Below are 57,098 nucleotides of genomic sequence, written 5' to 3' on the forward strand. Positions count from 1 at the left end.
ATTCAACTCGCACCTCCCAAAGGGCCGGGGGGACAGTACGACGGTCCGTACGATTTGGGCGGAACCACAGGCATCTATGCAATCCCGAAAGCGCTGGAGAACAACAAGGAAAAATTACAGAAAGTATTCGATTTGCTGAACTATGTTTCCGGCAAGGAAGGATCGATGCTGGTGCAGTTTGGCATTAACGGAACGCACTATAATCTGGAGGGCGACAAGGTCACGCCGACCGAGTTGATGGGTAAGGAAGCTGGCTTTACGTGGCTGTACCAGTTTACCGGCAGACCGGAAATGGCCTACCTAGAAACGAAATTCGCACCTCAATCCCAATTTATTCAATTCGCCAACAGCCAGCCGAGAATGCAAATCCTGAACGGATTCCTGACTAATCCTGAAGGGTACAATCCAGCGGACAGCAGTCGGTTCATCGAAGAAGAATTCGTAAAATTTATTTATGGAAAAACCCCGTTAACGGGGTACGACAGCTTCCTTAAAACGCTTGAATCGAGCATGAATTTCAAAGCGTACATGGATGCCTCGACTAAACAGCTGGAGGAGCTCGGTTACGGCAAATAAGCAGGAAGAGCGCTTCATATGTGCATATACGCGTTTTAGGATTAATTTACCAACTCAACCCTGTCGAAGACTCTGAAGGCGGAGGTAAATTATGAGTAAATGGTATAGAAGGTATCGAGGCGACGCTCTTAGACTATTTCTGGTATTCATACTGGTACTCACGTTCATTCCAGCAGGAAGAGAAACGCTTGCAGAAGGGATAAAGCTGACAACCGGCAATTATTATTACAGCCCTGCGCCGGATGCAGGAAACTCTCCCGATTATGGTGCAACCGGCTTAGTTTCGTCAGCGAACGGCAAGCTTCTTGACGGCTCTATGACGACCTATGCCGGTTGGATGGGGAGCGCAACATCCAGTGGCACCGTGCATGTAGGGTTTGATCTGCTAAAGGACTACCCGCTGGAGAGCATTAACATCGTGCTCAATTCTCCGAACAGCTATTGGGGCTATAAACAATTTACGGTCAAATACCGTCCCGAAGCCGAAACCGATTATTACTATATTGCCGGCAAGCATGTTAAATCAGGAAGCGCTTTGAATGATACGGTTAACATCCCTATGGAGAATAAGACGGCTAGGTTTATTGTCATCGATATTAAACGGGCGAATGCCTATCAGCATATCCCGCTTACGGAAGTGCAAGTTTATATCGGAACCGGGGATGTAGGGCAGAATCCGGCTGCCGCTTATAGCATAGAGCAGATGCAGGCTGAACTGAAAAAAGATGCATTGATGGTGGATAAATACGGGCAATGGGTTTATGATTCGTGGGCCGGAAAGGTTTCGACCGATTCGCAATTGAAGCAGGAATATGCCAGTGAGTCGGATGCACTCTCAAAGGTTTCACTAGACCGCTCTAAATATGATGAGTTTGGCGGTATTAAAAGTCTGGGACAGTACAAAGCTACCGGTTATTTCCGACTCCAACAAATCGATGACAAATGGTGGTTTATCACTCCTGCCGGCTATAAATTCATTCTGAAAGGCGTGGATGCGACAAGTATTTGGGAATGGGGATACGGAACCCCGTTTAAGAAAACGGACGGCTCGCTTCGGAAAGTGTTCGAGGAGCTCCCTGATCCGAGCGTGTATGCTCCTGCATACACAAATGACTTAAATGGCGAGAGAGTCAGCTTCGTGATCGCAAACGTGATGAAGAAATACGGGCGCAACTACGAGTCGAAATGGGAGGAGCTCACCAAGAAGCGTTTGATGGACTGGGGCTTTAATGCCTTTAGTAAATGGAGCAGACCTAATCATGTCACGTTTCCCTATATACAGGTATTGCAAGATCCGATGACTTTGAAAAGGATCCAATGGACATACGATGTATTCGATCCGCAAGCTGAATCCATAATCGATAACGCGCTGAGTGCACAGCTCCAGAAGGGGAAATATGATCGGTGGTTGATTGGCTATACGTACGATAATGAGGCAGGATGGACGACCGATATAGTAAAAGAAATATTGACGTATGATTCGACATCCGCTGCGAAGAGTGCGTTTGTGGATTTTCTTGCGCCAAGATATCACAACGACATCCAAGCTGTAAATGAGCTTCTTGGCACGAGTGCGGAATCATTCGATAGCTTAAAGGATACGCCGATCGCAATCGCGAACGTTCCGGCTGTTGACGTTTCAGACTATATGAAGCTGGCCTCCAAAACCTACTTCTCGACAATCCGCGGTATTATCGAAAAATACGATTCGAACCATTTGTTCTTAGGGTCATCTGTCGTTCCTACCTGGCGGACCAGTCTGGATTGGGATTCGGCTGCTATGGAATATGTAGATGCTTTTTCAGTAGACCAATACGCGAAAGAGGCAAGCTGGTTATCCAGGTATGAAGCATTCGGCAAACCGCTGCTCAATCTGGAATATACATTCAGCACAGGGGAGCGAGGGTTATCGCCGGTCAGTGCGGCAACATCTACAGCCAGTATTGCGGAGAGAGGTGCGGCCTTCCAAGCTTTCATTGAGAGTCAGACCGCCCATCCGCTCTTTGTCGGCTCGGGTTGGTTTGGCTATTATGATCAGGCAGTTACCGGTCGTAAAGATGGCGAGAATTTCAATACAGGCTTGGTTAACCAGCAGGATCAGCCCTATACAGAGATGACCACGATCATGAAGAGCGTCAATGCAGAGCTCGAAACGATCCATGAGAAGGGGAGATAAGAATAGGAATGCCAGTAATCTAGATGATCCACAAACCATCGTAGATGCGATTGCGGCGCAAGCAACCGGAGAAAGCGTGAAATTCCGGTCAGTCGTAGGCGAAGCAGGGAACAATCTACTGGAGCTGCGAAAGTCTGTTCCTATCGAGGAATACTTGGAAACGATTATGCAAGGCTATAAATAACATCGTGATCGACTTAGGGTCAGTCTAATAATAGGTAAGGATACAAGAGCAAACCTTCAATACAGGTTTGCTTTTTTTAACATTTACAGATCATAAATCATGGTGTAAAATCGACACCATAACTTGTATACAAGTATACTTGTAGACCTGAGAGGTGAACGAAATGAAATTAGGTATGATTGGTTTAGGCAAAATGGGATTTAATCTGGCGCAAAATTTGCTTCAGAATCAGCATCAAGTTGTGGTTCAAGATGTTAACCCCGAGCCCGGCCAGAAGTTGGCGGAATTAGGAGCTGAAACCGCTGAGACGATAGAAGCATTGGTGAATAAGCTGCAAGCTCCACGAATTGTATGGATCATGGTTCCCGCAGGGAACATTGTCGATCAAGTACTCGCAACTCTTGCACCGCTTCTAGAACCAGGGGATATCGTAATCGATGGCGGCAACTCGCACTATAAGGATTCAATCGCTCGCGCGGAACAACTGAATGCGCAGGGCATTCGGTTCTTTGATGTCGGCACGTCCGGCGGAACCGAAGGTGCGGTGCGCGGAGGCTGTTTCATGATCGGCGGCGATCAAGAAACGTTCGCTATTATTGAACCTTTATTTCAAGCTATCGCGGTGGAGAAAGGCTATTTGTATGCCGGCAAAAACGGCAGCGGCCATTTTCTGAAGATGATTCACAATGGTATCGAGTACGGCATGATGCAATCCATTGCCGAAGGCTTCGAATTGTTATCGAAGAGCGACTTTGACTATAACTACGAAGAAGTTGCGCGCGTTTGGTCGAATGGTTCGGTCATTCGCAGCTGGCTGATGGATCTGACGGAACAGGCTTTTGCCAAAGACCCGCAATTGGACGGCATCCGCGGAATCATGAAGAGCTCAGGCGAAGGGAAATGGACGGTGGAGACTGCGCTTGATCTGGAAGCCAGTACGCCGGTAATCGCCCTTTCCTTGTTAATGCGCTACCGTTCATTGGAAGCCGATACGTTCCACGGCAAAGTAGTTGCGGCACTGCGCAATGAGTTCGGCGGCCATGCCGTAGTCCGGAATTCGTAGAGGCTTTTCGCCTTCGCATAGTATCCGAGGCCGAATTTATGTTAAAATCGATAATACTTATCGATGTTAACGTTCGAAATTGATCTGCGTAGGAGAGTTGAAGCCAGATGCGGTATCCATCTGTTTGGTTGCAAGGCGTATCCCGCGGGGACGCAATCGCTTGTGAATTAAGGCTGCAAATGATAAAGGGAACGATTAAACCGGGGGAGATCATTTCGGAGAACCGGGTTGCTGCCGACTTCGGCACAAGCCGGTCCCCGGTTAGGGAAGCATTGAAAACGTTGTCAAATGAAGGGCTTATCCGCCTGGAACGAATGGGAGCGGTCGTTCTCGGACTCAGTATGAAGGATCTTGAAGAACTATACGATGTCCGGTTTTTGATCGAAAGCTTCGCTCAGCAGCGTCTGGCCACGGGGGATCATGGGGCATTGTTTGTTAACTTGAAGCAGTTCATCGACAGGATGGAGCTCGCAATGAAATACAAAGATTGTGTCGAGTTTTCTCGGCTTGATTTTCAATTTCATGAAGCGATCATTACGGAAGCCAAGCATGCAAGAATTCTGCATCTATGGAAGAGTATCCGCCATATTGTGTTGACTGTGATGCTTATTACAACGGACGAAGTGTTCTCCGAAGGAGAAACCAAGCTGAATGCGGTTATCGAGAAGCATCGCGTGCTCTTGAAAGCGCTCGAATCGAAGGAAGTTACATTGATTCAAGAAGAGGTGCGGGCTTATTTTGCCGATTCCATCCAAACGCTTCATAACAGTATTTCATAAAAGGTGATTCGAAATCGACGCATGGATATGCGTTTGGCTAAAGTTGTCGACAAGTATACAACACTTCGATTTCCAGAAAATGAAATCGGTTGCTGGTGGAAAGGGATTTTGCTGCCCATACTATCCAAGAACCGGGCAGTCCGGATGATTAAAGGAGGTTCATCATGAGCACGATCTTTGGCTTCAGCCATAACGTAACATTAATTATATGGGCACTCGTTTCCATCGTATTTCTTGTTACGCTTATTGCGAAATTTAAATGGAACCCGTTCGTTACGCTGCTAATTGCGGCATTAATGCTGGGTTTGCTTGCGGGGATGGCACCTGCGGATGTAATTAAAGCGGTTACCGGCGGTTTAGGCGGCACGCTGGGAACGATAGCGATCGTAATCGGACTCGGTACTATGCTCGGCAAGATGATGGCCGAGTCCGGTGGAGCCGAACGGATCGCAACGACGCTAATCGATAAATTCGGAGAGAAACGCGTACATTGGGCGATGATGATTGTCGGTTTTATCGTCGGTATTCCTGTCTTCTTCGAGGTCGGTGTGATCCTGTTAATCCCGATCGTGTTCATCGTCGCAAGAAAAACAAAAATGTCCTTATTGCAAATCGGGATCCCCGTACTGGCCGGATTATCTACCGTACATGGTCTCGTGCCTCCGCATCCTGCGCCGATGATTGCGATTGATGCCTATAAAGCGGACCTGGGCAAAACGATTCTGTACTCGCTCATAGTCGGCTTGCCAACTGCGATACTTGCAGGGCCGTTGTTCGGTAAGTTTATTGGCAAACGGATTATCACGGAGCCGCCGGCCAAGTTGGCCGAGCAATTCGCATCCTCGGATAAGCGATCGCTGCCGGGCTTTGGAATTACGTTATTTACGATTTTGTCGCCGGTTATTCTCATGCTAATCGGGTCGCTGGCCAATATAATCGATCCACTGGCTACATCAAGCGTGACGCGGTTTTGCGAATTTATCGGGCATGAGGTAATCGCCTTGTTGATCGCAGTTATCTTCTCTTTCTATTCGCTCGGCTTCTCAAGAGGGTTCTCCAAGGAAGATGTGTCGCGCTTTGCAAGTGAATGCTTGGCACCTACGGCTACGATTATTTTGATCATTGGCGCAGGTGGGGCATTCAAGCAAGTGTTGATCACGAGCGGAGTCGGCGATGCCATTGCAGCACTTGCTACTTCGGCCCATGTGAACATCATCTTCTTCGCATGGTTCATCGCTGCTTTGATCCGAGTCGCTACGGGCTCAGCCACTATTGCGATGACAACGGCGGCGGGTATCATTGCCCCGATCCTTGGCCAAACCCCAGATGCCAATGTAGAACTCGTCGTATTGGCAACCGGAGCAGGCTCGCTTATACTCTCGCACGTCAATGACGCCGGTTTCTGGATGGTCAAAGAATTTTTCAATATGACGGTACCGCAAACCTTGAAGTCATGGACGGTCATGGAAACGATTTTGTCCGTTATGGGATTGATTTTTATCATGCTTCTAAGCATGGTCGTTTAAGATTCAAGTCAGCTATAGCATCACTTGCAATTGATCGGAAAGAAGGTTCAACCATTGAATCAACCTATTTATATGATTGGCGTCGATATCGGAACAACCAGCACCAAATCCGTGATTTTCGAAGAGAATGGTACCATTGTCACCAAAGCGGATGAAGGATACCCGCTTTATACGCCGAACTCGTCCGTGGCCGAACAAGATCCCGATGAAATATTTCGCGCAGTCCTTCTTACCATCAAACGTGTCATGGCTCAAAGTGGGGCAAAACCCGAACAGATCCTATTTGTTTCCTTTAGCTCCGCGATGCATAGCGTCATTGTTGTAGATGCCGATGGCAAGCCGCTCACGCGCAGCATCACATGGGGGGATAACCGGAGCGCGGCATATGCTGAGCGGTTAAAACGCGAACTGAATGGTCATGAGATCTATAGGCGGACAGGGACGCCGATTCATCCCATGTCACCCTTGCCGAAGCTAATGTGGCTTCGACATGAGCACGAGGATTTGTTCCGGCGGGCAAGCAAATTTATATCGATTAAAGAGTATGTATTTGCTCGGTTATTCGGTGAATATGTGATCGATTATTCGATTGCGTCGGCGACCGGCATGATGAATCTGGAGAATCTGGATTGGGATGAAGAAGCGCTTAGCCTTGCAGGGGTTTCGAGGAGCCAATTGTCCCAGCTTGTGCCTACGACCCATTCCCTGCAGGGGATGAAAGCTGTCTTCGCTGCCGAGACTGGCCTTGCTGCATCTACGCCATTCATCGTAGGTGCCAGCGACGGCGTGCTCTCGAATCTAGGTGTTAATGCAATTGAGCCCGGGATCGTCGCAGCGACAATCGGAACAAGCGGCGCCGTTCGCACAGTCGTGGATAGACCGGTGACCGATGCCAAGGGAAGAATCTTCTGCTATGCGCTCACGGATAAGCATTGGGTGATTGGTGGCGCAGTCAATAACGGCGGGATGCTGTTACGGTGGGCAAGGGACGAATTTGCAGCAGCCGAAGTCGAGACAGCCAAACGGCTCGGCATTGACCCGTATGATTTATTAATGGACATCGCGGCACGGGTTAAACCGGGCTCGGACGGTTTGCTGTTCCATCCGTATTTGACCGGCGAGCGAGCGCCGCTATGGAATTCGAATGCAAGAGGGTCCTTCTTCGGACTCCATATGAGGCATCATAAAGAACATTTCATTCGCGCCGTACTGGAAGGGGTTATTTTCAACCTTTATACGGTATTGTTAGCGATGGAAGAGAATATCGGGCGTCCGAAACGGATCATGGCTACTGGCGGTTTCGCCCGCTCGCCACTATGGCGCCAGATGATGTCGGATATTTTCGATCAGGAAATCATCGTACCCGAATCATTCGAAAGCTCTTGTCTAGGCGCGGTTGTACTTGGTTTATATGCGGTGGGGAAAACGGATTCCTTGGCTGTCGTCTCCACGATGGTGGGTTCCACACATGCGCATCATCCGAACAAACAGCATGCCGCGATTTATCGTGAACTGTTGCCGATCTATCTTCATGTTTCCGGTAAGCTGGAAAGCGAGTACGAGGCAATCGCGCAATTCCAGCAGAAATATGCGGCGGAATAATCCTAACAATAGAGCGTCTCTCAGCCACAAATGCTGTGAGGCGCTCTATTTTTGCATAATTAATGTGTTAAAATAACTAGACTAGAGAAGGAGTTGAAGCCATGATTCGAACCTTTATTTTTGATATGGATGGAACGCTGTTTCAAACCGATAAAATTTTAGAAATATCGCTCGAGGATGCATTCAATCAATTAAGGCTGCAGCGGCAATGGGATAAAGAAACACCAATTGATAGCTACCGCGCAATTATGGGTGTACCACTTCCGCAAGTGTGGGAGACGTTGCTACCCAATCATTCGATGGAGATCAGGGAACAGACGGATGCTTTTTTCTTGGAACGATTAATCGCTAATATAAGAAGCGGCAAAGGTGAACTGTATCCGAATGTGAAGGAAGTTTTCCGTTATCTGAAAGAGAATCATTGTTCGATCTTCATTGCAAGTAATGGGTTAACCGAATATTTACAAGCCATTGTAAGCTATTATCAATTGGATGAATGGGTAACGGAGACTTTTAGCATCCAGCAAATCACCTCCTTGAATAAATCAGCCTTAGTTCAAAGTATCGTTGAAAAATATGCCATTACGAACGCGGCGGTAGTCGGCGACCGTCTATCCGACATTAATGCCGCCAAAGATAATGGTTTCTTATCCATCGGATGCAGGTTTGATTTCGCACGGGAGGAAGAGTTAGCCCAAGCCGATAAGGTGATATCCGATTTAAATGAGCTTAAAGCGCTAGTGGCTGGGTAAAACGAACAAAGGCATCCTTGTGGATGCCTTTTGTGATTTTGTTACGGTTTATCGCAATTGAGCCGGTGCCCAGTTCATGATGTAATCGGCAATTTCTTGGAAACCTTTCTCGGCAATAATCCAATGAGACCGTTTGGGGAACTCTACATACTGAGTAGTCGCACCGGATTGTTGGTCATAAAGCTGAAAGTTCTTCTTTACCATAGCAGCAGGCACGATATGATCTTCTTCTCCTGCGATGATCAGCAGCGGTCCTCGTTTACCGTTCTTGAAGTTAACCGTTAGCGGGCTCGCGGAATTGAAGGAAGCAAATGCACTTTGGAAGAAGATTTTGCTTGTTTCAGGGACAGCATAGGTGAAAGCTTCTTTCTGTTCCTTTAATGGCATTGTATTTACGAACGCAAATTGGAATTGCTCGAACGATAAGCTCACGGTCTTCCTCCAAGGCTTAAGAAGGATGGAGGCGACTGATTTAGATGCCGTCTTGAAGGCTCCCGGGTTAATCCCTTTAGTAGCTGCCGGGTCAATGGCGATACCAGCGGCACCTAAATTGCGGTCCATAAGAATTTGCGTAATCAACCCACCGAAAGAATGGCCAATTAAGATCGGTTTCTCCGGCAATGCTTGAATAATACGTACATAATGATCTACGACTTCCTTTAGACCGAGCTTTCCAAGCGCTTTGGAAGGGTTGTTCCGAAGGGCATCAAGCGTCCGATCATGGTAGGGCCAGGCGGGAGCCATTGTCTCATAGCCGCGCTCGATAAAGTAGTTCCGCATTGGCGCCCAGCTGTCCGGTGTCATAAAAGCTCCGTGAATAAAGAGAATAACCGGTTTCTTGGATTGATTTGCATTTGAATGCATAGCAACGTTGTTCATGTATGATTTCCCCTTTCGGCTGATGAAGTGTTGGTTGATAGGTATGATCATAACAGGACTGATTCGTACGAACCGTAACTTTGTCACATAACGAAATAAATAAACGATCTTGCTTGCATATGACGCAACAAAGCCGCCTTGATGGCGGCTTTGATTGGCATGTTGCTTATAGCTTGCGGAAGCCTTGCTCCTTCTTATAACTCTATGTAGCTTTCGAGCGCGGTTCGATTGTTAATCATGATCTTGCCTCGTGAGAGTGTAATGATTTCTTCCTTCTCAAGCTGCTTCAACGTTCTGCTGATCACTTCGCGGGCTGTGCCCAGTTCAGCGGATATGCTGTCATGGGTAATACGCAGGGTATCGGAACCTCCGGATTGATCCGCCATTTGAACAAGAAATTCCGCAACTCTTCCGCGGATGGATTTGAAATGGATGCTGTCCAGCAGATTAGACATGATGACGATCCGCTTAGCGAATGATTTAAAGATAAATCGCCGGAATGTTTTATAACGATCCGTCCAGTCGCGAAAGATCTCAGACGGAATCGCCAGAGCTAAACCTGTCGTTTCTACGCAAGCAGAGGCTTCGTATTCGGCTTCGCCCAATATACTTGAGGTCATTAAAGGACAACATTCTCCGCTATGTATGCGATACAAGGTAATTTCCCGGCCCCCGGCGCTTATTTTGAACATTCTAACGGTACCTTCCAGAATCAAAATCGCGTACTCCAAGAATTGTCCTTCTTCAATAATATAATTAGGTTCCATCTGAAGTAATTGGATACCTTCATGATTCCAATCCTGCTCAGTGATATCCGCTAAGCTCGGGAATAAGGAAAGGATTCGCGATAAATGCTCAGACACAATCAAGCGTTTCAGCTCCTTTGAGTTTGTACAGTTGAACTGCGTCAACATCGAAAAAAGCAGCCCTTCGGCAGAGGGCGTCTTTCTCTTTAATTGCAACGACCGGATTAAGGAATAATGATCCTGACTGTCGTACCTTCTCCCGGGCGGGATTGCAGCGTGATCCCGTATTGTTGGCCGTAATAGAGCTTTAAGCGTTCGTCCACGTTATTGATGCCGACACCGCCTAACTTAGGCAGGGACGGAGAAGAATCCTCCTGCACAGCTTTCGCGCGCGCTTCGGGATCGAAGCCCACACCGTCGTCTTTCACGATGAAGTGTACATGTCCATCGTCGCTTGGCAGACAAGTGATGACTAACTGTCCGGGACTTTCTTTTTCCCGGATGCCATGATAGATCGCATTCTCAACGAGAGGTTGAAGTATGATCTTCGGAATGACTTTGGCAGACAGCGCCGGATCGAAATGCAGCTGATAATTCAGCTTGTCTCCATAGCGCTCCTTCTGAATAAATAAATACTGGGCGACATGGTTCATTTCATTCTCCACGGTTGTGAATTCACTGCCACCGCTCAATGATAGCTGGAAGAACTTCGCCAGCGCCTTAGTCGTAGATATAACGCGCCCGCTCTCATTAAATTCGGCCATCCACACGATAGTATCCAATGTATTGTATAGAAAATGAGGATTAATTTGACTATGCAGCACGCTGAGCTCGTATCTGTGCAGCGTTTTCTCCTTCGTCTCGATATCCTGCATCAGCCGGCGCATCTCCGTCACCATCGAATTGAAATGCTGCGCGAGTCCTTGAACCTCGGTAGCGCCAGTCTCAGACACGCTGACTTCCAGCGTTCCCGATTTCACCTTCTGCATGGCCTGTTCGAGGCGGCGGATCGGTCTGGTGATGCTTTTCGCCAAGAAAGGGGATACCGCCATAATCAGCAGCAGCAAGCCCAGTCCCACCAGGACGAATGAACGAAGCAGTTGGGTGCGCACTTGCCGTAATCCATCCAGAGAGCTGACGCCGACAAGCATCCAATCTGAATTTCGCAGCTGCGTTTGATAGACCAGACGATTTTCCGTTGCATCGTAGCCCTGCTTCGACATGCTGATCATTTTTAATTGCTCCTGCTTGTCAGCATCCGTGAAGTAGGAGGGATCTTTGTGGTACACGATGCCGCCTTTGCTGTTAATGATAAAAGCAAACCCTTTACTGCCCAAATCCAAGTCGTTCAAATAATTCTCAATGCCTTTGTATTCGATATCAAGCAGCACGACACCGAGGTTGCGATTATGCGCATCCTTGATTTCCTGACTCATCGAGATCACCCAGTTGTTCTTGTCCATCGAAAATTTCTGCATACGAGCGGAAGTAAGTACCGGATTCGTGCTGTTGATCGCGGCCACGTACCACGGTTCATTCATCATATTGGACGAACGGATCATGTTTAATTTGGTCTCGTTGGACAGCACGTAACCATCCTTGCCGATGACGACGACGGATTTAATATTAGGATCAGATAAGAGCGCAAGATGGATGAGCTGCAGCTCAAACTTCTCTCCTTCTTTGGTAGGGGAGGAAAGGGTTTGAATCGTTTGGGGATTCTGCGCCAGCATAGTCGTCAATACTTTCAGCCGATCGATATACATTTCCACTAAGCTGCCGCTCTTGGAAATCGCCGTATCGGCGGATTGAATCGATTCCTTCATGACCGCTCGAGAAATACCGACATATAGCACGGTGCCGATAATCCCAATCGTGAACACGCTGATCAACATATAAATCCACGATATTCGGAACTGCAGAGAACGAGGAATCAGCTTCACGAATGTTTAATCCTTTCCCGATATTGAATGGGGGAGAGTCCGAACTTCTTCTTGAAAGCAGCGCTGAAATAATTCGGATTATCGAAACCGAGCGACTCGGAGATCTGATAGATCTTCAAGTCGGATGTGAGAAGCTGCAGCTTGGAACGTTCCAAGCGCATGCCCATCAAGTAATCCTGGAACGACACATTAAACAAACGCTTGAACAAAACACTCATATAGCCAGCACTAAACCCGACCTTATTCGCCAAAGCTGCGAGCGAGAATTCCGGGTTAGCCACATTATCTTCGATAATCTGGGCAATCGCAGCTTTGTGGCCCGACTCGTCCGGCAGCTGCAGGGTTGTTTTATACTCGCTTACCAGATGCTGCAGCTCCGAGAGCTGTTGATCATTTTGGAGTTTCTCAACCAATTTGCGCAGCACTTCATACACGTCGGATTTGGACACGGGTTTTAGCACGTAATCGTCAACGCCGATTTTGAGGGCGGTAACCGCATATTCGTAATAGTCATACCCGGTGATGACGGCGATCTTCGCAGAAGGCTTTATTTCCTTTGCTTTGCGCGCAAACTCTAAACCGTTCATCTTCGGAATATTGATATCCAGCAATACCATATCGGGACGATGGGCGAGGAAGAGCTTAAGCCCTTCCTCGCCATTGTCCGCTTCGATAATCTCCGTTATGTTGAATTCCTCAAAGGGCAGCAGCCGTTTGATTCCGTTCCTGACTAACTCTTCATCCTCGACGATCAGCAGCTTATACATCCAATCAAACCCCTTGCCATTGTTATTCGACGGTAGAACGGAGGTAGCCGTAGCCTTCTTTATCCATATTGTCCAGCGAAACAAATCGGATCGACGCACTATCGATACAATAACGTTTCCCCGTTGATTCTTTCGGACCATCGTCGAACACATGGCCCAGATGGATATTGCCCACACGGCTCCTCACTTCTGTACGAACCATATTGAAGCTCTTATCTTCGTGAAAGGTTACAACAGCGGGATCGATCGGCTTCGTGAAACTTGGCCATCCGCAGCCCGCATCGTATTTGTCGCGGCTAGAGAACAACGGCTCTCCCGTCGTCACATCGACATAGATACCCGCGTCAAAGGTGTTCCAATTATCATTGGAGTAAGCCGTTTCCGTTTCGTTTAGGACGGCTACGCGGTATTGGATATCCGTTAACTTCTTTTTCAATTCTTCGTCGCTAGGGCGGGAGTATAGGGATGGATCGACTTTAACCGGTTCATCCAGAATTGTAAGATCGACATGGCAGTAACCATCCGGGTTTTTATCCAAATAATCCTGATGGTACTCTTCAGCCAAGAAGTAGTTGGTCAATGGCTTTACCTCAGTTACGATCTTCTTCGTGTATTTCTTCTGTTCCTTCGCTACAACCGCGTTAATAACGGACAAATCGCTATCCTGGGTGTAATAAATCCCCGTTCTGTAATTGATGCCCTCATCGTTCCCTTGTTTATTCACGCTGGTTGGATTAATGACCTTAAAGAAATCGGTCAGCAGCTCGTTTAGCGGAAGCCGTTCCGGATCATACTTCACCTCAGCCGTCTCGGCGAAACCGCGGTCACCTTGAACGACATCTTCATAAGTCGGGTCGTTTCCTGAGCCGTTAGCGTATCCGACGGTTACATCTTGTACGCCGTAAATACGGGATGCATAGGCTTCAATTCCCCAAAAGCAGCCTCCGGCCAAATAAATCGTTTGCAGCTTACTTTGCGAGTAATCCACCTTATCGTTTGGGTTCGGCGAGCGCGTCGTCGTAGGTTCTGTAGAGGCATCTGCGATCGCGCCTAAAGTCTCGCTTGTAGCGTTATAGCCGTTATCATTGGGCATGCGGCTGCCGCAAGCTGCCATAAAAACGAGCAATAGCAAGGATGCTGCGCTTAGTAATCTTCTCAAAGGAATCCCTCCGTTTAGGAAACTGGCGACTACATAATTTGTTTGAATGTATTGGTGATCACTTCGTTGGAATTCTGTCCCGGAGCCGTCTTGACCAGAACTCCGTCTGAGCCGATATAGAGGGAGGTTGGGTAGCCGCGAACGCCGAATTTCTTAGCCCATTTGCCGCCATCGTCGAGCAGAACGGTTACGTTCTTCGCGGTATTCTCAGCTTGCAAACCTCTGAACCACTCGGTAAAATCACGCGCGGATTGCTCGCCGTTGTAATCCGGACTGACGATCGTAATGACCTTGAAATCATTCTTTTGACCCGCTAAAGTGTTCAATTCGTCCATACCTGCAAGACAAATCGGGCACCAAGAAGCCCAATATTTCACATATACCTTCTGGCCGGCCAGACCGGCTAGCGTGACTTGATTCCCATCCAAATCTTTCAGATCGAAATGAGGTGCCGCCGAGCCTTTGTTCAGCGCAGTCGATGCGGGTTGGTCGGATTTCGAATTGCCGCAAGCTGATAACAGAAGCAGGAGTAAGAACAGGGGAATGACATACAGCGACCGTTGTGTGGATTTCATCGTAATAAACCTCCTTGTCTTCGTGACTTTCAAGCGGGTTTTAACTAAACCACGCTGTGATCATATTTAGTTTGTTCGTCATAAGCAGAATGCCCATAACGATAAGCAGCAAGCCGGATACGACTTTCAGCTTCGGCAAATGCTTATTGAAGGCACGCAATCGTCCGATCAATAGATCGGAGAAGAGGGAAAGGACTAGAAACGGAATCGATAAACCGAGTGCGTATACGAGCATGTAACCCCCACCTTGAAGGGCAGAACCTTCACTGGCCGATAAACTGAGCACAGCCGCGAGAATCGGTCCAATGCACGGCGTCCAGCCAAAACTGAACGTAAAGCCCAGCAGGAAAGCAGAGGCGAAGCCCATTTTTCCTTTCCATGCAATCGTGAGCTTCTTCTCTCTTTGCAAGAAGAGTAAATGAATGACCCCTGTTTGGAATAGTCCAAAGATAATAACAACGATCCCGCAGACATCGATGAACCACGAGGTGTTAATCACACTGCCAAGTCCTCCTGCTCCGAAACCAAGCAGCACGAATACGAAGGATATCCCGAGCGTGAAAAACAACGTATTTCCAATGAGCGATGGGTGGAACCGCAGCCTTCCTACGCGAGCAACATTTGTTGTACTTCCGGGAGCAGCACCGCCGAGATGCGCTAAATAAACGGGAAGCATTGGCAAAATGCAGGGAGAAAAGAAGGAAAGTATCCCGGCGAAAAACACGCTGCCGATGAACACTTGCAAATGCGACATGGCTACCACCTCCTTGTAAGTACCATTGTACGAGTTTCAAAACTGAAATGGTATACACTCTGACGATGAGATTCTGTGATATGATCATGTGTAATCGAAGGTGATTTTGTGATACCATTCTGGTGAATGACATCTAGGGAGGAATTGAACATGGACAAAGCCACTTTTGCCGGCGGATGTTTCTGGTGTATGGTTACGCCATTCGAAGAATTGCCGGGTATCGATAGCATTGTGTCTGGTTATACAGGCGGCTCAACGGAGAATCCTACGTATGAAGAGGTGAAATCGGGAGAGACGGGCCATGTCGAAGTCGTACAAATTACATTTGATCCTGAGTTATTCCCATATGAGAAGCTATTAGAGCTCTACTGGCAGCAGATTGATCCGACAGATGAATTTGGGCAATTTCACGACCGCGGAACACAATATGCGACTGCAATCTTTTATCACAACGATCAGCAGCTGGAGCTGGCGCTTCAATCGAAACAAGCGCTGGAATCAAGCGGCCGCTTTGATAAACCGATCGTAACGAAGATTTTGCCGGCGGCGGCTTTCTACGCGGCGGAAGAGTATCATCAAGATTATCATAAGAAGAACCCTAAGCACTACAAGGAAGATCGCGAGAAGTCCGGTCGCGATCAGTTCGTTCGAGACAACTGGAGTAAATAATCAAAGGCAGCCGATCGATGGATCGGTTGCCTTTTTTGGTGGCTAATAATATTTATTTGAATATTCCTTGACTGGAATATTCCATATGAGGTATATTCAATTCAGAGGATGAAATTGACCGAGAATGGAGGGCTTTATCGAACAAAAAGACTAAATACAGAGGTGAGCAGTATGTCATGATCAGGTCTGGAATGGACATAATGACCCTGAGTGCTTTGGCGGAACCCAATCGGATTAATATCGTGAACTTGTTGCTGGACGGACCTCTTACCGTAGGAGAAATTGCCGATCGATTAGGGCTAAATCAGCCCCAAACGTCGAAGCATTTAAAAGTGCTAAGCGATAGCGGGATTGTGGAAATTCGAGTGGATGCGAATCGCCGGATATATAATCTGCGATCAGAGCCTTTCAGGGCGATAGATCGTTGGTTGCAGTCTTTCCGGCACCTTATGGAAGATCGCTTGGATAGCTTGGACAGTTACTTGCGTGAAGTGAAGTACAAGAATCGACAGTAAACATCATTCAGTTGGAGGGGAATAGTAAATGGCTAACAACGCAATGATTTCGAACGTGGAAAATGATCGCGTTCTGGTTCTGGAGCGTATATTCGACGCGCCGCGAGATCTCGTATTCCAGATGTTTAAGGAAGCTGAGCATCTCAAACGTTGGTGGGGGCCGAAAGGCTGGGAGATTCCGGTTTGCAACGTCGATTTCCGTCCAGGCGGCGTGTGGCATTACTGCATGAAGTGCGTCGACCGGAAACAAGAACAATTTTACGGCATGGAAGCATGGGGGAAAGGCGTTTATAAGGAAATTAACGAGCCTGAATCGATCGTTTACAACGATTACTTCTCGGACGCTGAAGGTCATATCGACAATACTTTGCCGGCAACGCTAATCAAGATGGAATTCATCGATTTGGGAGGCAAAACCAAATTGGTAAGCCGCTCGGAATATGTGTCGGCAGAGGCACTGCAAACTGTCATGGACATGGGCATGCTGCAAGGCATTACCGAAACTTGGGATCGTTTAGGCGAGCACTTGGCTTCGCTATAATAAATTAATTTCATACGGGGAGTGTTTTATTCATGAATTAACCAAATCGGCCAGGTTATGCTGTACGTAAACAACCAAGATGCTTGCAGAGATTTTTGGACGGAAAAGTTAGGTTTCGAGGTGATCGCGGAAGTAAGCCACGGCCCGATGCGATGGATTGAAGTCGCTCCTAAGGGGGCAGCAACTAGCATTGTTCTTCATAGTAAGGAGCTCGTTGCCCAAATGAACCCTGAAATGAACCTGGGAACGCCATCAATCATGTTTTTCTCGGATCGTTTCGACGTGCTATACAATGATCTCAAGAACAAAAGCATCAAGGTTGGAGACATGATGGAGTTTCCCGCCGGCCGAGTGTTCAACTTCGCAGATAATGAAGACAATTACTTTGCGGTTTCCGAGAAGAAATAAAATAGACACTAGGTAGCCATAATTAAATCTTTGGACGAAATCGTCTGAAGTTTTTTGTTTGATTGATTCTGGGGAATGAGCGAAAGAAGAGCACCAGGGGATCTACATGAAACTATAAAATAGAAGAAAACAAGCTGCCAACACATGGTTTGGCAGCTTGTTTTTCATATTGTAGATAGTCTTGTTAACTGCAAGAGCAATTGAGTACCGGTTTGCGGGCGGCTGTTGTCTCGTCGAGCCGGCGTACGACGGTATGATAGGGAGCGCCAAGAATAATCGACGGATTTGTCCGCGCTTCTTCGGCGATTTGGATCATCGTATCGATGAAGCCGTCAAGCGTCTCTTTACTCTCCGTCTCCGTCGGTTCAATCATAATACATTCTTCAACGTTAAGCGGGAAGTAGATGGTTGGCGGATGGTAGCCGAAGTCGAGGAGCCGCTTGGCTACGTCTAATGTACGAACGCCGAACTCCTTCAGGCCGCGGCCCGACATTACGAACTCATGCTTGCAGACGCCTGGATATGGGAGCTCGTAATGTGGAGCAAGCCGGTGCATCATGTAGTTGGCATTAAGAACCGCGCATTCCGAAACGCGGCGCAGCCCTTCCGGTCCGTAGGTTCGAATATACGTATATGCCCGTACAAGTATGCCAAAGTTTCCGTAGAATCCTTTGACCCGGCCAATGGATTCAGGACGATCGTAGTCAAAGTAATACGTACCGTCCTGGCGCTGAGCGACGAGAGGACTAGGCAGATACGGCATGAGCTTGCTCTTCACGCCTACAGGACCGGCTCCAGGACCTCCGCCGCCGTGCGGCGTGCTCATCGTCTTGTGTAAATTAAGGTGGACCACGTCAAAGCCCATGTCGCCGGGCCTGGTAATCCCCATGATTGCATTCGAATTCGCTCCGTCGTAATAGAGGAGTCCTCCCGCCTCATGGATGATGGCTGCGATTTCTACGATCTGTTCCTCGAAAAGGCCGAGGGTGCTCGGATTTGTAAGCATGAGCGCTGCGGTGTCATTACCGACAACTGCGCGCAGCGCTTCAAGGTCGACCATCCCGCGCTCATTTGATTTAATCGTGATGGTCTCGAAGCCTGCGACGGTCGCGCTGGCAGGATTCGTTCCATGCGAGGAGTCCGGCACGATCACTTTGGTGCGAACATCGCCGCGGCTTTCATGATAAGCGCGAATCATCATCAGTCCGGTCCATTCGCCATGAGCACCGGCGGCCGGCTGAAGTGTAACCTCATCCATGCCGGTGAGCGCCGTGAGATCCCTTTGGAGCACGTACATCAGCTCGAGCGCACCTTGAATGCTGACTTCCGGCTGATAGGGATGAATCTTAGCAAAGCCTGCGAAGCGAGCGGTGTCTTCGTTGATTTTGGGATTGTACTTCATGGTGCAGGAACCAAGCGGATAAAAGCCGTTATCGACGCCGAAATTGCGTCTCGACAATTCGGTGTAGTGGCGGATGACGTCGACTTCGTAAACTTCGGGTAGTTGGGCAGGCGACTGCCTCAGCATCGCCGCAGGTATCAAGCTTGAAGGATCCGATTCAGGCACATCACAAGGAGGGAGAGAGTAGGCGACACGCCCCGGCTTGCTTAGCTCGAATATCAATGGTTTGGTATGTGTAGTCATGCCAGTTCCCCCAGTCTAGTAACGAATAGATCGATTTCGGTACGCGTTCGTTTCTCCGTAACGGCGATCAACATATGTCCTTGCAGCTCCGGGTAGGCGATCCCGAGATCGTAGCCTCCAAGAAAACCGGACGCCAGCAGCTTTAAATTCGTTTCTTTTACAGATACATGAGGCGGAAGTTTTACGACAAATTCATTAAAGAACGGAGCAGTAAAGGGTCGTTCCAAACCGAGCTTGACGAGCTGCCCGGCCGTATAATGGGCTTTCTGGAGATTTAAGTTTGCGACCTCGCGCAAGCCTGCTTTGCCCATCGTCGACAAATAGATGGAAGCGCACAGAGCGAGAAGTGCTTGATTCGAGCAAATGTTGGAGGTCGCTTTCTCCCGCCGGATATGCTGCTCCCGGGCTTGTAGCGTCAGAACAAAGCCGCGCTTCCCATCGCTATCCTTGGTTTGGCCGACGATCCTGCCCGGCATCCGGCGCATAAGCGATTCGGTGACGGCGAAGAAGCCGCAAGTAGGTCCTCCAAGCGATTGCGAGATGCCAAGCGGCTGCGCATCCCCGACGACGATGTCGCTGCCGAGTTTTCCCGGCGACTCCAGTAAACCGAGCGCCAAAGGATTACTGCTTACAACAAGCAGTCCTTTCACTTGGTGGATGATAGGCTCTATGGCTGCCAGGTCCTCGACGGCACCGAAGAAATTCGGTGATTGTACGAGCACGGCTGCAGTCTTGGCATCAACCGCTTCCCGTAGTGCGTCCAGATCAGTTACGCCATCCGTGAAGCCGACTTCGACGATATCCAAATTTAAGCCGCGCGCCATCGTGCGGACCATCTCGCGGGCTTCCGGATGAACGGTGCGCGAAATCACGAGGCGATTTCGCTTCGTCGCGCCGGCGGCCAGAGCGCCTGCTTCGGCCAAGGCAGTAACGCCATCATACATACTCGCATTGGCAACAGCCATGCCGGTCAGCTCGCAAATGTACGATTGAAATTCGAAGATGGCTTGAAGCTCCCCTTGACTGATCTCCGGTTGATAAGGGGTATAAGCGGTATAAAATTCGGAACGCGAGATCATGTGATTGATAACGACAGGCACGTGGTGGTCATAGATCCCGGCGCCAAGAAAGCTCTTATATCGGTCTGTGTCGGCATTGCGTCCAGCCAGCTCTTTCATATGCTCAAGGAGGGAGAACTCATCAAGCGCTGAGGACATTGGCATCGTACCGCGGTAACGGATTTCCTCCGGAATGTCCCGAAATAACTCGTCGATCGACGCTGCGCCAATCGTCGCGAGCATGTCGGATTGGTCTTGTTCGGTTATGGGAATGTAGCGATGTAGGGAAGCCATGAATATCACTCCTTCGGAAGTCTTTTATAGAATGGGGTCTTAATGACCTTGGCTTTCAGCTGTTTACCGCGAATCTCTACCGTCAGCTCAGTGCCGAGCGCGGAATAGTTGGCGTCGATTAAGGCGAGACCGAGATTTCGTTTCAACGTGGGGGATTGCGTGCCTGTCGTAACTGTGCCAATTAACGTTCCGTTAGCGAAAACAGGATAATGAGGGCGGGGGATGCCGCGATCGATCAATTCAATACCAACGAGCTTGCGGGCCAACCCTTCATCCTTCTGCCTAATCAGTGATTCCCGGCCAATGAAAACTTCTTTGTCCAGCTTGACGAAGAAACCGACTCCCGCCTCTAGCGGTGTGATAGCGTGCGAAAGCTCTTGACCGTACAGCGGCAAACGCGCTTCGAAGCGAAGCGTGTCGCGAGCTCCGAGTCCGGAAGGGAGCAAGCCGAATGGTTCGCCTGCTGCCAGAAGCTTCTTCCAAATATCGCCGGCTTTTTCTGCCTGCACGTATACTTCGAAGCCATCCTCGCCCGTATAGCCGGTTCTCGAAATCAACACATTCACTCCATCAAGCGAAGTGTTCGCCGCGAAGCGGAATGGAGCTAGCTCAAGAACCTCGTTGCTAGCCCCTGCGGCAGCCATCACTTCAGCGGCGGAAGGTCCTTGCAACGCGAGAAGGGCCAGTTCGTCGGAAATATTCTTAAGCTCGACATCCCCGATTAAATGACCCCGCATCCATTCGTAATCCTTATCGATATTCGAGGCGTTCACGACGACCATGAACTGATCTGCCGTGATGCGATAGACGAGCAGGTCATCGACAACGCCTCCATCGGGATAACACATCAGCGAATATTGCGCTTGACCATCGCTCAGTTTAGCGACATCGTTTGTCGTTAACAGCTGCAAGAAAGCTTCTGCGAATAAACCGGTGACCGTGAATTCTCCCATATGGGATACATCGAATAGACCGGCGCGCTGCCGAACGGCGTCATGTTCTTTCTGAATGCCGGAGAACTGGACAGGGAGTTCCCATCCGCCGAAATCGATGCAGCGGACCTCCGGATGAGCGGCATACAGCGGAAACAACGGTGTTCTTTTCAAATCGGCCATCATTACTCATCTCCTTGAACTCGAATTCGCAAATTCACGCAAAGAAGGACAGCAGCAAAAAGGCCGCGCATCCTCAGCCTAAGCTGCGTGCGTTTCCTCTTCGCTCTGTCCTTTGTACCTGAGAGTTACCTTATGCTCCTAAGAAAGAATGGAACATAAGTTTCCCCGTTGGTGATCCCGCAAGCGAGATGCTCTCCAGAGGTGCGTCCGATAATGGTCCTTTTGCCTGAGAGATTCACCCATGTTAGGTTTACTCCTTCGGCGCCGCCGCAAACTAGCCTGTGGGCGATCTCTCCCATTACCATCATCCGCTTATTTGATTATCTCCCTCTATTCTTACACGATTACGAGAGGTATTGTCAATTAAAAACATTTAATGTGTCATTTAATTGTTAGATATATTGATATTAATATTCCTTCTGTTTTAAGCTAAACCCATCACCAACTGAATACGCGGATGACGATGGTAGGGAGAGACTTCCGGAGCAAACGCTCCAGAGGCACCGAAGGAGCAAGTCGACGGCCGGCCGGCCGGAGATCAATCTCTCAGGTAAACGTACCGCCATTCGACGCAACTCTGGAGAGAGCGAATAGCCACCAAAGGGGTAATGGCGGTTCATTGAACCGCTTAAACTCTCAGGTACCCGGGACAGAGAACTTGGCGCATAGCCGGTTCTCTGTCTTTTTTTGTTCCTATACCAGCATAGTTGGCGTACAACTTATGCATATCATCGCGTTCAGAGCCGTATGCTTCGGCAAGGCACTAAATCCTTCTTTAAAAGCATATGCAGCAAAGGTCGTCAATAACGCTTGGACGCTGGCGATTCACTATTTTCGGAGAGGATGTTGAGCATGAGTGATGTAAAAGCAGGATTGGGCTATTCAGAGGAGCATGAATGGGCTGAAGCGAGGGGGACCCTTGTTCGAATCGGAATATCCGATTTCGCGCAATGTCAGCTTGGCGATATTGTTTTCGTGGAATTTCCTGAAGTGGGCGCGGCACTTGAGGCGAACGAACCGATGGGCACGATCGAGTCCGTGAAGACCGTATCTGATCTGTTTAGCCCTGTCAGCGGAACCGTAGTGAAAGTAAACGAGGTACTGCTGGACGAACCGCAAAAAGTGAACGAGGACCCTTATGGAGAAGGCTGGATCATCGAGGTCGAGGTGGAAGGCGACGCAGCGGAAGCGGTGGCTTCGCTCTGGAGCGCTGAGCGATATTCGGCGTTCATTGCATCCAAATAAGGAGGTGCATGAAATGCGAAAGCCCAGAGAACGCAAACCAGCGTGGCTGAAAATATCGCTAAATACGGGAGACAGTTACCAAGAAATCAAATCCATGATGCGCGGACGCCATTTGCACACGGTATGCGAGGAGGCGAAATGCCCCAATATCTTTGAGTGTTGGAGCCAGCGGACGGCAACATTCATGATTCTGGGCAAAATCTGCACCCGCGCCTGCCGTTTCTGCGCCGTGACCACTGGCCTGCCAACGGAGCTCGATCTGGAAGAGCCCCGGCATGTGGCACAATCCGTTAACGAGATGGGACTGGCGCATGTCGTTATCACTTCCGTCGCCCGAGATGATCTGAACGATCACGGAGCCTCTATGTTCGCTGCAACAATTGCGGCTGTTCGCTTGAAAAATCCACTAACGACCGTTGAGGTGCTCATCCCGGATTTCGGCGGTGAAGCGAATCGGCTCTCCGTTGTATTGGAGGCAAAGCCGGATGTTCTGAACCATAACTTGGAGACCGTTAACCGGCTGTCGGACAACGTGCGCGCTAAAGCCAAATATCACCGATCCTTGTCTGTGCTCCGTATAGCGAAAGAACTTCATCCGAATCAGACGACGAAATCCGGCATGATGGTCGGACTCGGGGAGACGAAGGAGGAGCTTATTGAAGCCATGCGGGATTTACGGGCAGCAGGCTGCGATATCCTGACAATCGGACAATATTTGCAACCCACATCCAAGCATATGGAAGTCGACCGGTATTATCATCCGACAGAATTCGAAGAACTCAAACAGATCGGACTCGCTCTTGGCTTCGCCCATGTTGAAGCCGGTCCGCTCGTCCGCAGTTCCTATCACGCCCGCGAGCAAACGGAGAATGCGAAAGCAGCCTCGGAGCAGCTAAAATCCATAACATTTAATCCATAATGACTGAGGAGCGCTACTATGAACGATTATGACATCGTTATTCTCGGCGGAGGCCCCGGCGGTTACGTTGCCGCCATCCGTGCTGCCCAGCTGGGCAAACGCACCGCGCTAATTGAGAAAGCGAAACTAGGCGGGACATGTCTGCATAAAGGGTGTATTCCCAGCAAAACGCTGCTGCGCAGTGCGGAGCTGTACGAGACTATGAAGCGGAGCTCCAGTTTCGGCATACGCGCGCAAGGCGTCGAGCTTGATTATAGCGGCGTGTTGGCCCGTAAGGACAGTATTGTCGAACGACTTGAAAGCGGCGTGCGATTCCTGATGAAGAAGAATAAGATCGATGTCTACGAAGGAACGGGGACCATTACAAATGCTGCATTGACGAGTGAACGCAGCGGCGTTATTGAAGTAACAGGCAACATGAAAGGGATAGATGAAGGTGATTCGCCTCTATCCATCGGCTATCGAGATCTCATTGTGGCTACCGGATCCCGCCCCCGTCCAATCCCCGGATTGCCTGTAAGCGAACGAATTATGAACAGTGATGAGGCGCTTGCTATGGCATCCATCCCGGCTTCAATCATCATCATCGGAGGCGGCGTGATCGGCGTTGAATGGGCATCGATGTTAAATGATTTCGGTGCGCAGGTCACAATCGTCGAAGCAGCAGAGCGAATCCTGCCGGCTGAGGATGAAGACATCTCGCGCGAGCTGACTCGCCTGTTTGCCAAACGCAAAATCAAAACGCTGACAAGCGCAAAGCTCCTTCCGAACAGTGTACTGGCCGACGAAGAAGGCGTGATCGTTCAGCTCGCAAGAGGTGACAAGATTGAATCGCTAATGGCAGCATGCATGCTTGTCTCCGTTGGACGAACAGCCAATATTGAAGACTTCGGCCTCGAACGAACCGCGGTGCGGATTGAACAGGGGGTTATCGCCGTTGATCGATCCATGCGGACGGATGATCCCCATGTGTATGCGATCGGCGATGTTGTCGGCGGCCTGCAGCTCGCCCATGTCGCTAGTCACGAAGGCGTGGTAGCGGTCGAGACGATCTGCGGACTTCATGCTCAATCCGCTGAGCCTGCTTCTGTTCCGAAATGCGTTTACAGTCGTCCCGAGCTTGCCAGTGTCGGACTGACTGAGCAGGCTGCCATGGAGAGCGGATATTCGGTCGCAATAGGCAAGTTCTCGTTTAAAGCCATTGGCAAAGCACTGGTCTTGGGCGAAACCGATGGCTTCGTGAAGGTTATTGCGGACGAGAAGTCCGGCGGCGTCCTTGGCGTTCACATGATCGGACCTCATGTAACGGACTTTATCGGTGAAGCATCGCTTGCGCAGCTGTTGAAGGCGACCTCCATGCAAATCGGGCATATGATTCATCCGCATCCGACGCTCTCCGAGATTATTGGCGAAGCCATGCTAGATACCGACAAACTGGCGCTGGGGATGTGAATGCGATGTGGAGGTTCGTACACACGGGGAATCGGACGCCGGCGGAGAACATGGCAATCGATGAAGCGATCGTCGTTGCGCATGAAAGGGGACTTGTACCGCCGACCGTACGCTTCTATGGCTGGAGTCCTGCATCGTTGTCCATCGGCTGTTTTCAGAAGGCTGCCGAGGAAGTCGATCATGTCGCCTTGCATAAACACGGCCTTGGCTTCGTGCGGCGGGCAACCGGCGGACGTGCAGTGCTTCACGATCAAGAGCTCACTTACAGCCTCATTGTTTCTGAGAATTACCCAGGTATACCAAGCAGCGTCGTAGAAGCGTATCGCGTTCTCAGCATGGGACTGTTATATGGGTTCCGCAAGCTAGGTTTAGCTGCAACAATGTCGGGTATAGAAGAAGGGGAAAGCGGTGCTATTCCGAATCCAGCGGATTACGGCAGTTCGAAAGGTAAGCCATTGTCGGCAGCCTGCTTCGATGCTCCATCCAAGTACGAGCTTGTCGTGGAAGGCAGGAAAATCGCCGGAAGTGCACAGATGCGATCTAAAGGGATCATCCTTCAGCACGGTTCCGTCCTTCTAGAGCTGGATACCGATCTAATATTCGAAGTGCTGCGATTCAAAGACGAGACGGAGAAAAAGCGATTGAAATCCATATTCGAGCGTAAAGCGATTGCGATCAACACCTCCCTGCGCCGCAAAGGGGAGTTACCACTCCTGATTACGGATGTGGAGGAAGCGTTTCGCAGCGGGTTTGCTCAGGGTTTGGAGGCTGAATTAACGACAGGAACCTTAACAGAGTTCGAGATTGAATTGGCCAACCAGCTTGTTGCCGAGAAATATGGCTCCGATGGTTGGAATCTTCGAAGGTAAACGGAGGAGGATCAGATGAAGCTTATACGTCGGGCTTCAGCCACGATGAGCTTGCATGAATCGCGGCTTCGCCAGCTTCTAATCGCGCTTTTCGCCTCCCACTTCTTCTGTACCGTCCTATTTATTACGGCTGCTTATGCACTAGGGGAAGGCCTCGGCTTATCTCCGGTCATGATTGGAATGAATCTTATTACCGGCTTATTATTATGTATCGGGGCTTACATTCCAGACAATATGCTTGCTCGAACAGCCTGGACTTCTATCCCGATTGGATTATTCCTTAGTATGTTTGCTTCGATTTGCCTGTTATCTTGGGGAGGAAATGACCCATCTGTCCTTACCTTTGCGGTATCATGCGCCGGCTTCGGCTTTGCAGTGATGAATCTTGGCGTAACATCCGAGATGGAAGCCATTCCGCTGCATGATCAGCCTCATGCGGTCAAACGACGAATGCTCAGATCAAGGCAATTAGGAGTTGGGTTCGGGTTCGTTGTCTCCGTGCTATTCACCATGCTGCAGTGGGGAAGCTTCCATGTCGGCATTATGCGGCTTGAGATGGGCTGTACGTTTATTTTGCTCGCTGTCTGTTTTATTCTAACCGCGAAAACCAGGTGGATTCGCGCATGGGATAAAGGTTCTCATTCCTGAATCGGAAAATGGGGTTGCTTCTCCCGGTACCATAGCGGTACTGGGTTTTTGTCGGTTTTTTATGAATTTTTAAGATTTTCAGCTGCTTTATCTTAATTTGTTTTCTTTATCCTAGAGAAACAGAGAGTAGGAGGAGGAAACAAGAAATGAGAAAGTGGTTATTTTTGCTTGCGGTGGTGGTGTTGGTGATTGTATGCTACGAGCGATTCAAGTCTGCCGTCGATTCGGCACCTCCGATGGGACAGACCGAGAACGGGAACTCGATAGAAACGCCAACTCCGGAAAATAGTCCGCCGCAAAACGAGTTGACGTTCCAAATCGAGGAAGATCAGGTGCACAAGGGAAACTTGGTTCTCGTGAACGAGGAAATTGCTGCACCATCCAACAATGCAGACGCCAAGGCGGTTAACTTATATAAGCATCAGGAATTGGTGGACGGATTCGGTTTATTGGACAACACGATAAGGCTGTCACCGGATTTGACTCAGAAATTCACTACGATGATCAAACACGCCGCCGTAGACGGGGTCAAACATTTTCTAATCAGCAGCGGTTACCGAAACGATAAGGAGCAACAAACGCTATATGACCAGTTGGGTTCGGAAATCGCGGCGGTTCCGGGACATAGCGAGCATAGCTTGGGACTGGCACTAGACATCGGGTCGACTACGGCGCAGATGAAAGACGCCCCGGAAGGGGAATGGCTGAAACAGAACGCCTGGAAGTACGGGTTCATCGTCCGCTACCCGGAAGATAAAACGGAGGTTACCGGCGTCATTCATGAGCCTTGGCATATCCGGTACGTCGGACTTCCGCACAGCGCGATCATGCAAGAAAATCATTGGGCGTTCGAGGAATACTTGAATAATTTGAAAGAGCGTAAAACGATCACGACGACCGTTGGCGACCAAAGATACATCGTTTATTATTTTCCGGTATCTTCGAATACGACGCTTCACGTGCCCGCCGTCGGCAATTACGAAATATCGGGGAACAATACGGACGGCGTTATTGTAACCGTATTTGATATCGTGAGCTAGACTTCCAGCGTATTCAACGGTGTGATTCTACGATGAGATAATTAGAGGTGCTCGTGCTAATTCGACAGACTTTTCATATGCAAAGTGAAATATTGGAAAAGAACGCGTTGCATGAGCACCAATACTGGTTGAGATCACTAATCAGAATTCACACTGTAAGAGGAGGGATCACCATGCTTGCGACAGGTTTTCATGGTAAGAATGCGCTGGTTACCGGCTCCAGCCGAGGACTTGGCAAACAATATGCGCTCGACTTGGCTCGTGCCGGGGCTAACGTTATCATTCATGACATTCGGGATAGCTCGGCGGCAGATTTCAATGAAGCAGCCTCCGGCCATGCGGTTGCAGACGAAATCAGACAACTCGGCGTCAAATCAGCTTTTATTGCAGCTGATCTGGCCGATCCGCTTCAAGTTGAACGTCTTATTGAAAGCGCAATCAATGAGCTGGGCTCATTGGATATTCTGGTCAATAACGCAGGGGGAGATATCGGTTTAAACACACCTCGCCCGGATCCGAACGATGCTCTTGATATTTCCATCGACGATATTCGTTCGGTTGTAGAACGGAATCTCCTGTCCACGATGTACGCCTGCAAATTTGCCGGCACCTATATGCGGAATCGAAGATCCGGCAAAATCGTGAATGTAGGCTCCGTTGCGGGACATGTTCCGGTAACATCCGGTATTATCTACGCCGCAGCCAAAACAGGCATTTCTTCTTACACGCGAAGCCTGGCAGAGCAACTGCGTCCGTATGATGTGAATGTAAACTGCATTTCTCCCGCTCCGACCTATACCGGCAGATTTCTTGCAACGCGGACGGTGCAAAGCGAAGAAGGGCGGTCTCGTCTGCAGCGTATCGCTCAGCCTGAGGATATGGCAAGTATAGTTTTGTTCCTATGCGGCTCTGCTTCGGATGCTTTAACCGGCGAAACGATTGTATGCTGGAAATAACAAACCTGAGGGTGAGGGAGAACGATGACCGAGGCATTACGTTTCATCATGGGGTCGGAGGAGCCAGGCCGTTATGACATCTTCACCCACGCTGCCGGTCCGGAGGGCAAGCTGCCATTGACTTCCGATATGCTGATGAATCTTCCGAGCGGGGACTTATTCGGCATGAGCCAAAATGTCGGCATGGGCTGGAAGCCTGAGCGACTTCTCGGCAAGCAGGTTCTTATCCTCAGTACACAGGGCGGTGTCCGCGGGGAAGATGGCACGCCGATCGCACTCGGCTACCACACCGGTCATTGGGAAGTGGGCCTTCTCGTCAAAGAAGCGGCGCTCGAAGTGAGTGCCCTCGGCGGAGTTCCCTTCGCCGCATTTGTCAGTGATCCCTGCGACGGCCGTTCGCAAGGGACAACCGGGATGTTTGACTCGCTGCCTTACCGCAACGATGCAGCTATGGTGTACCGGCGCCTGATCCGTTCACTCCCAACGAGGAGCGGCGTTATTGGGATAGGCACCTGTGACAAGGGACTGCCCGCCATGATGATCGCCCTGGCAGCCATGCATGATCTTCCCGCGATAATAGTGCCGGGAGGCGTTACCTTGCCACCGACTGCCGGGGAAGATGCGGCCAAGATCCAGACCATCGGTACACGGTTCGCGCATGGTCAAATCACGTTGGACGAAGCAGCCGATCTGGGCTGCCGGGTGTGCGCTACGCCAGGAGGCGGCTGCCAGTTTCTAGGCACCGCAGCCTCTGCTCAGGTTGTTGCCGAAGCGCTTGGCATGTCACTACTGCACTCGGCACTTGCGCCTTCCGGTCAGCCGATTTGGAGCAACATGGCCCGTCAATCCGCGAGGGCGGTGCAATGGATGCAAGCAAGCGGTATAACGATGCGGGATATCTTGACGGATGCTGCCTTTGAGAATGCAATGGCCGTTCATGCCGCATTCGGCGGTTCCACCAATTTGCTGCTGCATATCCCGGCGATTGCCTATGCGGCATTATGCCGAATCCCCGATGTGACGGATTGGACGCGCGTGAACAAGGCGGTTCCGCGGCTTGTGAGCGTGCTGCCGAATGGACCGGAACATCATCCTACCATTCGCGTGTTTATGGCCGGAGGCGTTCCGGAGGTCATGCTGCATCTTCGCAAACTCGGTCTGCTCAACGTGAATGTAAAGACGGTCTCGGGCGAATCTCTTGATGCACTCTTAGATTGGTGGGCGGATTCCGAGCGGCGATATACCATCCGTAAGCGGCTGCTAGAGGTCGACGGCATTGATCCGGATCAAGTGATTATGAGTCCGGAACGAGCGTCTGGCAGGGGATTGACGTCCACGGTAACGTTTCCAATTGGCAATCTTGCACCGGAAGGATCCGTCATTAAGTCTACGGCTATCGATCCTAGTGTTGTCAGCGAGGATGGCATCTATCGCCATATCGGACAGGCGAAGGTGTTTACGTCCGAGAAAGCGGCGGTAAAGGCGATCAAGCTCGGCCAAATCCAGGCAGGCGATATTATTGTTCTTATGGGCGGCGGACCTTCAGGAACGGGGATGGAGGAGACCTACCAGTTGACCTCCGCATTGAAGCATCTGCCCTTCGGCAACCAGGTAACACTCCTCACCGATGCTCGCTTCTCCGGCGTGTCTACCGGAGCGTGCATCGGTCATATCAGTCCGGAGGCATTGGCCGGCGGTCCGATCGGTAAAGTGCGAAACGGTGATTGGATCGAGGTCTGCATTGATCGCAATAAGCTGGAAGGCAGCATTCATTTCATTGGCCAAGGGGAAGAGCGTTTCAGCCCAGAGACAGGCGCAGCAATGCTGGCTGCCCGGGCCGTTCATCCGGATCTTGCCCCAAACCCTGCTCTTCCTGACGACACTCGGCTATGGGCAGCTCTTCAGGCAGCAAGCGGAGGTACATGGCGAGGCAGTATTTACGATGTTGATCGTATCGTTGAAACGCTGCAAGCGGGAATGGAAGCGTTAACTAGATCCAAGCAAGGAACTGGAGGCTGATTGTTCGTGGATAAAGGTGGTCGTCTGGCAGGCAAAGTAATTGTAGTTACCGGTGGAACGAGAGGCATCGGTAAAGGCATCGCTCGCATGTGCTCGGCTCAAGGCGCATATGTGGCGATAAGCGGAAGAAACGAGCAGGACGGGAGACAGGTGGTCTCGCAGATAGCTGAAGATTTCGGTATAGAAGCGCTGTTTGTTCGGAAGGATATCAGCAGCGAGGCGGCTTGCCGCGAGTTGATCGAGGAAACAGTCGCCCATTTCGGAAGAATCGACGGACTGGTGAATAATGCGGGGATCTTTCCGAGAGGTTCGATCCTGGATACGACAGAGGAGCTGTTCGATTCGATTTTCGATGTCAATGTCAAAGGCGCTTTCTTCTGTTCGAAATATGCGATTTCGGAGATGTTGAAGACAGGCGGCGGCTCTATCGTTCAGATCGGTTCTACGAACGGATATAAGGGTTCCAAGGATCTCGTCGCGTATGCATGCTCGAAAGGTGCAATGCGGACATTAAACCGTACGATCGGGGTCCATTATGCCAGGGAAGGCATCCGTTCGAACTGGGTGACTGTCGGCTGGGTGGCGTCAGAAGGGGAAGTGGAGCTGCATGAGAAAATGGGCTATTCCGTTGATCAGCTCAATGAGTGGGCGGAAACCCGCGTACCGAGCGGTCGCATGCAGACTGCAGAGGACATGGCCTATGGCGTTGTTTATTTGTTGTCGGACGAATCCAATCAGGTAACGGGAACAGAGCTCTCCATCGCGGGTGGCCTTGGCATTTAGATGGTCTTCGTTTGATTCTTTGAACGATGATCCGATGAGCAATATCATTGGAAAGTAAAAGGAAGCCTGATTAATGCCCAGGTTTCTTTTTTTTGAGAATAATTCAAGGTATGTCTTCGCTCAATAAAGTTTCATATAGAAATATTTGTAAACGAAGCACGAAATCATAACTGTAACTTTTTCATTCTGCATTGCGTCTAGAAACATACATCGAAGTAGAAAGGAAGATCACGAACGATGAATAGAAAAAGTCTACTGTTGTCGAGTCTAATTGCTGCAACTGTAATTTCAGCAGGCAGCGCACCATTAGCGCACGGAGCAGAAAGTACACCGACTACCGGCGCTACCTCTGCTGTCACTTTTAGAATTAATGATGTTAATTATAGCAATGGCACAGGTCAACATAGTCTGCTGGCAGCTCCCTTTGTTACAAACGGATATACAATGGTTCCTGTTCGAGCAACCGCTGAATCTCTCGGTGCATCGATCGGATGGAATTCCAAGAACCAGATGATTACATTGTCCGGAGTAGGCTTTGGTACAATCAAATTCACCATGAATTCTTCCTTTGCAGAGAATGCTAAAGGGGAGAAAATTAAGCTTCCCGAGCAAGTTCGTCAGACAAAAGGCACAGTGTTCGTTCCCGCCAAGTCGTTAGCTTCCCTTATGGGCATCGGGCTGCAATGGGAGTCTGCAACCCGTAAGGTTACCCTATCAACGCAGTCTCAGACTCCTAATCGTTTAGACTTCAATTATCAATTTACTAAGGATATGGAAGGTTGGAAGGGGGGCTTTGCCGATTTGCCGGTCGATTATGATAAAGAAATCTACGAATTGGACTATGCGCATAAGTTACTTCCCATCGATAAAAATACGGCTAATTATGGGTTGAAGCTCTCGGGGCATAATCGAAGCGATGATTTGTTTATGTATCTTTCCAAGGGTATTGAAGGCTTAAAAGCTAACACATCCTATATCGTCGATTTGAAGTTTGCGATGTACACAGACGCAGGGGGAGGAAGTGTCGGTATTGGCGGCTCTCCTGCTGAATCGATCTATGTGAAGGCCGGCATTCTGACGAACGAACCGTTATCTGTTCCAACGACTACTCCGGGGTCGGAATATTACAGAATGAACGTGGACATCGGCAGTCAAGGTACCGGCGGCAAGGATGTCAAAGTAATCGGAAATGCGGCTAAACCTGATGCGGACAAGGCAGGTTATCAGCGTGTTGATTTCAACTATAGCGCGAAGGTGACGGCAAATGACAAAGGTGAGATTTATATTCTTATTGGCGCGGATTCAGGATTCGAAGGGTTGACTACCCTTTACTTTGATGATGTCAAAGTAACCGCTCAAGCTTCTTAGTCCACGCGATAGGCTCCCATTCAATGAAGTGCATCTCTTAGAAATGTAAGAGGTGCATTTTGTTTATGGCCGTCTTTCTTTAGCTCAGGAGTCGATGTCTTCATGAAGGAATCGAATAGGTTCTTCCCGAATAATGAGATATCTCAACAAACCTACAACTTAATCGTACCAGGAGGTCTTGAAATGTCGTTTCCGACGCATATTGTATCTGCAGGTGGCATTGTAGAAGATGGCAATGGGAATATCCTATTAGTAAAAGCTCATGACGATGGTTGGGTGTTTCCCGGTGGGATCACTGAAGTTGGGGAAAACCTAATCGATGGCGTCATTCGTGAAATCAAAGAGGAAAGTGGAATAGATGCCACGGTCAGCCATTTAATCAATGTTGTTTCCAATACGGCGATTCATAAGTGGTATGACGGCGTGACTGATGTTCCTACGAAGGTCATGTTTGATTTCGTATGCAAAGCCGTAGGAGGAGCGTTAGCAACTTCGGATGAAACAAGCGATTGCAGGTGGGTGCCAAAGGAGCATGTTTTGGATTTGATTACGTTGGCTGCAATCCGCCTGCGATATGAAGCTTATTTAAATTTTAACGGCTCAGTAAATTATATGGAGTACGCCACTGCGACAACGACAGCATGCAGCGTTAAGCTTCAAAGGACCGTTTAATGATAACCATTTTGAACACAGACAGGAGTTAGTTACGATGATAAAAGGCTTCGGAGGCATATTTTGGAGAACGAACAATCTTGAGGTAGTGAAAAAATGGTACAGTGACGTATTGAAGATTGAAATCAATAATTGGAATGGGACTGTCATACAACCTCAACCGGGTAATGAGACGATCTTTTCTTTCTTTACCGAGCAGGACAATTATTTTCCAACAGAGCAACAAGTGATGTTGAATTTCCAAGTCCATAGTCTGGATGAGATGATTAAACATCTTGAACACATTGGTGTACCTCTCGCAAAGAAACCACAAGATAGCGAATATGGAAAGTTTGTTTGGATCGAAGATCCTGATGGTCGACTGATCGAGCTTTGGGAGAAATAGCGATTTCGATTTTGCAATTCATGACACCACGGCAGCCGACTTAATCATTCGGCTGCCGTTTTCATTTTATTGGGTAATAATGTTTGTACCTCGTTAATAATCTGCAGAATACTCGATTTCACCAAGAACAGGAGGTGAGTCAGTCTCGTTAATGCTTCGAACACGGTTTCTAGCACGGATATCATGAGAGATTGGTAGGACTATAGTGCCGAATATCAAGTAAAGTGAGGGAACCCAGATGAATAAGGTTACAGTTGAGCAAAGCAATAGCGGCTTCTCGGAAACAGGACTACGAAGAATGCGCGAGGTATTGGAGCGGCATGTAGAATCCGGTAAGATTCCCGGGCTTGTCGCCTTAGTCAGCCGTAATGGCGAAACACACGCAGAAGCAATCGGCACGATGCGTCATGACGGCGGTGCTCCGATGCGCCGGGACACGATCTTCCGGATGGCGTCCACTTCCAAGCCGGTTACGATTGCGGCGGCGATGGTCCTGCTCGATGAATGCAAGCTGCGTTTGGATGACCTGGTAGAGACATGGCTGCCGGAACTCGCCGACCGGCAGGTACTCAAGCGAATCGACAGTCCGCTTGATGACACCGTACCGGCGCGGAGACCAATTACCGTACGTGACCTGCTTACCTCTACATTCGGGCTCGGCATGGATTTGACCTCGCTAGGAACGCCGATCATGGGCGCGATCATTGAGCGGGGACTCACGCCTGATTTACCGGTGCCGATGCCCGAGCCTGATGAGTGGATGCGTCGCCTTGGCGAGCTTCCGTTGATGCATCAGCCAGGTGATCGTTGGCAGTACCACATCAGCAACGATCTACTCGGCGTGCTCGTCGCCAGAGTCACCGGACAATCGTTTGAACAGTTCCTGCTCGACCGCTTATTCGCTCCCCTGGGTATGAAGGACACCGGGTTCTACTTGACGGGCGACAAAATCGACCGACTACCGCCCTTATACGCCCCCGACCCGCAGACCGGAACGTTCAACATTTGGGACGAAGCCAAAGGGGGACGCCACAGCCAGCCGCCGGCGTTCCAAGGCGGAGGCGGCGGACTAGTCTCCACCGTCGATGACTACCACGCCTATTACCAGATGCTGCTGAATGGCGGGATGCATGGGAGCGAACGGATCTTGTCCCGACCAGCGGTCGAGTTGATGACCACCAATCGCCTTACGCCTGAACAACAAGCGGTCAGAAACGCTATGGCCACCAATAACGTCCATATCTCATTCGGTCAAGGGCAGCACGGCGGCTGGGGCATGGGGATGGCAGTGCGTACTTACCGCGGCGACTACGCAGCTATCGGCCAGTTTGGCTGGGATGGCGGAAGCGGCGTTTCGACCTATGCGGATCCGAACAATAATCTCATCGGTATCCTGCTCACACAGGTCGGAATGACCACCCCGGATTCGGCACGGGTTATCCACGATTTCTGGACTACTGTCTATCAGGCACTTGAAGACTGAGAACGAGTAACAATGACATATCCTTCGGAAGGTCAAAATTGGGCTTGATCGGATGATTCATGACTAACGGTGACGGTTAAGTTAAGGGAAATAGGGGATTCTTCCATTTCCCCGGAACGAAGAGGTGAATGACGATGAATGCTTTTCTGATTATCGTTGGTGTCTCCGTGTTCTTCATTATCGCCATTATTCTAATCCGAGCGAGCCGATGGAAAACCGTTCTGACTGCACCGGGCAATCAGGCGGAGGAATTACAGAATAAACATGCCTATTTACTCGGAAGGGGCATCCGCTCCCGCTTCCGCGAGCAGGAAAGTACACCGGTATCAGGCATTGCCGCAGGATCGATGCAGACAACGGGCCGTTATTCAGCCATGAGTCTGCAGGTTCATAAGGACGATGTCCTGCAGGCTAAGGAAGCGCTTGAGGAATACACGCGCGAGGTTCATACTTCACATTCACCGATCTTATAAAATAGCAGGTACTACACTTTGAATGGCAAATTACAAAATGGCTGAGCCCCCGTTGGCTCAGCCATTTTGATTTCTTGTTATCTTTGCAATTTTGAATTACCTTCATCTGAATGGAGCAGTTTGCGATATTCCTTTGGTGTAACGCCATATAAGGAATGAAATTTCTTGTAGAAAAACGTTAAATTGTTATACCCGATTTCTTTGGCAATCTCCTCAATGGTTTGATCCGATAGCTTTAGCTGCGTCGCAGCATGGACAAACTTTTGTTCTTGGACTAACGAAGAAAAGGTCTTCCCGGTCACTTGTTTGATGATCCGGCCTAAATGCTCCGCCGAATACCGAAAATGCGCGGCTGTTTGTTCTAATGTCGTGATTAGATAGTGTTCATTGATATAGGCTAATAATTCGATGACAGAAATATTCGATCTTCTAACGCCTTTGTTCAAGAACAATTCGTAACTATCGCTTTCAAGAAGCCTGGTGAATAGGATCGTCAGATAAGCTTTAATGATTTCTTGGTTTGCATGTTTACTGCCGAAGGACTCGCACAATATGTTCTGGATCGTCTGTTTGACCTGCCAATGAGTAGAGGTATGGAATAATAGAAAGTTCTTTTCTCTGGAAGTGTCCGTAATAATTGAAGCGATTGTTTTACCGAGAATATTATCCCCAAGAATGTTGTAAATGAAGGGACTGTCAAAAAACTCATTCTTCGCCAAGAAGTTGATGAGGATATCATTTTCGCCCACTCGATCGATGGAATGCTCCACATTCTTATTGAGGATAATCAAATCCCCTTCTTTTAATTCAAACCGTTCTCCTTGAATTTCTTGATGGAAGGTACCGCTATAAATGTAGTTCATCTCAAATAGGTTATGCGTGTGCTTGACCATCTGGACAAACCGGGTATGTCTGGAGATGGCGAAGATTTCCCCCGTAACATGCAATCGAAGCACATCGCCATCTAGGGTGTAGTGGTAAGTGGACGGATGGGTGATACTCATTGACGGAGAAGGGGCCATGTTGTTTGGATCGGAGCGCTTTTCCTCTGCTAAGAGAGGGGAAAGAATCCGGTCTATAATCGTTTCATCGGAGAGCGTTTGATCTTTTAATTTCACTTCCAACTCCGTTAATTCAAATAATATACGGTTCAATTCCTCATAATTCATGAAACCGCCTCCACACTGGTAGTATATCAGTTTTGGTTAGTGAAAACGACGATTATAGATATTGGTGAACGGGCTCGCATGCGTTAAACTATCCGAAAAGACTGGTATATAAACCGAATGGGGGAACTAGCTTGATTATCCGGAGCATTTTCGATGAGGTTCTGATAGAAGGGGAACAGGTGATACGCATTCATACGGCATGGCAGCTGGAGAATGGCGCAATCCTGCTCTATGAATATTCGTCCAGAAACCAGCCGGCCAGCACGTTTACCATTCATGGCAGCTTGGATCACTATAATCGGATATGTAAACAAATTCACTGGGTGAAGTAAGAAGAATGCATGTGCTATATACGAAATAATGCACTATCGAATGTTTCCCTTATTTATGCTAGAATACAGGCAATTCTGTTAATCAGTGATAGGCTGACCATAGAAAATACTTCAAAGTCAGAGTGGTGTTATTTGATGGCAAGGGAGCAACTCCGAATTGGGACGATCGTCGGCGGCAGAGACGCCGTACGGGTGATACCGCAAATCGCGCAGCATGGTTTCGAATCTTATAGCCTTTCGTTCGGACAATCCACAAGCGGCATAGATCTTTACGAAACTGCAAAACAAATTGAGGAACTGGCCGCGAAGCACAGTTTCGTCATCTCTTCAGTAGGAGTTTACGGAAATCCACTGACAGGAGAAGGCGACAATGCGGATACGCTGGCCAGTTGGGAACGATTGATCGATCACGCTCATTTGTTTGGGACGGACATCGTTGCCGGCTTCACTGGGAGACTGACGGGTTTACCCATCGAAGCCTCGATTCCCAAATATACAGAGGTGTTCGGGGAGCTTTCTCGCAGAGCAGATGGCAAAGGTGTCCGGATTGCGTTTGAGAATTGCGCAATGGGCGGCACATGGACATCGGGAGATTGGAACATCGCCCATAATCCGACCGCCTGGGAGATGATGTTTAACGCCATTCCATCGGATAACATCGGCCTGCAATGGGAACCCGCTCATCAAATGGATTCATTAATCGACCCGATTCCGCAGCTGCGCAAATGGGTGGACAAAGTGTTTTCTGTACACGGAAAAGACGCTACGATCGCCTGGGATATCGTGAAGGAGTTCGGCATTCATGGGCCAAAGCGTTTCGTTTGGGACCGAACGCCCGGCTTCGGCGATACAAATTGGTCGGATATTATTACCATACTTATGCAGGCGAACTATAATGGAACGATCGATATCGAGGGTTGGCATGACCCGGTTTACAAGGACGAACTGGAGATGACCGGACAAGTCCATGCGTTGCATTACTTGAAACGCTGCCGAGGCGGAGCTTACATTCCGAACCCTATTATCTGACGGGTATAAAATATAAGTCCCAAGAAGTGGTGAAAGAAAATAATCTCCACCATTTGCGGGAAAATAACCGAAGGAGGGATCAGATCATGGAAATCAGAAGAATTGGATCACAACCTTCAGGCAAAGGATCCCCGGACTATTTTACGGGCACGGTTCGGATCGATCCGTTGATTGAAACGGCCGATCCTGCGCGCGTAGCTGCAGCCAGCGTTACGTTCGAGCCGGGAGCACGGACGGCCTGGCATACGCACCCATTGGGGCAAACGCTGATTGTTACGGCAGGACAAGGGCGGGTCCAACGATGGGGAGATCAAATCGAGGAAATTCGTCCCGGCGACGTGGTTTGGTTCCCGCCAGGGGAGAAACATTGGCACGGCGCTTCACCGACGACAGCGATGACCCATATCGCCATTCAAGAACGTCTGGATGGCAAGGCGGTTGAATGGCTGGAAAAAGTCAGTGACGAGCAATACGATTCCTAATAATAATGAAGAGCCCGAGAGTGTGATCACGGGCTCTTTTTTGTTCAAGATAAGGTCAATCAAACTTCAGACAGTGCAACAAAATTAACGCTTTCCGGTCCAAGTATATCGGAATTTAAGTTTTGTAATGCAGAAAAGACGGTTAATCCCGAGGTTGTTAAGCCTCTAGCCACAGTTACATGAATGTTGGTACACGTTATCACCCACCGAAGTTACTTTTACAATAAAATCTATGCAACTTGGATTACATCTGCTTGGACAAATTAGACTAAGACTTACCCCGTAATAATATACATCCATTATGTTATGCGGTTTAACAGGACGAGGGCTGGAAGGGTGAGAGCATGAGTTCCGACGCAAGTCCGAAACAGCTGTTTAGCAATCGGGTAGTACTGGTGATCTTGCTTTCCGGTTTGTTCCTGCAGATCGGCATTTGGGTGCGGAATTTCTCCATTTTACTTTATGTGTACGAGCAAACCAAAGATCCGTATGCGATCTCGTTGATCTCAGTAGCCGAATATTTACCGATTATCTTATTTTCGTTTATCGGTGGCATGTTCGCAGACAGATGGCGTCCGAAGCATACGATGGTTTGGTGCGATTTGCTAAGCGCGCTTTCGATTTTTGCCGTTCTGCTGACCCTTGTTGTCGGCAACTGGAAAGCGATCTTCTTCGTAACGTTTATGTCGTCGATTTTCTCCCAGTTCTCACAGCCTTCCGGTATGAAGCTATTCAAGCTGCACGTACCCGAAGAACTGATGCAGGCTGGGATGGCCATGTACGAGACGCTGTTCAATATGTTTATCATCTTAGGTCCAATGATCGGTACGTTCGTTTATGTGCGGTATGGTATCAATACCTCGCTGGCTGTTGCAGGAGCCGTATTCATCATATCGTCATTGGTTCTACTCAAATTGCCTTCTACTCACAGCGTTGTGAAAGAGGGACCAACCTCTATAAGGACGGATATCAAACAAGGTTTCAAATACGTGCTCGCGAATAAAACGCTATCGACGCTCGGCAGAGCCTATATTGCAGGCGGGTTCGCGATCGGGATCACCGAACCGCTTTGGATATTTCTAATCACCGAACAGCTTGGGCTTAAAGAGACGTATATGCAGTGGTTCTTGATTGTTGAAGGAGCAGCGCTGCTGATTGGCAGCGGGATTACGCTTAGTTTCGCGAAAAAGGTTTCACCGCAAGTGCTGTTTATTATCGGCAACGCGGGGGCTGCCGTTACCGTAGCTGTATTAGGCTTTTCCGAGTGGATATGGCTTTCGTTTCTGATGAAGTTTCTGCTTGGACTCTTATTGCCCTGCAATCATATCAGCACGATTACGATGACCATGCAGAACACGAAACAAGAATTCGTTGGCCGGGTAACCGGAATTTTGAACTTTATCTTTTGCGGGTCTATGATCGTCATGATGAGCTTGGCGGGCCTTGTGACAGAAATGACTTCTCTGTCTGTCGCTTTTTTAATGTCCGGGTGTTTATTTGTTATTGGCATCTTCATTATTCTTCCGATTTTGCGATTGCAGGCAAGCACGGAGTCGACGGCTTTGTCAACGGCGGAGAAGGAATGAATGCCGGAGTGAGAGATTCCATTTGTCTAACAAAGGGAATTGGATTAGAAACAGCGAAATAAGTTTCATGATCGATAAAAGGAAAAGTTTAACTTTATAGGAGGAAGGTTTTTATGGAGGATGTCGACAAAGGCCAGGTTACAATCCGAAATATTGCACCTATTTTTTATGTCCCGGATCGCAAGCTCGTACTTGACTATTACAAGCGGCTGGGTTTTTGGCGCGACTACGATATGGGTTTTGTTGAATGGAATAGAATTGGGTTCATTGTTCACGAGAGACGAATGATACCTGCGACTCCAAACAACTTTGATAATGAAGGGCTCGACGCTTTCGCTATGGTTTCAAATGTTGATGATTTGTTTGCAGCGTTCAAGTCAAAAGATGCAGTGTTCCTATACGAGCTGCGAACGAACGAATATAACATGAGAGAATTCGCCATTAAGGACCCGGCCGGATTCACGATCGGATTCGGTCAATAAACTCAACGGACACTGGTTACCATTAATAGCCGCCAAATGAAGTCTGCGTAAAGCGCAGGCTTTTTATTTTTCAATGGGCAGCATAGAAAATTCCTTACCAATAAAAATGTGCGCTCTGACTATCTCGATCAAGGTGACTCTTTCATAGAATACTATAAATGGAAGAGGTGAATTCGAATGGCAAAAGTCGGCGTTGTCATGCCGGTTTATTATCAGAATGAAGCTTATATCCGGATGGCGATCCAAACGATGCGTGATCAATCTTATCCAAACTTTACCTTCCTGATTGTCATCGATGGAGCGCCTGAGCTGCTGCCGCTAATTGAGGCGTGCACCACCGGCGATCCCCGGGTAAAGATCGTTTCCTATCCAATCAATCAAGGCGTAGCATTTGCGCTTAATTACGGATTTGAAATCTTAATGGACCAAGGTTACGATTACTTGACCTGGGTATCGACAGATAACATCTATTACCGGTCATTTTTGGGCACTTTAGTGAACGCAATGGATCAGGCGGAGCCCAATGTGGGCATCGTGTACAGCAGCTTCAATCAAATATTCGAAAACGGCGAGCCCGCGCATACGCCGGAGTTTCTTCACACGCTGCGCAGCTGGCAGAATCGTCCCAAGGAAGCACTGCTTGACGGCTGTATTATCGGACCTGCCTTTCTTCACCGTACGGAATATTGCCGTCTCGTGGATGGATATCGGTTTAGATATATTCAGGATTACGATTATTGGCTGCGCATGACCGATTACTGTGAGATCAAATACGTGCCTATCGAGCTGATGGAGTATCGGATCAACTCTCCGTTCAGCTTATCTACTCACATCGCAAACGATATCTCCAAGCACCGCTTATGCTGGAATGAGGTTCACAGGGCTCATTATGAAACGCGCCTGAGGCGAAGCATGCCGCTCCTGTTTAGCGCCTTGTTCATTGTGAAACCAGGAGAAGTGGCTCGTGCTCATACTGCGCTTGGAAACATCATTGACCAGTACGAAACCAATTTCGAATTGATCATTGTCAGCTTGACGACGCAAAAAGAAACCGAAGAGATCGTTGAACCGTTCCACGACCCTCGGGTGCGTATTTTGTATTATGTCAATCATTCGATCAACTACGCCTTGCATAAGGCACTTGCGAGAGCGAAGGCGGAATGGTGCATTATATTCGACAGTGAGCATGCGCCGGCGGATGTTACCTTCATTCGTACCATGAAAGAATCGAACCTCATGGATGCAGGGTCGACGTCATCAGTCTCCATATACAATAGGGAAATCACGACATCGCGAACGATTACGTATTTGTATCAGACCATGACCGTTCGCTCAAGCATGCAGGCGTTTATACAAGCTTCCTTATGAGCTGCCTTAAGCATGCGAATAACAACAAAAAAGAGCTGTTGCCAGCTCTTTTTTTGTTGTGCTTTTGGAACGAAGACTCTGGGCGTGCGTTTCGGCACTTTCGCCGATTATTGACCGCCCAATCGGATTTGGTTGATGGCTTGAGCCAAAATATCCATCGTTCGATTGGATTCCGCAAGTGTATTTGCCGTTCCGCCGACTTCGATTAATGCGCTGGAAGGGGAGTAGTTCTGATTGTACCATCCGTTTCCGACGCTTTTATCTTTGTAGTAGATTCCTCTGGACAAACCCGGGTACTTGGCCGTGATTAAGGCTTGAATTTTTTTGGCGAAAGCATCGTTCTGCCTCCAATTCGGATTCTCGAGCCCGATTACGAAATATAATTTGGCGTAGCCCGTGCCCCCAATGTTGACAGTCGTCTCGCTTCTCGGACTGGTATCGCGATGAATATCGAATAAGTATTTAATTTGCGGATGCAAAGCCAGTTGATTGGTAATTGACTTCTCCGAATAAACATATGATTTCGCATAATTGAACTGGCTTCCATAGATAGATGCGTAGTCGTATGAAGTATGATAAACCTCAGCGCCCAACGCTTGCAGGACGCCAGTCAGCCGCGCCCCTAACATAGCGACATTTGTAGTCGCATTGAATGCGAGATCGGGGTTCGATATGCCGGGTAATTCGGGGATCCACGATTCCCGATTATGCGATTGATAAATATAAATCGCCGACTTCGATGCCTGGTTTGCCGGCGTCTCCTTATCAAATCGAATGGCCAGCTTCGAAGGATCGCCGGTGTTTTGAATTTGGTAACTCATTTTCTGCTTGAAAGCCACGGCGACTTGAATGGTAGATGAATCCGAATCCTTCATTTGATATCGGATATTCGAAATATAAGGGTTACCTGGAGAAATGTTCGACACTTCACCCCATGCATTCTCGGCCGGCTCGCTTATAGGCCCGTTAAACGTAACACCCGGTAGATCAACGACCAGACGATCCGGGTCATTTGATGCGAAAATGCTAGGAGTGAAGCTGCCGCTCGTTCCTATCGTTAATAGATTGTTGTCCAATTGGATCGATTGGAGCGCAGGATATTGATCCGGAGGGATTACGGGCACACTCGGATCGGTCGCGGGGTCGCTGCCGGATACATCGCTGCTCGTTCTCCATAAAGAAACCGCGTAAGCGGTTGCGTCCCACTTCACGACAAGACCTAGGTTCTCGGCGACAAAACGAATCGGGAGCAATGTTACCCCATTAATGATGGTAGGCGGCTGCTCTAAACGTATCGTTTTTCCGCCTAGAATCGCATAGGTACCGTTAATCGGCAGTACGATTGTCGTCTTATCGTTGGAAAGTGTTGCGATTTGACTCTTCTTATTCCATGTAATGTTGACGCCCAAGCCTTCCGCAATGACGCGAATCGGCACCATCGTGGTTTGATGGACCAAACGCGGGGCAACGGCCGAGCTAAGCTTCTTCCCTTCAAGAAACAATTGAATCGTTGTTGGTGCCGCATAGGAAGCCGGAGGAGTTAATGAGAGTACGAACAATAGCGACAGCAATGCAATAATCGATCTTTTCATCTTCCACCTCTAATCTAGTTGTCAATTCTAGCAAAACAAAAAAACGAAAGCCTCTTAAAAATAAGAAACTTTCGCCAATTACTCAATGCTAAATTATTGGTAATTTTTTTCACGACATTTGAAACTCGTCCGAATTGAAATACGGCACATGTGTACAAACGGCTCGCCAGTGCCTGAATAGATTGTAATACCTGTAGAAAAGAGGTGACGATGGATGGCTGTAAAATCAAAGATGACCAGGAACAGCGCAAAGCAATGGATCGGCCAGCCGGTTTATATCGAATTAAAGGATGGACGCTCTTATATAGGGTGGGTCACAGATGCAAAGAATGGACAACTGACGTTGTCCGGCCAACGGAGTCCGCGGAAAACAAAGATGGCCGCTTCCAAACGCGTAGGTAAAGCAGCAGTTTCCAGTTTTATTCCCGGTATGCTGGGGTCAATGTTTGGCGGTGGTAAATTTCCCGGCTCCGGCGGTTTCGGTGTTGCTAATGCAGCTAATGGACTAGGTGGAGGATTAGGGAACTTTGGAGGATTTGGGAGCTTGGGGAGTTTAGGGAGTATCATGGGATCAATGGGAAAAGCATATCCGATGCTAAATATGGGCTTTGGGATGATCAAATCTATTATGCCGCTCTTTAAGATGTTTAACGTTTAATAAATGGCAGCCAAACGGGATTAAAAGCCGCGTATTACGCGGTTTTTTTTCTATGTGGTAAAATGGAGTTATCTCTAATACGGAGGGTCATTTTATGACAATTGGATCTCAGAAGGATATCGATGGTTTAAAGGAAATTGGGAAAATCGTTGCCATGACAATTAGTGAAATGAAAAGCCATGTCCGTGTGGGAATGACGACACAAGAACTAGATGAAATTGGCGGACAGTTTTTGAAAGAGCATGGAGCAATACCAGCACCAAAATCAACGTATAATTTCCCCGGCAACACATGTATCAGCATGAACCATGAAGTCGCCCATGGAATACCGGGTAATCGCAAGATTCAACCGGGCGATTTAATAAACATCGATGTTTCAGCCGAACTTGGAGGCTATTTTGCGGATACAGGGCACTCGTTTACAATCCCCCCTTACAACGCATCGTTAACTCGCCTCTGTCATTACACGCACGATACGATGATGAAGGTGATCTCTTCACTGAAGCATGGAGTCAAACTGAATGAAATAGGCAGGATCATCCAAGTGGAGGCTGAAAAAGGCGGCTATCATGTCATTAAGAATCTGTGCAGTCACGGTATTGGCAAATCCCTGCACGAGAATCCTAAAGAGATCCTTCCCTTTTACAACAAGCATGATAAACGCGTGTTGAAAGAAGGCATGGTCATTACCGTCGAACCTTTTTTATCTACCGGTGCCGAATATACCGTCGAACAGCGAGACGGATGGACGTTATGTGTGCCAGACAATAGTTTTGTGGCACAACATGAGCACACAATCATTATTACAAAGCATCAGCCTATCATCTTGACTGTAGCATAGACCGGAGGATTATATGTCTTGGAGCAAATTGAAGCAACAACTGGAGAGTTTTCTCAGTCCTGCATTAATGGGTAGGGTCGAATACCGCGCAACCAGCTATCGTTATTTACCCGATAAAGCAGGGCATTGTTATATTACGGTAGATAAAAAGAACGTACTTAATATGAGTGATGGCACTTCGATAATCAAATGGTACCAGACGGATCTGGAAATTAAGAATGATTCTGAAATGCAAATTCCGATTTCTAATGAAGAAATTGAAGCGATCAGAAATGAAGCCAAAGGAGTAATTCCGGAGGATCGCCTAAAAGTAATCGCAAGAGGCAGAAAAATATCGGAACTTGCAAAAGAGCTTCTGTCGGCACAGGCAGCATTAAGTAAATCAAACTTTACGGTAGAAGCTAATAAGTTTCTAGCCCGTCCTATAGAAGAGAGCTTAGAGAGCAAGGACATCCTATTAAATATTCTAGCCTTAGTGGACAGACGGGTTGGCAAGAAGCGAATTTTAAACATGAGCGAGAAGATAAAGCTAAAGCATCCCAGTGTGCAATATTTTTATGAACTACGGCTTCGTACATGATAAAGGCGAAGGGCAACGTACTAAAGTGACATAAGGGAGTCACTCTAATGATTAGAGCTTTATCCATATTTGTTGTGGCAGCGCTGGATTCAATTGTGATAAGAGGTAATAATAGCCAAGTGGAAGCATCTATGCGTATTTCAACGATTGAGTAAAGGGGAAGTTGCAGATGTCGAATTTTATCGCAGATATTAAAATTCCCGATAGTAAGCTAGCTCTTGAAGCAGCTGAATTACTGCGCGAGCATGGCGACGATTTGTTGTGGAACCATTCCAACCGGGTGTATCTGTTTGCAGCTATGAATGGCAATCAGAAGCAAATCAAATACGATCCCGAATTGCTATATATCAGTTCACTCTTTCATGATATTGGCCTTACCCCCGCATTCCGCAGCGATGATAAACGCTTTGAGGTCGATGGAGCGAATGCTGCCCGCGATTTCCTTAAAAGTCGCGGTCTTCCGGAGGAATACATTCGATTAGTGTGGGATGCAGTAGCCCTTCATACTACGATAGGAATCGTGGAATATAAGGAAGCGGAAGTGGCCCTTATGAATTTTGGCGTCGGGTATGATGTGGTGGGGAAGAACTTCGATCTCATCTCAGCAGAAGCGCGTCGGCAAATCGTCGAGGCTTTTCCCCGGAACAGCTTCAAACATAAGATATTACATACCTTTTTGGAGGGCTTCAAACACAAACCGGAAACGACATACGGCACCATTAACGCCGACGTGTGCGAGCTGCTTCTTCCGGGGTATAAAAGGCCTAATTTTTGCCATAGCGTTCTTCATTCCAGGTGGGATGAGTAGTCCTGGCAAGTCCGCGAAGTCGCGGACTTTTTTCGTTTAACGGCATTTAAGAAACATTTTATCTTTACCCCCACTTCGTCTTAACAAGTTTGCCTTATCCTTTAGTGAACGATAAGGAGGAGGAAGGGCAATGGAAAATAAGACAGGGAACGATATGATCATCCACGGTCTGTTTGTTTTATATATGTACGCTTTATTCAAAATTATTTTGTTTAAGTTCGGCCCAATCGATTTCACATTTCTATGGTCTCAACTTAAAGAGAGTATGACTAGCCCTGCTTATGTAGTTAGTCGTTTGCATAGCGGGAATCTCATTCCCTTTAAGGAAATAACCAGTGCTATTCATGTCCAATCGAGCCACAACCTGATTAATTTATTTGGGAATATCGCGATCTTCATTCCGTTCGGTTATTTTCTCGGCTTGATGTCCCGGAACAAAGGTATATCTATTTCCAGCGCTTTCATTCGATCCTTCGGTTTAAGTTTATGTCTGGAAAGCGCGCAAATCCTGTTCGATATTGGCCGTTTCGATGTTGACGATCTCATTCTAAATTCAAGCGGCGGCTTAATTGGCTATATAGCTTTGCTGATCTACGTACGGTTAAAGGGAACGACATCGAAATCGTTCTTGGCTAATGTACCCGAGTAACACTTCCGCTTCGCTTACAATATGATGAGTCTAGAAATCTAAAGAGGTGAGCCGATGGGAGTCGTAAAAGCCAGATCACAGGACATTGATATGCTCGCAAGGTTGCTTCGAGCTGAAGCTGAGACCGAAGGCGAGATGGGCATGCTCCTTGTTGGAAATGTTGGCATTAACCGAATAAGAGCGAATTGCTCAGATTTTAAAGAACTCCGGACTATTCCCCAAATGATTAATCAGCCGCATGCGTTCGAAGCGTTGCAGCATGGTTTGTACTATCAAGGCGCAAGAGAGCGGGAACGCCGACTCGCGCAACGGGCTGTGAATGGGGAGCGGAATTGGCCGGCTAAATTCTCGCTATGGTATTTCCGTCCAGGGTCGTTCGATAATCCGGGGCCATGTCCGGCAACTTGGTATAATCAGCCGTTTGCAGGACGATGGAAGAAGCACTGTTTCTATGAACCGACAGGGCAAGAATGTGAAAATATATACAATACGTTTTAACTCATAGTAACATGCCATTAACGAATAAAGGGCTCCCTCACGGGAGTCCTTTTAATTAATAAAAGTCAGTTTCGGTATCGGCGATAATTCGCTATCCAAGATCACGGTATTTACATCGTTATGAAAGTATTGAAGCGTAGACAACACGGCATTGGAATATTGAATCCCGATTTGAATCTCGAACCGTTCCGGAACGCGAAAAGTCCGCGTAGCCGAAACAAACGGCTCCAACGTCAAAATTTCGCCCATGAAAGGGGCCTTCAGTCCGTTATCCATGATGCTGAAGCCATAATATTGGATACGAGCGACTTGAGCGGGGTCATTATTTAGAAATTCGATCGTCACATCATTGTTCGAATTGTTCGTTAACACGCCGGTTGAGCGTATTTTCTCAAGGCTCGGTTGGTCTGGTTTCATGGCGAGGGCTCCCCCATTACCATCAATAGCAATATAGCCCATATCGGTGAAGGATGCAGTTTCGACGATGTTAATCCGGTTTACGCCATTGATGGAGTAATAGATGCGGGAACCGTCCGGTGTGACAACTAGATAGGGTATGATTGCCGGATCACCTGGATTCGTTGCGAGAAGCGTGTTCGTCGCGAGACTGAAGGAGGAGAGTCCGCGTTCGTAGGGATAGTGGGAGGCATATAATCGCGTTCCATCCGGTGAGAAAATAAACCGTGTTCCCGCTTTGAAAAGAGGAGCAACGAAAGTGTTCGTGAGCAAGTTGAAGACAAGTGTAAACACTCCTGCTCCCACATAGAAATAATTGGAACGAATCTCAATGTCACCGAGGGTTGAGGCATATAAAATCAAGGAAATAGGAGTGAATGTTAAGGCATCTAAAATGGCGATCGCACCGCCGGAACGATAAAGCGTAACGTAAATACGTGTTCCGTCAGGCGAATAGGTAAGCGATATGGGGTTGCCATCAAAAGTTATGGGTGTCAAGACGGAGTTGGTCTTGGTATCAATGACGTCAATGAACATTGTAGATAAATAAATGACCAAGAGCTTTGAACCATCCGGAGAAAGGAATAATTTCTTCGCATCAGGACTCGGAAGATTAATTATTGTTACCACACCAAGCGTAAGTGTATCAACGACAAGCAAGGATTGGGCATCATTATCGATGATGTAAGCCCGCGTACCATATAAATTCAAGACGAAATCGCGCAAATCGCTGCCGGTTGGCAAGAGGCCGAGAATGGTGTTGGCAGTTGTATCGACTTTGGAAAATACGCCTAACGGGCCAGGACTAATCGCGTAGAGTATGCTTGCGTCTGCGTTGAATTTAAGAACAAATCCACCGGCCGGAACGGTGGCTATTACCTGATTTGAATCGGTGTCGATTGCGTTAATAGCGTTATCTCCTGCTTGTGTATATAACGTTGGCAATATTGCAGTCCCCCTATTTTTTATTCTAAGTTAGCGTATTCTTGCGTGCGATCGATCGTTTGGACAATCTAGAAATTAACATAAATTTACATAAGCCAAGATCTATTTCCAAGTAAGTGCACGAAAGGAATCTTGGCAGAATAAGATTGTTTTATGAGAATGCAACGTGTGATGTCAGCCTAAATAGAGGATGTGATGGAGTGGAGCAGCGTTTGACCCTGCATGTCAGCCGCCGCATGCAGTTGCGTTCCCGTCAATTCCGGCGTTTTATGATTAAGCTCGGCTGCAAAAAAAGCCAAACGTTACATTTTACGCTAGTCCACGATACGATGGCACGCAAACCGGCTCAGCCCACTTCGCAGAGCAAGACGAGGGCGATGACGCTGCATAAGCCGATGAAGCAGATCGAACGCCAGCTGCCCCGGATTACGCTCTTGACTCGAACTAAGCGGCTTATTCGGCTGCTCCGCAAAAACGTCGAAGGATATGCGGTGTTCATGACCGTCAATTACCGGGAGAAGGCCAGAGGCGACTTCCAGGGGGTTCGCGCTCACTTCATAGACGTCGACCTTAACAAGATCTCCGAGCTGCTGCAAACGAGAGAAGAGGCGGAGCGTCGCAAGCTGGAGCTGCAATCGGATCCGGTGGAACGGATCGAATCCATCAGTGTGACACCGACCAAGCAAGGACTTTACCTGCTGCTCGCCCAACGAGGCAAGCGAAGAGTGTGGCAGCTCAAACGGAAGTTTCTTATTAGACACCGGAAGCTCATTCGCGGCTCAATGGTCGTCGAAACCAAAAACGGCTTCCACATTTACTGGGCGATCCGAAAAGGATCGATCGGCTGGTTCGTTCCCATTCAGCGATCACTCGTCCGTAAGTTCAACTCCGACCCCAAAATCACGGACCTCGCCCGCGTCATGCGCGTTCCCGGCTTCTACCATCGAAAGAACCCCTCAAGCCCTTACCTCGTGCGCGTAAAGCGTTGGGGGAGGAAGAAACCTTTTACGCAGGCCGAGCTTATCCGCAGATTAGCATTATCCTTACATCCCTAGGCGGGACGATTATTCGTCCCGCCTCTTTATTTGCGATTTTGATGCTCAACGAGTAGATAATTAAACACGATTTCAGCTTGTCCCAAGCTTGATAAATGAGGAGAATTAAACGCATGGGAGTTGCGAATTATAAGCCATGAGAGCGAAGGCTGGCGATCGATGAACGAAGATCGTTCTGATAACTTCCATAACGATGAAAGAAGGTTATACGTATGACACAGCGGGTGAATTATATGCAGCAATCGCCGGAATTTTTCAAAAGGCTCATTGCGCTTAGCGGTGCTGAGAAGGATAGCTCGATTGAAAGGAGCACCCTCGATCTGGTTCACCTCCGAGCATCGCAAATGAATGGCTGCGGATTCTGCGTGGATATGCATTCCAAGGAAGCCAAGATCCACGGCGAAAGAGAGCTTCGTCTGTATCACCTTGCAATTTGGCGGGAATCGCCGCTGTTTAGTCCGCGTGAACGCGCAGCGCTGGCTTGGACCGAGGTGCTGACCAAGATTCCGGAACACGGCGTGGCCGATGAGGCGTATGACCAAGTTCGCGAACATTTATCGGAGAAAGAAATATCGGACCTGACCTTCTCCATTACGGCCATAAATGCTTGGAATCGCATAAGCATCGGCTTCAAAAGCGTGCCGGGTTCAGCCGATGAAGCATACGGATTGACGAAAGCGGGTTTGAGCTAACTATTCACCCAATGCCGAGTATTTTCTTTAACTTCTATTAACAAAGAACCCTACTCAGGGTTCTTTGTTTGTCTTAGAATGCCCAGTATGGGTCATTTCAAGGATGAGCATCCCCATATATGGTGACTTTCTCCTGCTATCGACATGTCACACATTGCCGTCGTTAATCGTCTTATTTGTATCAATAGCAAAGGGGGGACAACAATGAATGCGTGCAGAGCATGCTTGTTTCCTTGCTGTTCATTCTTTCGTTCGTTGGCTTTACATGCATTCGAATAGGGTAGTTAACAACTGATGACAAACATGGATTTCTCTAGGTTAATATGTGAAGTTTTTCACATGGAAGGTTCAGGAAAACGATCAAGATTCAAGGAGGAGATTTGAAATGTTGGAAACGATCATTCAAGAACGAAACAAGACCGATTTGCCTGCCGAACGGTCCGACATACTGGATAAATTGTTAAAGCCGGAAGTCGAAGAAGCTTTGGAGCAGCTGGTTCTTCACTTGCCGAAGCTCGTCGAGATGACGACGCTGCTGACGAAGACATACGATTTGGCGGCGAAAGTAGCGGGAGACCGCGTGCTCATTCACGACACTGTGGGCGCCGTCAAGGAAGTCGTGAAACCTATCGAAGAAAAAGCAAAGCATTACGCATCGGCCGCTATCGAAGCCAGCGATCGAATGGAACAAGACGCGTCTACGATCGGTTTGTTCGGAATGCTTAGACTGCTCAAAGATCCAGAGCTTCAACGGATGCTGCGCTTCAGTAAAGCGTACTTGGATGTTCTGGGCGAAAGAAGAAATAATAAATAGGGGGATGGGAACATGAGCAAGAAAATTGTAATTTTAGGCGCGGGCTACGGCGGCCTTCTCAGCGCGCTTTCCGCTCGCGGGCATTTTTCGGCGGAGGAAGCAACGATTACGGTCATTAACCGGTATGAAACGCACCAAATCATTACGGAGCTTCATCGTCTGGCGGTAGGCAACCTCGCAGAGAAAGCCGTCTCTTTGCCGCTCGTAAATCTATTCAAAGGGAAAAGTATCGACCTGAAGATCGGCACCGTGTCCGCGATCGATCCAGAAGGCCGCAAAGTCGTCCTGGAGAACGGCACATCCTATGCTTACGACGCGCTGGTGCTTGCTCTGGGCAGTGAAACGAACTATTTCGGCATTCCGGGACTGCAGGAAAATAGCTTCACGCTGAAATCCGTCGAAGACGCGAACCGGATTTTCGGTCACGTCAATGAAAAGATCGCCGCTTATGCGAAATCGAAAAACAAAGCAGATGCGACTTTCGTTATCGGCGGCGGCGGCTTGACAGGCGTCGAGCTCGTTGGCGAACTGGCAGATGAGCTCCCGCGCATTTGCCGCAAGTATGGCGTCGACTTCACAGACGTATCCTTGTACGTTGTTGAAGGAAGATCGACCGTTCTCTCGACCTTCTCAGCGGACCTGATCGAGCGCGCGGTAACGAGTCTCGAAGCTCGCGGCGTTCAATTCATAACAGGGATTACGATCACGGAAGTGAATGGTTCGACGGTCAGCTTGAGTGACGGCCGGGCTATCGAAACGAGCACGCTCCTTTGGACGGGCGGCGTGCAAGGCAGCTCTCTTGTGGCAAATTGCGGAATCGAGGTTAACCGCGGCCGTGCGACGGTCAACGAATTCCTGCAATCTGTCTCGCACCCGGACGTATTCCTTGCCGGAGACTGCGCCGTCGTCTTCGGGCCGGACGGGCAACCGTACCCGCCAACTGCGCAGCTGGCTTGGCAAATGGGCGAGCTTGTCGGCGACAATTTGCACGCATACTTTAATGGCGCCAAGATGGAGGCGTTCGAGCCGATCAACTCCGGTTCGCTTGCCAGCTTGGGGCGAAAGGACGGTATCGGCTGGATCGGCGAAAGCGGCATCGAACTGAAGGGCTTGCCGGCAACCTTGATGAAAAAAGCAAGCGACGTGCGCTATTTAACGCATATTAACGGATTGTCCTTGCTGGCTTACTAAGCAGCCCGGTTATTTGATAAAGGATGATAAAACTTCTTGTAAAGTGAGGCACAGCAGTCATGTCCCAACGTGTTAATTTCGCTCAGCGATCACCCAATCTCTTCAAAAAGTTCTTGGCTTTCACATATGCCTTGGCTGAAAGCACAATGGATGAGAAATTAATCGATCTCGTTTCGATAAGGACTTCACAACTTAATGGGTGCGATTTTTGCCTGGATTTGCACGTTAAACAAGCTGCGATCCATGGTGAAAGCGAGCTGCGCATGAATGACATTTCAACATGGCGGGAATCGACTTTATTTACTCCGCGGGAACGCGCCGCTCTGACATGGACCGATATCCTAACCCATTTACCTGAACAAGGCGTGCCCGACGAAGTATATGAGCGCGTTCGGGAACAATTTTCCGAAGAAGAAATCTCGGACTTGAGCTTCTTGATCGTTTCTATCAACGGATGGGATCGCATTAACGTCGCCTTTAATACTCAAACAGGACGCCTGACGCGGGTTTCCAAATAACTGATCACGAATAATAACGGGATATAAGCAAAGATGAAGTACAAACCGATTTCATTTATGATTTTTCCGAATGCGTCAATCTTAGTACGTTCATTGAACATAAGCGAACCGATGAACAAAGCTGCCAGTATGGAAGGCAAGGACAGGCGAGGATTACACGCCGCAACTCTTTTCATAATTCGGGTACAGCACCATAGCGGGATGCAAACGGTCGGAATGATGATTAAAAGCCAGATGAAGATATAGAGATACTCGAACCTGGCAAAGAAGGATAGCTCAATGATTTTCGACATCGCCAAAGTGGGCCATTGCGTTAGTTTAAGCAAACCCTGACTACAATACATGAGGGTTACGGCAGTGATTAACGTATATTTGAAGGTCGTGAACAACAAAGCGTAATGAGCCCATTTTGCGTTATTTTCCGCTTTTTTCAAGAAAGGGAAGTAGATCAGCATCGCTTCAAATCCGAAGAAAATGAAGCCGGAGGATGTAGACCCTCGTAGCAAATCAACCATAGAATGATTGATTAATGGCATTAAATAATGAAAACTGCCTTCTCGGATCGGGAAGTAGAGCAGAATGAGCATCGGAATCACAGCCACGTAGAAAAAGCTGAACCCCGCTATAACTCGGAATCCGCCGGATATGACATAATAGATCAAGCTAATGAAGAGGGCGGCCATCGCCCATGTTCGAAAGGTTGGAAATACCCACACTTGAATGACTTCAATGTAAGCTCTGAAGTAATAGAGCGCCATGATAAAGTAATATGCGACTAATAACAGCGAAAGGGTATTGCCTATGATTTTACCGAAAATCCTTCGATGCAGGTCGATGACGTCTTTGGCGGGATTGCCGAGCATGTTATATATCATCCAAATGATGAGATGCAAGCTCAAACCCATCAGTATAATCGATATCCACGCGTCTTGCTCGGCATAAGCGGCAGCAAGACTTTGAAAATTGAAAATGTTAGAGGCCGCTTGGCAAGCGCCGATTAAGAAAAATACAAAGTACCCGGAAATCGCATAATTATCCTTGACCTGATTCAGCACTACTGTCCAACCCCTGTATGTAATATATCGATCTTCGTTTTCACCGCGAAATTCAGCCTCGGATAGATATCTTCATAAAACGCCTTCTCGCTAAACGCTCTATGCTGCCACCTGTATTGCTCTCCGAATCCGATCGGATCGACGTTGTTCTTTTGTAATCGGAGCAGCATCACTGTCACTTCCGATGATAATCGGTCTTCGATTTGCTTCTTAATCTGTTGCATATCGTCTTGATTCCGAATGTCATACGTTTTCGGATGTTCTCTAAGTGCAATGGATAATTGAAGGGAGATCGCTGCCTTGCCGTTTTGCAAGGCACCTATTTTGCTTTTTCCGTGAAGGATGACAAAGGAATACATCTCTTTCTGACGAGACTCGAAATTATATTCGCCCGTGGCCTTCTTGTCATTGAGCAGCTTTAGGAATAGACCTTCTTCGTTGTTTAACCAAAGTTTCAATTTGTCTCCTTTAAAGACGACCAGCCCATCCATTTGCAATAAACCGTGATCTAGCTTGATTACAGGTAAATAAATATCCTGGCCTTCTCCGTAATATTGATTAAGAAAGGAATGATAGTTCGTCTTCGGCGTGTTCCCATGTTTCATGTTTTGTTCTATAAGCTCCGTCAAGAAATAAGGCGTTTTTTTTGAAGCTTCGTTTATGATCGTGCTTGCTTGCTGCTTTGTCATGACAAGAGTGGAGTTGCTGCTTTTCATGAATTCCCGATTGATAATGTCGGCAAGTTCGGAGATTTCATCTCGAGCGAAAGCTTCGCTAATAATCATGGTGCGTACTTGACCTAATTTGTTCGGTTGGGAAGTCTTGGTCATAAGATCCGTAATCGTTCCGAACATATTTTTCGACTCCGCGATGATCGGGGATCTGTTCTGGTCCTTGGAAGCTTCGATATAGGACGGATAGGAAGCGCTCAGTTTCATCGTCTCTTTGTCGATATCTACCCCTAGGCTTTGGATGATATTAATCCGGTCTACGATTTGTTCTTGCGCGCAGCCTGTTAATAACGAACAAAGGCAACAACAGAAAAGAAGTCCCGTATGCCATTTCATATTTGATCCTCCTCTGGGCGGAATGCTATTCATTCATGAAGTCGTCGCCGATATCTTTCTTTTTAGAGGCGGTAAACCTTTTTGATGAGACCGGACGCGTAGCAGGAAATCGATTCGATAGAAACGGGAAGGAAGAGCGAATAACGCTGTCCTTGAAACTGTTAGGGCGAAAAGGGAAAATAGGCACGAGATACGGCATACCGAGCGATTTCAGGCGCAGCAAGTGAGCGATAATAAACATTAACCCGATCATAATGCCTAAGCCGCCGCATAATGCCGCAAAGACAATCAACGGAAACCGCAAAAAGCGTATCGTATTCGAGATTTTAAAGATCGGCGTGGTAAAGGAAGCCAAAGCCGATAAAGAAACGATGATGAGCAAAATATTACTTGTTAAACCGGCTTGAACCGCGGCTTGTCCAAGTATGATGCCTCCAACGACGCCAAGTGTTTGACTGACCTTCGTAGGCAATCTGGACCCCGCTTCGCGCAGCAGCTCGATCGTTATTTCCAAGAACAGCACTTCCAGCAGCGGAGGAAAAGGAACGTTCGTGCGGGATTCGATAATCGGACCTAACAGATCTCTGGGAATGACGGTGTAATGAAAGGTTAGGATCGCGACATATAGAGAGGTAGCCAGAATAGAAAACACGATTCCGAAATAACGGATGAGCCGAAAGAACGAACCCATTATCCATGGCAAATAATAATCCTCGGGAGAAATGATATAGCTAAATAAGCAGGATGGGCCGGTTATGACAATCGGAGAACCGTCGCACAGAAGGGCGATTTCTCCGTTAATCAACGAATACATGATTCTGTCCAGCCGTTCGCTGGACATAAATAACGGGAAGGGAGAATTCGAATTGTCGGTAATAAGCTGTTCAAGAAGGGACGTCTCGAACAACACGTCATAATCCAGATCCTTAAGCCGCTGCCTTGCCGTATTTACATACTGAGGATTGGTGATGCCGTCCAAATAAACGATTACGATTCTCGTACTTGAAAGAGAACCGACGGTGTGTTCCTCGAAAATGAGTTTCTCGGATAAAATCCCTCTCCGGAGCAACGACAAGTTGGTATCGATATTTTCGACAAAACCGACCTTAGGACCGATGACGCTGTATTCATTCTCGGTATCGTTATTATCGCGATGGCCTCGTTTCAAATCCGCAACGTCTACGATAAGACCC

General features: G+C 48.4%; 58 protein-coding genes, 1 pseudogene and 4 riboswitches (2 of these 63 cut by a window edge). Of the genes and pseudogenes, 43 read left to right on the forward strand and 16 right to left on the reverse strand.

Annotated features, from left to right (window positions below; translation table 11 throughout):
* From AC6ESO_RS04710 to AC6ESO_RS04745, 8 genes and pseudogenes are all read left to right on the forward strand, one after another.
* Positions 1–576, forward strand: partial view of an extracellular solute-binding protein gene (locus AC6ESO_RS04710; protein WP_497090362.1) — the final stretch only. It extends 984 nt beyond the left edge of the window; 576 of the gene's 1,560 nt are visible here — the last part of the coding sequence; the start codon falls outside the window, past its left edge; the stop codon is at positions 574–576.
* Between the two features lie 91 nt (positions 577–667).
* Positions 668–2,752 carry a hypothetical protein gene (locus tag AC6ESO_RS04715; RefSeq protein ID WP_497090363.1) on the forward strand — a complete coding sequence of 695 codons (2,085 nt, stop codon included), beginning with the start codon at positions 668–670 and terminating at the stop codon, positions 2,750–2,752.
* Entirely contained in the window at positions 2,736–2,936 is a 201-nt protein-coding gene (locus AC6ESO_RS04720; RefSeq protein ID WP_497090364.1) for a hypothetical protein, read from the forward strand. The genes AC6ESO_RS04715 and AC6ESO_RS04720 overlap by 17 nt, the downstream gene beginning before the upstream one ends.
* Positions 2,937–3,099: 163 nt before the next feature.
* Positions 3,100–3,999 (forward strand): phosphogluconate dehydrogenase (NAD(+)-dependent, decarboxylating), encoded by a 900-nt coding sequence (gene gnd, locus AC6ESO_RS04725; protein ID WP_497090365.1) that lies wholly within the window; start codon positions 3,100–3,102, stop codon positions 3,997–3,999.
* A 107-nt stretch (positions 4,000–4,106) separates the two neighbouring features.
* Positions 4,107–4,778, forward strand: a complete 672-nt coding sequence (locus tag AC6ESO_RS04730; RefSeq protein ID WP_497090366.1) for a GntR family transcriptional regulator — start codon at positions 4,107–4,109, stop codon at positions 4,776–4,778.
* A 164-nt stretch (positions 4,779–4,942) separates the two neighbouring features.
* A complete protein-coding gene (locus AC6ESO_RS04735) occupies positions 4,943–6,304 on the forward strand; it encodes a GntP family permease (RefSeq protein WP_497090367.1) in 1,362 nt (453 codons plus the stop codon).
* A gap of 72 nt (positions 6,305–6,376) precedes the next feature.
* A complete protein-coding gene (gene gntK / locus AC6ESO_RS04740) occupies positions 6,377–7,906 on the forward strand; it encodes a gluconokinase (RefSeq protein WP_497090498.1) in 1,530 nt (509 codons plus the stop codon).
* Positions 7,907–8,016: 110 nt separating this feature from the next.
* A pseudogene (locus tag AC6ESO_RS04745) lies at positions 8,017–8,658 on the forward strand (HAD hydrolase-like protein); the annotation flags it as partial.
* Positions 8,659–8,706: 48 nt separating this feature from the next.
* Here the strand turns inward: AC6ESO_RS04745 and AC6ESO_RS04750 are convergent.
* From AC6ESO_RS04750 to AC6ESO_RS04780, 7 genes are all read right to left on the reverse strand, one after another.
* Positions 8,707–9,537 (reverse strand): alpha/beta hydrolase, encoded by an 831-nt coding sequence (locus tag AC6ESO_RS04750; RefSeq protein WP_497090368.1) that lies wholly within the window; start codon positions 9,535–9,537, stop codon positions 8,707–8,709.
* 194 nt (positions 9,538–9,731) lie between these two features.
* Complete coding sequence (locus AC6ESO_RS04755) at positions 9,732–10,400, reverse strand: Crp/Fnr family transcriptional regulator (protein ID WP_497090499.1); 669 nt, start codon at positions 10,398–10,400, stop codon at positions 9,732–9,734.
* Positions 10,401–10,507: 107 nt separating this feature from the next.
* The gene (locus AC6ESO_RS04760) at positions 10,508–12,226 is read right to left on the reverse strand and encodes a sensor histidine kinase (protein ID WP_497090369.1); all 1,719 of its coding nucleotides are present in this window, start codon (positions 12,224–12,226) and stop codon (positions 10,508–10,510) included.
* Positions 12,223–12,993 (reverse strand): response regulator transcription factor, encoded by a 771-nt coding sequence (locus AC6ESO_RS04765; protein ID WP_497090370.1) that lies wholly within the window; start codon positions 12,991–12,993, stop codon positions 12,223–12,225. The genes AC6ESO_RS04760 and AC6ESO_RS04765 overlap by 4 nt, the downstream gene beginning before the upstream one ends.
* Before the next feature lie 22 nt (positions 12,994–13,015).
* Complete coding sequence (msrB, locus tag AC6ESO_RS04770; RefSeq protein WP_497090371.1) at positions 13,016–14,152, reverse strand: peptide-methionine (R)-S-oxide reductase MsrB; 1,137 nt, start codon at positions 14,150–14,152, stop codon at positions 13,016–13,018.
* Positions 14,153–14,181: 29 nt separating this feature from the next.
* A complete protein-coding gene (locus AC6ESO_RS04775) occupies positions 14,182–14,727 on the reverse strand; it encodes a TlpA family protein disulfide reductase (protein WP_497090372.1) in 546 nt (181 codons plus the stop codon).
* A 40-nt stretch (positions 14,728–14,767) separates the two neighbouring features.
* Entirely contained in the window at positions 14,768–15,481 is a 714-nt protein-coding gene (locus tag AC6ESO_RS04780) for a cytochrome c biogenesis CcdA family protein (RefSeq protein ID WP_497090373.1), read from the reverse strand.
* Between the two features lie 150 nt (positions 15,482–15,631).
* Between AC6ESO_RS04780 and msrA the strand changes: the two genes are divergently transcribed.
* The 4 genes from msrA to AC6ESO_RS04800 all read left to right on the forward strand — a co-directional run bounded on the left by msrA (position 15,632) and on the right by AC6ESO_RS04800 (position 17,614).
* Positions 15,632–16,150: a peptide-methionine (S)-S-oxide reductase MsrA gene (gene msrA, locus AC6ESO_RS04785; RefSeq protein ID WP_494817607.1), complete on the forward strand. Its 519-nt coding sequence runs from the start codon at positions 15,632–15,634 to the stop codon at positions 16,148–16,150.
* Between the two features lie 176 nt (positions 16,151–16,326).
* The gene (locus AC6ESO_RS04790; RefSeq protein ID WP_497090374.1) at positions 16,327–16,665 is read left to right on the forward strand and encodes an ArsR/SmtB family transcription factor; all 339 of its coding nucleotides are present in this window, start codon (positions 16,327–16,329) and stop codon (positions 16,663–16,665) included.
* 28 nt (positions 16,666–16,693) lie between these two features.
* Positions 16,694–17,206, forward strand: a complete 513-nt coding sequence (locus AC6ESO_RS04795; RefSeq protein WP_497090375.1) for an SRPBCC domain-containing protein — start codon at positions 16,694–16,696, stop codon at positions 17,204–17,206.
* Between the two features lie 36 nt (positions 17,207–17,242).
* Positions 17,243–17,614, forward strand: coding sequence for a VOC family protein (locus tag AC6ESO_RS04800; protein ID WP_497090500.1), 372 nt, complete (start codon positions 17,243–17,245; stop codon positions 17,612–17,614).
* Positions 17,615–17,798: 184 nt separating this feature from the next.
* On the opposite strand, the gene gcvPB is transcribed toward AC6ESO_RS04800, so the two are convergent.
* The 3 genes from gcvPB to gcvT are packed head-to-tail and all read right to left on the reverse strand — an operon-like array spanning position 17,799 to position 21,726.
* Positions 17,799–19,259, reverse strand: coding sequence for an aminomethyl-transferring glycine dehydrogenase subunit GcvPB (gene gcvPB, locus AC6ESO_RS04805; protein ID WP_497090376.1), 1,461 nt, complete (start codon positions 19,257–19,259; stop codon positions 17,799–17,801).
* A complete protein-coding gene (gcvPA, locus tag AC6ESO_RS04810) occupies positions 19,256–20,611 on the reverse strand; it encodes an aminomethyl-transferring glycine dehydrogenase subunit GcvPA (RefSeq protein WP_497090377.1) in 1,356 nt (451 codons plus the stop codon). Before gcvPA ends, gcvPB begins: the two co-directional genes overlap by 4 nt.
* A 5-nt stretch (positions 20,612–20,616) precedes the next feature.
* A complete protein-coding gene (gene gcvT, locus AC6ESO_RS04815) occupies positions 20,617–21,726 on the reverse strand; it encodes a glycine cleavage system aminomethyltransferase GcvT (protein WP_497090501.1) in 1,110 nt (369 codons plus the stop codon).
* A 103-nt stretch (positions 21,727–21,829) separates the two neighbouring features.
* Positions 21,830–21,927: riboswitch (glycine riboswitch) on the reverse strand.
* Positions 21,928–21,930: 3 nt separating this feature from the next.
* Positions 21,931–22,034: riboswitch (glycine riboswitch) on the reverse strand.
* A 150-nt stretch (positions 22,035–22,184) separates the two neighbouring features.
* Positions 22,185–22,297, forward strand: a riboswitch (glycine riboswitch).
* A gap of 4 nt (positions 22,298–22,301) precedes the next feature.
* Positions 22,302–22,381: riboswitch (glycine riboswitch) on the forward strand.
* A 197-nt stretch (positions 22,382–22,578) separates the two neighbouring features.
* Between gcvT and gcvH the strand changes: the two genes are divergently transcribed.
* From gcvH to AC6ESO_RS04885, 14 genes are all read left to right on the forward strand, one after another.
* Positions 22,579–22,971: a glycine cleavage system protein GcvH gene (gene gcvH / locus AC6ESO_RS04820; RefSeq protein ID WP_497090378.1), complete on the forward strand. Its 393-nt coding sequence runs from the start codon at positions 22,579–22,581 to the stop codon at positions 22,969–22,971.
* On the forward strand, positions 22,865–23,890 hold the full coding sequence (gene lipA / locus AC6ESO_RS04825; RefSeq protein WP_497090379.1) for a lipoyl synthase: 1,026 nt from the start codon (positions 22,865–22,867) through the stop codon (positions 23,888–23,890). Before gcvH ends, lipA begins: the two co-directional genes overlap by 107 nt.
* Before the next feature lie 18 nt (positions 23,891–23,908).
* Entirely contained in the window at positions 23,909–25,342 is a 1,434-nt protein-coding gene (lpdA, locus tag AC6ESO_RS04830; protein WP_497090380.1) for a dihydrolipoyl dehydrogenase, read from the forward strand.
* A gap of 5 nt (positions 25,343–25,347) precedes the next feature.
* Positions 25,348–26,211 carry a lipoate--protein ligase family protein gene (locus tag AC6ESO_RS04835; RefSeq protein WP_497090381.1) on the forward strand — a complete coding sequence of 288 codons (864 nt, stop codon included), beginning with the start codon at positions 25,348–25,350 and terminating at the stop codon, positions 26,209–26,211.
* A gap of 15 nt (positions 26,212–26,226) precedes the next feature.
* Entirely contained in the window at positions 26,227–26,859 is a 633-nt protein-coding gene (locus AC6ESO_RS04840; protein WP_497090382.1) for a hypothetical protein, read from the forward strand.
* Between the two features lie 146 nt (positions 26,860–27,005).
* Positions 27,006–27,899 carry a M15 family metallopeptidase gene (locus AC6ESO_RS04845; RefSeq protein WP_497090383.1) on the forward strand — a complete coding sequence of 298 codons (894 nt, stop codon included), beginning with the start codon at positions 27,006–27,008 and terminating at the stop codon, positions 27,897–27,899.
* A gap of 173 nt (positions 27,900–28,072) precedes the next feature.
* Positions 28,073–28,855, forward strand: coding sequence for an SDR family NAD(P)-dependent oxidoreductase (locus AC6ESO_RS04850; protein ID WP_497090384.1), 783 nt, complete (start codon positions 28,073–28,075; stop codon positions 28,853–28,855).
* 24 nt (positions 28,856–28,879) lie between these two features.
* On the forward strand, positions 28,880–30,874 hold the full coding sequence (locus tag AC6ESO_RS04855) for a YjhG/YagF family D-xylonate dehydratase (protein WP_497090385.1): 1,995 nt from the start codon (positions 28,880–28,882) through the stop codon (positions 30,872–30,874).
* A 6-nt stretch (positions 30,875–30,880) separates the two neighbouring features.
* Positions 30,881–31,657: an SDR family NAD(P)-dependent oxidoreductase gene (locus tag AC6ESO_RS04860; protein ID WP_497090386.1), complete on the forward strand. Its 777-nt coding sequence runs from the start codon at positions 30,881–30,883 to the stop codon at positions 31,655–31,657.
* A 237-nt stretch (positions 31,658–31,894) separates the two neighbouring features.
* Complete coding sequence (locus AC6ESO_RS04865; RefSeq protein ID WP_497090387.1) at positions 31,895–33,025, forward strand: copper amine oxidase N-terminal domain-containing protein; 1,131 nt, start codon at positions 31,895–31,897, stop codon at positions 33,023–33,025.
* Between the two features lie 183 nt (positions 33,026–33,208).
* Complete coding sequence (locus AC6ESO_RS04870) at positions 33,209–33,697, forward strand: NUDIX hydrolase (protein ID WP_497090502.1); 489 nt, start codon at positions 33,209–33,211, stop codon at positions 33,695–33,697.
* 37 nt (positions 33,698–33,734) lie between these two features.
* The gene (locus AC6ESO_RS04875) at positions 33,735–34,082 is read left to right on the forward strand and encodes a VOC family protein (RefSeq protein WP_497090388.1); all 348 of its coding nucleotides are present in this window, start codon (positions 33,735–33,737) and stop codon (positions 34,080–34,082) included.
* A 238-nt stretch (positions 34,083–34,320) separates the two neighbouring features.
* On the forward strand, positions 34,321–35,565 hold the full coding sequence (locus AC6ESO_RS04880; RefSeq protein WP_497090389.1) for a serine hydrolase domain-containing protein: 1,245 nt from the start codon (positions 34,321–34,323) through the stop codon (positions 35,563–35,565).
* 134 nt (positions 35,566–35,699) lie between these two features.
* On the forward strand, positions 35,700–36,038 hold the full coding sequence (locus tag AC6ESO_RS04885; protein ID WP_494817622.1) for a hypothetical protein: 339 nt from the start codon (positions 35,700–35,702) through the stop codon (positions 36,036–36,038).
* 77 nt (positions 36,039–36,115) lie between these two features.
* Here AC6ESO_RS04885 and AC6ESO_RS04890 read toward each other — a convergent pair whose 3' ends face one another.
* Positions 36,116–37,207, reverse strand: coding sequence for an AraC family transcriptional regulator (locus tag AC6ESO_RS04890; protein ID WP_497090390.1), 1,092 nt, complete (start codon positions 37,205–37,207; stop codon positions 36,116–36,118).
* A 131-nt stretch (positions 37,208–37,338) separates the two neighbouring features.
* On the opposite strand from AC6ESO_RS04890, the gene AC6ESO_RS04895 reads away from it, so the two are divergent.
* The 6 genes from AC6ESO_RS04895 (at position 37,339) to AC6ESO_RS04920 (ending at position 42,486) form a co-directional block, all read left to right on the forward strand.
* The gene (locus tag AC6ESO_RS04895) at positions 37,339–37,539 is read left to right on the forward strand and encodes a hypothetical protein (protein WP_497090391.1); all 201 of its coding nucleotides are present in this window, start codon (positions 37,339–37,341) and stop codon (positions 37,537–37,539) included.
* A 135-nt stretch (positions 37,540–37,674) separates the two neighbouring features.
* Positions 37,675–38,568: a sugar phosphate isomerase/epimerase family protein gene (locus tag AC6ESO_RS04900; protein WP_497090392.1), complete on the forward strand. Its 894-nt coding sequence runs from the start codon at positions 37,675–37,677 to the stop codon at positions 38,566–38,568.
* A gap of 86 nt (positions 38,569–38,654) precedes the next feature.
* The gene (locus AC6ESO_RS04905; RefSeq protein WP_497090393.1) at positions 38,655–39,050 is read left to right on the forward strand and encodes a (R)-mandelonitrile lyase; all 396 of its coding nucleotides are present in this window, start codon (positions 38,655–38,657) and stop codon (positions 39,048–39,050) included.
* A 344-nt stretch (positions 39,051–39,394) separates the two neighbouring features.
* Positions 39,395–40,636 (forward strand): MFS transporter, encoded by a 1,242-nt coding sequence (locus tag AC6ESO_RS04910; RefSeq protein ID WP_497090394.1) that lies wholly within the window; start codon positions 39,395–39,397, stop codon positions 40,634–40,636.
* A gap of 113 nt (positions 40,637–40,749) precedes the next feature.
* A complete protein-coding gene (locus tag AC6ESO_RS04915) occupies positions 40,750–41,118 on the forward strand; it encodes a VOC family protein (RefSeq protein WP_497090395.1) in 369 nt (122 codons plus the stop codon).
* Positions 41,119–41,295: 177 nt separating this feature from the next.
* Complete coding sequence (locus AC6ESO_RS04920; protein ID WP_497090396.1) at positions 41,296–42,486, forward strand: glycosyltransferase; 1,191 nt, start codon at positions 41,296–41,298, stop codon at positions 42,484–42,486.
* A gap of 107 nt (positions 42,487–42,593) precedes the next feature.
* Here the strand turns inward: AC6ESO_RS04920 and spoIIP are convergent, their stop codons facing one another.
* Positions 42,594–44,078: a stage II sporulation protein P gene (spoIIP, locus tag AC6ESO_RS04925; RefSeq protein WP_497090397.1), complete on the reverse strand. Its 1,485-nt coding sequence runs from the start codon at positions 44,076–44,078 to the stop codon at positions 42,594–42,596.
* A gap of 214 nt (positions 44,079–44,292) precedes the next feature.
* Between spoIIP and AC6ESO_RS04930 the strand changes: the two genes are divergently transcribed.
* From AC6ESO_RS04930 to AC6ESO_RS04955, 6 genes are all read left to right on the forward strand, one after another.
* The gene (locus AC6ESO_RS04930; RefSeq protein WP_497090398.1) at positions 44,293–44,736 is read left to right on the forward strand and encodes a hypothetical protein; all 444 of its coding nucleotides are present in this window, start codon (positions 44,293–44,295) and stop codon (positions 44,734–44,736) included.
* A gap of 94 nt (positions 44,737–44,830) precedes the next feature.
* Entirely contained in the window at positions 44,831–45,577 is a 747-nt protein-coding gene (map, locus tag AC6ESO_RS04935) for a type I methionyl aminopeptidase (protein WP_497090399.1), read from the forward strand.
* Positions 45,578–45,590: 13 nt separating this feature from the next.
* Entirely contained in the window at positions 45,591–46,157 is a 567-nt protein-coding gene (locus AC6ESO_RS04940) for an SF0329 family protein (RefSeq protein WP_497090400.1), read from the forward strand.
* Positions 46,158–46,326: 169 nt separating this feature from the next.
* Positions 46,327–46,965, forward strand: a complete 639-nt coding sequence (locus AC6ESO_RS04945; RefSeq protein WP_497090401.1) for an HD domain-containing protein — start codon at positions 46,327–46,329, stop codon at positions 46,963–46,965.
* A gap of 130 nt (positions 46,966–47,095) precedes the next feature.
* Positions 47,096–47,614 (forward strand): VanZ family protein, encoded by a 519-nt coding sequence (locus tag AC6ESO_RS04950; RefSeq protein ID WP_497090402.1) that lies wholly within the window; start codon positions 47,096–47,098, stop codon positions 47,612–47,614.
* 54 nt (positions 47,615–47,668) lie between these two features.
* Positions 47,669–48,112, forward strand: coding sequence for a cell wall hydrolase (locus AC6ESO_RS04955; RefSeq protein ID WP_497090403.1), 444 nt, complete (start codon positions 47,669–47,671; stop codon positions 48,110–48,112).
* A gap of 51 nt (positions 48,113–48,163) precedes the next feature.
* On the opposite strand, the gene AC6ESO_RS04960 is transcribed toward AC6ESO_RS04955, so the two are convergent.
* Positions 48,164–49,513 carry a hypothetical protein gene (locus AC6ESO_RS04960; RefSeq protein WP_497090404.1) on the reverse strand — a complete coding sequence of 450 codons (1,350 nt, stop codon included), beginning with the start codon at positions 49,511–49,513 and terminating at the stop codon, positions 48,164–48,166.
* Positions 49,514–49,713: 200 nt separating this feature from the next.
* Between AC6ESO_RS04960 and AC6ESO_RS04965 the strand changes: the two genes are divergently transcribed.
* From AC6ESO_RS04965 to AC6ESO_RS04985, 5 genes are all read left to right on the forward strand, one after another.
* Positions 49,714–50,568 (forward strand): DNA-primase RepB domain-containing protein, encoded by an 855-nt coding sequence (locus AC6ESO_RS04965; protein ID WP_497090405.1) that lies wholly within the window; start codon positions 49,714–49,716, stop codon positions 50,566–50,568.
* 212 nt (positions 50,569–50,780) lie between these two features.
* Complete coding sequence (locus tag AC6ESO_RS04970; RefSeq protein WP_497090406.1) at positions 50,781–51,260, forward strand: carboxymuconolactone decarboxylase family protein; 480 nt, start codon at positions 50,781–50,783, stop codon at positions 51,258–51,260.
* A 385-nt stretch (positions 51,261–51,645) separates the two neighbouring features.
* On the forward strand, positions 51,646–52,074 hold the full coding sequence (locus AC6ESO_RS04975; RefSeq protein WP_497090407.1) for a helical membrane plugin domain-containing protein: 429 nt from the start codon (positions 51,646–51,648) through the stop codon (positions 52,072–52,074).
* Positions 52,075–52,086: 12 nt separating this feature from the next.
* The gene (locus AC6ESO_RS04980; protein WP_497090408.1) at positions 52,087–53,265 is read left to right on the forward strand and encodes an NAD(P)/FAD-dependent oxidoreductase; all 1,179 of its coding nucleotides are present in this window, start codon (positions 52,087–52,089) and stop codon (positions 53,263–53,265) included.
* A gap of 59 nt (positions 53,266–53,324) precedes the next feature.
* Positions 53,325–53,783 carry a carboxymuconolactone decarboxylase family protein gene (locus tag AC6ESO_RS04985; protein ID WP_497090409.1) on the forward strand — a complete coding sequence of 153 codons (459 nt, stop codon included), beginning with the start codon at positions 53,325–53,327 and terminating at the stop codon, positions 53,781–53,783.
* On the opposite strand, the gene AC6ESO_RS04990 is transcribed toward AC6ESO_RS04985, so the two are convergent.
* The 3 genes in view from AC6ESO_RS04990 to AC6ESO_RS05000 are tightly spaced (at most 25 nt apart) and all read right to left on the reverse strand, a layout consistent with a single transcriptional unit that may run on beyond the window.
* Positions 53,750–54,838 (reverse strand): GerAB/ArcD/ProY family transporter, encoded by a 1,089-nt coding sequence (locus AC6ESO_RS04990; protein WP_497090410.1) that lies wholly within the window; start codon positions 54,836–54,838, stop codon positions 53,750–53,752. The two genes, AC6ESO_RS04985 and AC6ESO_RS04990, sit on opposite strands and share 34 nt — an antisense overlap.
* Positions 54,838–55,905: a Ger(x)C family spore germination protein gene (locus tag AC6ESO_RS04995; RefSeq protein ID WP_497090411.1), complete on the reverse strand. Its 1,068-nt coding sequence runs from the start codon at positions 55,903–55,905 to the stop codon at positions 54,838–54,840. Before AC6ESO_RS04995 ends, AC6ESO_RS04990 begins: the two co-directional genes overlap by 1 nt.
* Positions 55,906–55,930: 25 nt before the next feature.
* Positions 55,931–57,098, reverse strand: partial view of a spore germination protein gene (locus tag AC6ESO_RS05000; protein ID WP_497090412.1) — the 3' portion only. The gene runs 305 nt beyond the window's last position; the window shows 1,168 of its 1,473 coding nt (coding positions 306–1,473); its start codon lies beyond the right edge, outside the window; its stop codon occupies positions 55,931–55,933.

Source organism: Paenibacillus rhizoryzae, assembly GCF_059686995.1.

Excerpts from the sequence above, each read along its gene's own strand:
- AC6ESO_RS04715 (WP_497090363.1), top strand. The coding sequence starts at position 668 with ATGAGTAAATGGTATAGAAGGTATCGAGGCGACGCTCTTAGACTATTT.
- AC6ESO_RS04720 (WP_497090364.1), top strand. The coding sequence starts at position 2,736 with ATGAGAAGGGGAGATAAGAATAGGAATGCCAGTAATCTAGATGATCCA.
- gnd (WP_497090365.1), top strand. The coding sequence starts at position 3,100 with ATGAAATTAGGTATGATTGGTTTAGGCAAAATGGGATTTAATCTGGCG.
- AC6ESO_RS04730 (WP_497090366.1), top strand. The coding sequence starts at position 4,107 with ATGCGGTATCCATCTGTTTGGTTGCAAGGCGTATCCCGCGGGGACGCA.
- AC6ESO_RS04735 (WP_497090367.1), top strand. The coding sequence starts at position 4,943 with ATGAGCACGATCTTTGGCTTCAGCCATAACGTAACATTAATTATATGG.
- gntK (WP_497090498.1), top strand. The coding sequence starts at position 6,377 with ATGATTGGCGTCGATATCGGAACAACCAGCACCAAATCCGTGATTTTC.
- AC6ESO_RS04750 (WP_497090368.1), bottom strand. The coding sequence starts at position 9,537 with ATGAACAACGTTGCTATGCATTCAAATGCAAATCAATCCAAGAAACCG.
- AC6ESO_RS04765 (WP_497090370.1), bottom strand. The coding sequence starts at position 12,993 with ATGTATAAGCTGCTGATCGTCGAGGATGAAGAGTTAGTCAGGAACGGA.
- AC6ESO_RS04775 (WP_497090372.1), bottom strand. The coding sequence starts at position 14,727 with ATGAAATCCACACAACGGTCGCTGTATGTCATTCCCCTGTTCTTACTC.
- AC6ESO_RS04780 (WP_497090373.1), bottom strand. The coding sequence starts at position 15,481 with ATGTCGCATTTGCAAGTGTTCATCGGCAGCGTGTTTTTCGCCGGGATA.
- msrA (WP_494817607.1), top strand. The coding sequence starts at position 15,632 with ATGGACAAAGCCACTTTTGCCGGCGGATGTTTCTGGTGTATGGTTACG.
- AC6ESO_RS04790 (WP_497090374.1), top strand. The coding sequence starts at position 16,327 with ATGATCAGGTCTGGAATGGACATAATGACCCTGAGTGCTTTGGCGGAA.
- AC6ESO_RS04795 (WP_497090375.1), top strand. The coding sequence starts at position 16,694 with ATGGCTAACAACGCAATGATTTCGAACGTGGAAAATGATCGCGTTCTG.
- gcvPB (WP_497090376.1), bottom strand. The coding sequence starts at position 19,259 with ATGACTACACATACCAAACCATTGATATTCGAGCTAAGCAAGCCGGGG.
- gcvPA (WP_497090377.1), bottom strand. The coding sequence starts at position 20,611 with ATGGCTTCCCTACATCGCTACATTCCCATAACCGAACAAGACCAATCC.
- gcvT (WP_497090501.1), bottom strand. The coding sequence starts at position 21,726 with ATGGCCGATTTGAAAAGAACACCGTTGTTTCCGCTGTATGCCGCTCAT.
- gcvH (WP_497090378.1), top strand. The coding sequence starts at position 22,579 with ATGAGTGATGTAAAAGCAGGATTGGGCTATTCAGAGGAGCATGAATGG.
- lipA (WP_497090379.1), top strand. The coding sequence starts at position 22,865 with ATGGAGAAGGCTGGATCATCGAGGTCGAGGTGGAAGGCGACGCAGCGG.
- lpdA (WP_497090380.1), top strand. The coding sequence starts at position 23,909 with ATGAACGATTATGACATCGTTATTCTCGGCGGAGGCCCCGGCGGTTAC.
- AC6ESO_RS04835 (WP_497090381.1), top strand. The coding sequence starts at position 25,348 with ATGTGGAGGTTCGTACACACGGGGAATCGGACGCCGGCGGAGAACATG.
- AC6ESO_RS04840 (WP_497090382.1), top strand. The coding sequence starts at position 26,227 with ATGAAGCTTATACGTCGGGCTTCAGCCACGATGAGCTTGCATGAATCG.
- AC6ESO_RS04845 (WP_497090383.1), top strand. The coding sequence starts at position 27,006 with ATGAGAAAGTGGTTATTTTTGCTTGCGGTGGTGGTGTTGGTGATTGTA.
- AC6ESO_RS04850 (WP_497090384.1), top strand. The coding sequence starts at position 28,073 with ATGCTTGCGACAGGTTTTCATGGTAAGAATGCGCTGGTTACCGGCTCC.
- AC6ESO_RS04855 (WP_497090385.1), top strand. The coding sequence starts at position 28,880 with ATGACCGAGGCATTACGTTTCATCATGGGGTCGGAGGAGCCAGGCCGT.
- AC6ESO_RS04865 (WP_497090387.1), top strand. The coding sequence starts at position 31,895 with ATGAATAGAAAAAGTCTACTGTTGTCGAGTCTAATTGCTGCAACTGTA.
- AC6ESO_RS04870 (WP_497090502.1), top strand. The coding sequence starts at position 33,209 with ATGTCGTTTCCGACGCATATTGTATCTGCAGGTGGCATTGTAGAAGAT.
- AC6ESO_RS04875 (WP_497090388.1), top strand. The coding sequence starts at position 33,735 with ATGATAAAAGGCTTCGGAGGCATATTTTGGAGAACGAACAATCTTGAG.
- AC6ESO_RS04880 (WP_497090389.1), top strand. The coding sequence starts at position 34,321 with ATGAATAAGGTTACAGTTGAGCAAAGCAATAGCGGCTTCTCGGAAACA.
- AC6ESO_RS04885 (WP_494817622.1), top strand. The coding sequence starts at position 35,700 with ATGAATGCTTTTCTGATTATCGTTGGTGTCTCCGTGTTCTTCATTATC.
- AC6ESO_RS04890 (WP_497090390.1), bottom strand. The coding sequence starts at position 37,207 with ATGAATTATGAGGAATTGAACCGTATATTATTTGAATTAACGGAGTTG.
- AC6ESO_RS04900 (WP_497090392.1), top strand. The coding sequence starts at position 37,675 with ATGGCAAGGGAGCAACTCCGAATTGGGACGATCGTCGGCGGCAGAGAC.
- AC6ESO_RS04905 (WP_497090393.1), top strand. The coding sequence starts at position 38,655 with ATGGAAATCAGAAGAATTGGATCACAACCTTCAGGCAAAGGATCCCCG.
- AC6ESO_RS04910 (WP_497090394.1), top strand. The coding sequence starts at position 39,395 with ATGAGTTCCGACGCAAGTCCGAAACAGCTGTTTAGCAATCGGGTAGTA.
- AC6ESO_RS04915 (WP_497090395.1), top strand. The coding sequence starts at position 40,750 with ATGGAGGATGTCGACAAAGGCCAGGTTACAATCCGAAATATTGCACCT.
- AC6ESO_RS04920 (WP_497090396.1), top strand. The coding sequence starts at position 41,296 with ATGGCAAAAGTCGGCGTTGTCATGCCGGTTTATTATCAGAATGAAGCT.
- spoIIP (WP_497090397.1), bottom strand. The coding sequence starts at position 44,078 with ATGAAAAGATCGATTATTGCATTGCTGTCGCTATTGTTCGTACTCTCA.
- AC6ESO_RS04930 (WP_497090398.1), top strand. The coding sequence starts at position 44,293 with ATGGCTGTAAAATCAAAGATGACCAGGAACAGCGCAAAGCAATGGATC.
- map (WP_497090399.1), top strand. The coding sequence starts at position 44,831 with ATGACAATTGGATCTCAGAAGGATATCGATGGTTTAAAGGAAATTGGG.
- AC6ESO_RS04940 (WP_497090400.1), top strand. The coding sequence starts at position 45,591 with ATGTCTTGGAGCAAATTGAAGCAACAACTGGAGAGTTTTCTCAGTCCT.
- AC6ESO_RS04945 (WP_497090401.1), top strand. The coding sequence starts at position 46,327 with ATGTCGAATTTTATCGCAGATATTAAAATTCCCGATAGTAAGCTAGCT.
- AC6ESO_RS04950 (WP_497090402.1), top strand. The coding sequence starts at position 47,096 with ATGGAAAATAAGACAGGGAACGATATGATCATCCACGGTCTGTTTGTT.
- AC6ESO_RS04955 (WP_497090403.1), top strand. The coding sequence starts at position 47,669 with ATGGGAGTCGTAAAAGCCAGATCACAGGACATTGATATGCTCGCAAGG.
- AC6ESO_RS04970 (WP_497090406.1), top strand. The coding sequence starts at position 50,781 with ATGACACAGCGGGTGAATTATATGCAGCAATCGCCGGAATTTTTCAAA.
- AC6ESO_RS04975 (WP_497090407.1), top strand. The coding sequence starts at position 51,646 with ATGTTGGAAACGATCATTCAAGAACGAAACAAGACCGATTTGCCTGCC.
- AC6ESO_RS04980 (WP_497090408.1), top strand. The coding sequence starts at position 52,087 with ATGAGCAAGAAAATTGTAATTTTAGGCGCGGGCTACGGCGGCCTTCTC.
- AC6ESO_RS04985 (WP_497090409.1), top strand. The coding sequence starts at position 53,325 with ATGTCCCAACGTGTTAATTTCGCTCAGCGATCACCCAATCTCTTCAAA.
- AC6ESO_RS04995 (WP_497090411.1), bottom strand. The coding sequence starts at position 55,905 with ATGAAATGGCATACGGGACTTCTTTTCTGTTGTTGCCTTTGTTCGTTA.